Annotated in this window: 58 protein-coding genes (2 of these 58 only partly in view); 22 read left to right on the top strand and 36 right to left on the bottom strand. The window is 61.3% G+C overall.

Annotated features, from left to right (window positions below; genetic code table 11):
- Window positions 1-667: the 3' portion of a CorC family transporter gene (locus tag FGKAn22_RS10180; protein WP_212785533.1), read on the top strand. Its footprint begins 173 nt before the window's first position; the window shows 667 of its 840 coding nt (coding positions 174-840); the start codon falls outside the window, past its left edge; the stop codon is at window positions 665-667.
- 75 nt (window positions 668-742) lie between these two features.
- Here FGKAn22_RS10180 and FGKAn22_RS10175 read toward each other — a convergent pair whose 3' ends face one another.
- The gene (locus tag FGKAn22_RS10175) at window positions 743-1,474 is read right to left on the bottom strand and encodes a pseudouridine synthase (RefSeq protein ID WP_212785532.1); all 732 of its coding nucleotides are present in this window, start codon (window positions 1,472-1,474) and stop codon (window positions 743-745) included.
- A 102-nt stretch (window positions 1,475-1,576) separates the two neighbouring features.
- On the opposite strand from FGKAn22_RS10175, the gene lnt reads away from it, so the two are divergent.
- Window positions 1,577-3,160, top strand: coding sequence for an apolipoprotein N-acyltransferase (gene lnt, locus FGKAn22_RS10170; protein WP_212785531.1), 1,584 nt, complete (start codon window positions 1,577-1,579; stop codon window positions 3,158-3,160).
- Window positions 3,157-3,417: a GIY-YIG nuclease family protein gene (locus tag FGKAn22_RS10165; RefSeq protein WP_246487388.1), complete on the top strand. Its 261-nt coding sequence runs from the start codon at window positions 3,157-3,159 to the stop codon at window positions 3,415-3,417. Before lnt ends, FGKAn22_RS10165 begins: the two co-directional genes overlap by 4 nt.
- A 1-nt stretch (window position 3,418) precedes the next feature.
- Here FGKAn22_RS10165 and FGKAn22_RS10160 read toward each other — a convergent pair whose 3' ends face one another.
- Window positions 3,419-3,901, bottom strand: a complete 483-nt coding sequence (locus FGKAn22_RS10160; protein WP_212785529.1) for a hypothetical protein — start codon at window positions 3,899-3,901, stop codon at window positions 3,419-3,421.
- Here FGKAn22_RS10160 and FGKAn22_RS10155 point away from each other — a divergent pair.
- The 7 genes from FGKAn22_RS10155 to FGKAn22_RS10125 all read left to right on the top strand — a co-directional run bounded on the left by FGKAn22_RS10155 (window position 3,863) and on the right by FGKAn22_RS10125 (window position 11,689).
- Complete coding sequence (locus FGKAn22_RS10155) at window positions 3,863-4,726, top strand: hypothetical protein (protein ID WP_212785528.1); 864 nt, start codon at window positions 3,863-3,865, stop codon at window positions 4,724-4,726. The two genes, FGKAn22_RS10160 and FGKAn22_RS10155, sit on opposite strands and share 39 nt — an antisense overlap.
- 117 nt (window positions 4,727-4,843) lie before the next feature.
- Window positions 4,844-5,806: a glycine--tRNA ligase subunit alpha gene (gene glyQ, locus FGKAn22_RS10150; RefSeq protein ID WP_212785527.1), complete on the top strand. Its 963-nt coding sequence runs from the start codon at window positions 4,844-4,846 to the stop codon at window positions 5,804-5,806.
- A 1-nt stretch (window position 5,807) separates the two neighbouring features.
- Window positions 5,808-7,916, top strand: coding sequence for a glycine--tRNA ligase subunit beta (glyS, locus tag FGKAn22_RS10145; protein ID WP_212785526.1), 2,109 nt, complete (start codon window positions 5,808-5,810; stop codon window positions 7,914-7,916).
- 19 nt (window positions 7,917-7,935) lie between these two features.
- On the top strand, window positions 7,936-8,466 hold the full coding sequence (gene gmhB / locus FGKAn22_RS10140; protein ID WP_212785525.1) for a D-glycero-beta-D-manno-heptose 1,7-bisphosphate 7-phosphatase: 531 nt from the start codon (window positions 7,936-7,938) through the stop codon (window positions 8,464-8,466).
- Window positions 8,466-9,173: a lysophospholipid acyltransferase family protein gene (locus FGKAn22_RS10135; RefSeq protein WP_212785524.1), complete on the top strand. Its 708-nt coding sequence runs from the start codon at window positions 8,466-8,468 to the stop codon at window positions 9,171-9,173. Before gmhB ends, FGKAn22_RS10135 begins: the two co-directional genes overlap by 1 nt.
- Window positions 9,173-9,907 carry a M48 family metallopeptidase gene (locus FGKAn22_RS10130; protein WP_212785523.1) on the top strand — a complete coding sequence of 245 codons (735 nt, stop codon included), beginning with the start codon at window positions 9,173-9,175 and terminating at the stop codon, window positions 9,905-9,907. Before FGKAn22_RS10135 ends, FGKAn22_RS10130 begins: the two co-directional genes overlap by 1 nt.
- 159 nt (window positions 9,908-10,066) lie before the next feature.
- The gene (locus FGKAn22_RS10125; RefSeq protein WP_246487387.1) at window positions 10,067-11,689 is read left to right on the top strand and encodes a fatty acid--CoA ligase; all 1,623 of its coding nucleotides are present in this window, start codon (window positions 10,067-10,069) and stop codon (window positions 11,687-11,689) included.
- Window positions 11,690-11,757: 68 nt separating this feature from the next.
- Here FGKAn22_RS10125 and cyaY read toward each other — a convergent pair whose 3' ends face one another.
- Window positions 11,758-12,069 carry an iron donor protein CyaY gene (gene cyaY, locus FGKAn22_RS10120; protein ID WP_212785522.1) on the bottom strand — a complete coding sequence of 104 codons (312 nt, stop codon included), beginning with the start codon at window positions 12,067-12,069 and terminating at the stop codon, window positions 11,758-11,760.
- A gap of 53 nt (window positions 12,070-12,122) precedes the next feature.
- On the opposite strand from cyaY, the gene lptM reads away from it, so the two are divergent.
- From lptM to FGKAn22_RS10105, 3 genes are all read left to right on the top strand, one after another.
- Window positions 12,123-12,248, top strand: coding sequence for an LPS translocon maturation chaperone LptM (gene lptM, locus FGKAn22_RS10115; RefSeq protein ID WP_212785521.1), 126 nt, complete (start codon window positions 12,123-12,125; stop codon window positions 12,246-12,248).
- A 14-nt stretch (window positions 12,249-12,262) separates the two neighbouring features.
- Window positions 12,263-13,510 carry a diaminopimelate decarboxylase gene (gene lysA, locus FGKAn22_RS10110; protein ID WP_212785520.1) on the top strand — a complete coding sequence of 416 codons (1,248 nt, stop codon included), beginning with the start codon at window positions 12,263-12,265 and terminating at the stop codon, window positions 13,508-13,510.
- A gap of 152 nt (window positions 13,511-13,662) precedes the next feature.
- Window positions 13,663-14,271: a hypothetical protein gene (locus FGKAn22_RS10105; protein ID WP_212785519.1), complete on the top strand. Its 609-nt coding sequence runs from the start codon at window positions 13,663-13,665 to the stop codon at window positions 14,269-14,271.
- Between the two features lie 149 nt (window positions 14,272-14,420).
- On the opposite strand, the gene mgtE is transcribed toward FGKAn22_RS10105, so the two are convergent.
- The 12 genes from mgtE to FGKAn22_RS10045 form a co-directional block, all read right to left on the bottom strand.
- Window positions 14,421-15,875: a magnesium transporter gene (mgtE, locus tag FGKAn22_RS10100; protein ID WP_212785518.1), complete on the bottom strand. Its 1,455-nt coding sequence runs from the start codon at window positions 15,873-15,875 to the stop codon at window positions 14,421-14,423.
- A gap of 52 nt (window positions 15,876-15,927) precedes the next feature.
- Window positions 15,928-16,623, bottom strand: a complete 696-nt coding sequence (mtgA, locus tag FGKAn22_RS10095) for a monofunctional biosynthetic peptidoglycan transglycosylase (RefSeq protein WP_212785517.1) — start codon at window positions 16,621-16,623, stop codon at window positions 15,928-15,930.
- A gap of 19 nt (window positions 16,624-16,642) precedes the next feature.
- Window positions 16,643-17,455 (bottom strand): shikimate dehydrogenase, encoded by an 813-nt coding sequence (gene aroE / locus FGKAn22_RS10090; protein ID WP_212785516.1) that lies wholly within the window; start codon window positions 17,453-17,455, stop codon window positions 16,643-16,645.
- A gap of 4 nt (window positions 17,456-17,459) precedes the next feature.
- Window positions 17,460-18,311, bottom strand: coding sequence for an energy transducer TonB (locus FGKAn22_RS10085; protein WP_246487386.1), 852 nt, complete (start codon window positions 18,309-18,311; stop codon window positions 17,460-17,462).
- Between the two features lie 109 nt (window positions 18,312-18,420).
- Window positions 18,421-20,277 carry a ribonuclease catalytic domain-containing protein gene (locus tag FGKAn22_RS10080; protein WP_212785515.1) on the bottom strand — a complete coding sequence of 619 codons (1,857 nt, stop codon included), beginning with the start codon at window positions 20,275-20,277 and terminating at the stop codon, window positions 18,421-18,423.
- A gap of 116 nt (window positions 20,278-20,393) precedes the next feature.
- Window positions 20,394-20,714, bottom strand: a complete 321-nt coding sequence (locus FGKAn22_RS10075) for a c-type cytochrome (RefSeq protein WP_212785514.1) — start codon at window positions 20,712-20,714, stop codon at window positions 20,394-20,396.
- Between the two features lie 152 nt (window positions 20,715-20,866).
- A complete protein-coding gene (locus FGKAn22_RS10070) occupies window positions 20,867-22,252 on the bottom strand; it encodes a tetratricopeptide repeat protein (protein ID WP_212785513.1) in 1,386 nt (461 codons plus the stop codon).
- 33 nt (window positions 22,253-22,285) lie between these two features.
- Window positions 22,286-23,224: a lipoyl synthase gene (gene lipA, locus FGKAn22_RS10065; RefSeq protein ID WP_212785512.1), complete on the bottom strand. Its 939-nt coding sequence runs from the start codon at window positions 23,222-23,224 to the stop codon at window positions 22,286-22,288.
- A 58-nt stretch (window positions 23,225-23,282) separates the two neighbouring features.
- Entirely contained in the window at window positions 23,283-23,927 is a 645-nt protein-coding gene (lipB, locus tag FGKAn22_RS10060; RefSeq protein WP_212785511.1) for a lipoyl(octanoyl) transferase LipB, read from the bottom strand.
- Between the two features lie 7 nt (window positions 23,928-23,934).
- On the bottom strand, window positions 23,935-24,222 hold the full coding sequence (locus FGKAn22_RS10055) for an HP0495 family protein (protein WP_212785510.1): 288 nt from the start codon (window positions 24,220-24,222) through the stop codon (window positions 23,935-23,937).
- Window positions 24,219-25,073, bottom strand: a complete 855-nt coding sequence (locus FGKAn22_RS10050) for a D-amino acid aminotransferase (protein WP_212785509.1) — start codon at window positions 25,071-25,073, stop codon at window positions 24,219-24,221. Before FGKAn22_RS10050 ends, FGKAn22_RS10055 begins: the two co-directional genes overlap by 4 nt.
- 11 nt (window positions 25,074-25,084) lie before the next feature.
- The gene (locus FGKAn22_RS10045) at window positions 25,085-26,221 is read right to left on the bottom strand and encodes a D-alanyl-D-alanine carboxypeptidase family protein (protein WP_212785508.1); all 1,137 of its coding nucleotides are present in this window, start codon (window positions 26,219-26,221) and stop codon (window positions 25,085-25,087) included.
- A 160-nt stretch (window positions 26,222-26,381) separates the two neighbouring features.
- Between FGKAn22_RS10045 and FGKAn22_RS10040 the strand changes: the two genes are divergently transcribed.
- Entirely contained in the window at window positions 26,382-26,810 is a 429-nt protein-coding gene (locus FGKAn22_RS10040; RefSeq protein ID WP_212785507.1) for a CZB domain-containing protein, read from the top strand.
- A gap of 21 nt (window positions 26,811-26,831) precedes the next feature.
- Here the strand turns inward: FGKAn22_RS10040 and FGKAn22_RS10035 are convergent, their stop codons facing one another.
- The 3 genes from FGKAn22_RS10035 to FGKAn22_RS10025 form a co-directional block, all read right to left on the bottom strand.
- Window positions 26,832-27,707 carry an HDOD domain-containing protein gene (locus FGKAn22_RS10035; RefSeq protein WP_212785506.1) on the bottom strand — a complete coding sequence of 292 codons (876 nt, stop codon included), beginning with the start codon at window positions 27,705-27,707 and terminating at the stop codon, window positions 26,832-26,834.
- A 112-nt stretch (window positions 27,708-27,819) separates the two neighbouring features.
- Entirely contained in the window at window positions 27,820-28,368 is a 549-nt protein-coding gene (locus FGKAn22_RS10030; RefSeq protein WP_212785505.1) for a response regulator transcription factor, read from the bottom strand.
- Window positions 28,365-29,627 carry an ATP-binding protein gene (locus FGKAn22_RS10025; RefSeq protein ID WP_212785504.1) on the bottom strand — a complete coding sequence of 421 codons (1,263 nt, stop codon included), beginning with the start codon at window positions 29,625-29,627 and terminating at the stop codon, window positions 28,365-28,367. Before FGKAn22_RS10025 ends, FGKAn22_RS10030 begins: the two co-directional genes overlap by 4 nt.
- Window positions 29,628-29,902: 275 nt before the next feature.
- Between FGKAn22_RS10025 and FGKAn22_RS10020 the strand changes: the two genes are divergently transcribed.
- From FGKAn22_RS10020 to FGKAn22_RS09995, 6 genes are all read left to right on the top strand, one after another.
- Entirely contained in the window at window positions 29,903-30,391 is a 489-nt protein-coding gene (locus FGKAn22_RS10020) for a copper chaperone PCu(A)C (RefSeq protein ID WP_212785503.1), read from the top strand.
- Window positions 30,392-30,514: 123 nt separating this feature from the next.
- Complete coding sequence (gene argB, locus FGKAn22_RS10015) at window positions 30,515-31,399, top strand: acetylglutamate kinase (RefSeq protein WP_212785502.1); 885 nt, start codon at window positions 30,515-30,517, stop codon at window positions 31,397-31,399.
- Window positions 31,399-32,040, top strand: coding sequence for a pyrimidine 5'-nucleotidase (locus FGKAn22_RS10010; protein WP_212785501.1), 642 nt, complete (start codon window positions 31,399-31,401; stop codon window positions 32,038-32,040). The genes argB and FGKAn22_RS10010 overlap by 1 nt, the downstream gene beginning before the upstream one ends.
- A gap of 11 nt (window positions 32,041-32,051) precedes the next feature.
- Complete coding sequence (gene slmA, locus FGKAn22_RS10005) at window positions 32,052-32,630, top strand: nucleoid occlusion factor SlmA (protein ID WP_212785500.1); 579 nt, start codon at window positions 32,052-32,054, stop codon at window positions 32,628-32,630.
- A 199-nt stretch (window positions 32,631-32,829) separates the two neighbouring features.
- Complete coding sequence (locus FGKAn22_RS10000) at window positions 32,830-33,678, top strand: hypothetical protein (RefSeq protein WP_212785499.1); 849 nt, start codon at window positions 32,830-32,832, stop codon at window positions 33,676-33,678.
- 16 nt (window positions 33,679-33,694) lie between these two features.
- A complete protein-coding gene (locus FGKAn22_RS09995) occupies window positions 33,695-34,807 on the top strand; it encodes a 3-deoxy-7-phosphoheptulonate synthase (protein ID WP_212785498.1) in 1,113 nt (370 codons plus the stop codon).
- Here FGKAn22_RS09995 and FGKAn22_RS09990 read toward each other — a convergent pair.
- Together FGKAn22_RS09990 and FGKAn22_RS09985 are read right to left on the bottom strand one after the other, a co-directional pair.
- The gene (locus FGKAn22_RS09990) at window positions 34,798-35,265 is read right to left on the bottom strand and encodes a hypothetical protein (RefSeq protein ID WP_212785497.1); all 468 of its coding nucleotides are present in this window, start codon (window positions 35,263-35,265) and stop codon (window positions 34,798-34,800) included. The genes FGKAn22_RS09995 and FGKAn22_RS09990 overlap by 10 nt on opposite strands.
- Complete coding sequence (locus FGKAn22_RS09985; protein WP_212785496.1) at window positions 35,265-36,341, bottom strand: calcium:cation antiporter; 1,077 nt, start codon at window positions 36,339-36,341, stop codon at window positions 35,265-35,267. Before FGKAn22_RS09985 ends, FGKAn22_RS09990 begins: the two co-directional genes overlap by 1 nt.
- 192 nt (window positions 36,342-36,533) lie before the next feature.
- Between FGKAn22_RS09985 and FGKAn22_RS09980 the strand changes: the two genes are divergently transcribed.
- Window positions 36,534-36,920 (top strand): DUF2934 domain-containing protein, encoded by a 387-nt coding sequence (locus tag FGKAn22_RS09980; RefSeq protein ID WP_212785495.1) that lies wholly within the window; start codon window positions 36,534-36,536, stop codon window positions 36,918-36,920.
- A 47-nt stretch (window positions 36,921-36,967) separates the two neighbouring features.
- Here the strand turns inward: FGKAn22_RS09980 and FGKAn22_RS12555 are convergent, their stop codons facing one another.
- The 10 genes from FGKAn22_RS12555 to FGKAn22_RS09925 form a co-directional block, all read right to left on the bottom strand.
- Entirely contained in the window at window positions 36,968-40,480 is a 3,513-nt protein-coding gene (locus FGKAn22_RS12555) for a bifunctional diguanylate cyclase/phosphodiesterase (RefSeq protein ID WP_246487385.1), read from the bottom strand.
- Between the two features lie 117 nt (window positions 40,481-40,597).
- Window positions 40,598-41,020, bottom strand: a complete 423-nt coding sequence (locus FGKAn22_RS09965) for a DUF1841 family protein (RefSeq protein WP_212785494.1) — start codon at window positions 41,018-41,020, stop codon at window positions 40,598-40,600.
- On the bottom strand, window positions 41,020-41,652 hold the full coding sequence (nth, locus tag FGKAn22_RS09960; protein WP_212785493.1) for an endonuclease III: 633 nt from the start codon (window positions 41,650-41,652) through the stop codon (window positions 41,020-41,022). The genes FGKAn22_RS09965 and nth overlap by 1 nt, the downstream gene beginning before the upstream one ends.
- Window positions 41,649-42,359: an electron transport complex subunit E gene (locus FGKAn22_RS09955; protein ID WP_281411871.1), complete on the bottom strand. Its 711-nt coding sequence runs from the start codon at window positions 42,357-42,359 to the stop codon at window positions 41,649-41,651. The genes nth and FGKAn22_RS09955 overlap by 4 nt, the downstream gene beginning before the upstream one ends.
- Complete coding sequence (gene rsxG, locus FGKAn22_RS09950; RefSeq protein WP_212785492.1) at window positions 42,356-43,015, bottom strand: electron transport complex subunit RsxG; 660 nt, start codon at window positions 43,013-43,015, stop codon at window positions 42,356-42,358. The genes FGKAn22_RS09955 and rsxG overlap by 4 nt, the downstream gene beginning before the upstream one ends.
- Window positions 43,012-44,040, bottom strand: a complete 1,029-nt coding sequence (rsxD, locus tag FGKAn22_RS09945; protein ID WP_212785491.1) for an electron transport complex subunit RsxD — start codon at window positions 44,038-44,040, stop codon at window positions 43,012-43,014. Before rsxD ends, rsxG begins: the two co-directional genes overlap by 4 nt.
- A 6-nt stretch (window positions 44,041-44,046) precedes the next feature.
- Window positions 44,047-45,717, bottom strand: a complete 1,671-nt coding sequence (gene rsxC, locus FGKAn22_RS09940; protein WP_212785490.1) for an electron transport complex subunit RsxC — start codon at window positions 45,715-45,717, stop codon at window positions 44,047-44,049.
- The gene (rsxB, locus tag FGKAn22_RS09935; RefSeq protein ID WP_212785489.1) at window positions 45,714-46,289 is read right to left on the bottom strand and encodes an electron transport complex subunit RsxB; all 576 of its coding nucleotides are present in this window, start codon (window positions 46,287-46,289) and stop codon (window positions 45,714-45,716) included. Before rsxB ends, rsxC begins: the two co-directional genes overlap by 4 nt.
- 37 nt (window positions 46,290-46,326) lie before the next feature.
- On the bottom strand, window positions 46,327-46,902 hold the full coding sequence (rsxA, locus tag FGKAn22_RS09930) for an electron transport complex subunit RsxA (RefSeq protein WP_212785488.1): 576 nt from the start codon (window positions 46,900-46,902) through the stop codon (window positions 46,327-46,329).
- An 86-nt stretch (window positions 46,903-46,988) separates the two neighbouring features.
- On the bottom strand, window positions 46,989-48,857 hold the full coding sequence (locus FGKAn22_RS09925) for a potassium transporter Kup (RefSeq protein ID WP_212785487.1): 1,869 nt from the start codon (window positions 48,855-48,857) through the stop codon (window positions 46,989-46,991).
- Between the two features lie 174 nt (window positions 48,858-49,031).
- Here FGKAn22_RS09925 and FGKAn22_RS09920 point away from each other — a divergent pair, with 174 nt between their 5' ends.
- A complete protein-coding gene (locus tag FGKAn22_RS09920; RefSeq protein WP_212785486.1) occupies window positions 49,032-49,382 on the top strand; it encodes a hypothetical protein in 351 nt (116 codons plus the stop codon).
- A gap of 52 nt (window positions 49,383-49,434) precedes the next feature.
- Here FGKAn22_RS09920 and FGKAn22_RS09915 read toward each other — a convergent pair whose 3' ends face one another.
- The 6 genes in view from FGKAn22_RS09915 to aat are tightly spaced (at most 30 nt apart) and all read right to left on the bottom strand, a layout consistent with a single transcriptional unit that may run on beyond the window.
- Window positions 49,435-50,031, bottom strand: a complete 597-nt coding sequence (locus FGKAn22_RS09915) for a surface-adhesin E family protein (protein WP_212785485.1) — start codon at window positions 50,029-50,031, stop codon at window positions 49,435-49,437.
- Between the two features lie 30 nt (window positions 50,032-50,061).
- Entirely contained in the window at window positions 50,062-51,042 is a 981-nt protein-coding gene (locus FGKAn22_RS09910; RefSeq protein ID WP_425513844.1) for a serine/threonine protein kinase, read from the bottom strand.
- On the bottom strand, window positions 51,039-52,070 hold the full coding sequence (locus tag FGKAn22_RS09905) for a quinone-dependent dihydroorotate dehydrogenase (protein WP_212785483.1): 1,032 nt from the start codon (window positions 52,068-52,070) through the stop codon (window positions 51,039-51,041). The genes FGKAn22_RS09910 and FGKAn22_RS09905 overlap by 4 nt, the downstream gene beginning before the upstream one ends.
- On the bottom strand, window positions 52,067-52,942 hold the full coding sequence (locus FGKAn22_RS09900; protein WP_212785482.1) for a hypothetical protein: 876 nt from the start codon (window positions 52,940-52,942) through the stop codon (window positions 52,067-52,069). The genes FGKAn22_RS09905 and FGKAn22_RS09900 overlap by 4 nt, the downstream gene beginning before the upstream one ends.
- Window positions 52,939-53,688 (bottom strand): arginyltransferase, encoded by a 750-nt coding sequence (locus tag FGKAn22_RS09895; RefSeq protein ID WP_212785481.1) that lies wholly within the window; start codon window positions 53,686-53,688, stop codon window positions 52,939-52,941. The genes FGKAn22_RS09900 and FGKAn22_RS09895 overlap by 4 nt, the downstream gene beginning before the upstream one ends.
- Window positions 53,685-54,184, bottom strand: the 3' portion of a protein-coding gene (gene aat, locus FGKAn22_RS09890; RefSeq protein WP_212785480.1) for a leucyl/phenylalanyl-tRNA--protein transferase. The gene runs 196 nt beyond the window's last position; only the last 500 of its 696 coding nucleotides appear in the window; its start codon lies beyond the right edge, outside the window; its stop codon occupies window positions 53,685-53,687. The genes FGKAn22_RS09895 and aat overlap by 4 nt, the downstream gene beginning before the upstream one ends.

The raw sequence follows: 54,184 nt of genomic DNA, 5'->3' as shown, positions 1-54,184 counted from the left end.
GCGACCGGTGCGCGAGATCATGATCCCGCGCGCTCAGATGGACGTCATCGACATCAGCGAGTCGCCCGAGAAGTTCATCCCCTTCGTGATCGAGACCGCACACTCGCGTTTCCCCGTCATCGACGGCGACAAGGACAACATCATCGGCATCCTGCTGGCGAAGGACCTGCTGCGCTATTACGCGGGCGAGGAGTTCAACGTGCGTGACATGCTGCGCCCGGCTGTGTTCGTGCCCGAGTCCAAACGCCTGAACGTGCTGCTGCGCGACTTCCGCAGCAACCGAAACCACATCGCACTGGTGGCGGACGAATACGGCGGTGTGTCCGGGATGGTGACCATCGAGGACGTGCTGGAACAGATCGTCGGCGACATCGAGGACGAATACGATTTCGACGAGGATGAGGACAACATCATCCCTGATGGCGCAGGTAACTGGCGCGTCAAGGCCGACACCAAGATCGCCGACTTCAACGAGGTCCTCGGCACCGAATTCAGCGACGAGGAATGCGACACGGTGGGAGGACTGGTGCTCAAGGCTGCCGGGCAGCTGCCCAAGCGCGGTGCGCACATCCATCTCGGCGACCTGACCTTCACCGTGCTGCGCGCCGACAGCCGCAGGCTGTATTCGCTGCTGGTCGAGCGCAAGAAGACCGAAGAGGTCCTGTAGGGGCGGGTCTCAGACCCGCCCGGATTTCCGGATATTGCGCCGAACAAAAGGGCGGGTTTGAAACCCGCCCCTACGTCAGAACTGCTCGTTCTCGCCCAGGTAGCGCCACTGCCCCAGCGGCAGATTTCCCAGCTTTACCTTGCCGATGCGGATGCGTTTCAGGCCGGTCACCTTCAATCCGACCAGTTCGCACATGCGGCGGATCTGGCGTTTCTTGCCTTCGCGCAGCACGAAGCGCAGCTGGTCCTCGTTCTGCCAGGTCACCTTCGCGGGTTTGAGATATTCGCCGTCCAGTTTGAGGCCGTGGTTGAGCAGCGCCAGCCCGCCGCCCTCCAGCTTGCCCTGTACGCGCACCAGGTATTCCTTGTCCACTTTGGAATCTTCGCCGATCAGCTGCTTGGCGATGCGACCGTCCTGCGTGAGCACCAGCAGGCCGGTCGAGTCGATGTCGAGGCGGCCTGCAGGGGCGAGCCCCACCAGCTGGCTGCGATGGAAGCGCAGCGGCGAAGTGTCTTCGGCCCAGCGCGTCGAGGCATCCAGCAGGGTGCTTGCCGGTTTGTAGTTGTGCTCGGCCTGTCCGGAGACATAGCCGATGGGCTTGTTGAGCAGGATGGTCACGCGCTGCTGCTGCGACGCTTGTGCCGCGTTGCGAAGGGTTATCTGCTGGTGCGGATAGACCTTGCTGCCTAGTTCACTGACCGTTTCGCCGTCCACCTGCACCCAGCCCTTTTCGATGTAACTGTCGGCTTCGCGGCGCGAGCACAGACCGAGTTCGGACATGCGTTTGGAGAGGCGGACTTTTTCCATGGGGTGAGGTGTTCTGAGTGATTGGGGGGCGATTTAATCACAAAATGCCGCCCCGGGCGGAATCGGTTATTCTTGACGACTCATTTGAGGCTAGTTCGTTCGATGTTCAAAAAATATCAATCCCTGATCGCCGCCTTCGCCGCCGGTTTGGTGTGCGTGCTTGGCTTCGCGCCGTTCGGCCTGTTTCCCGTGCCGGTGCTGGCGCTCGCCGTGCTGTTCGTTTTGTGGGCACGCGCCGCTACACCTCGCGCAGCAGGATGGCTGGGCTTCGCGTTCGGCTTCGGCTTGTTCACCGCGGGCATCGGCTGGATCTACGTCGCGCTGCACGATTACGGCGGCATGCCGCTGTGGCTGGCTTTGCCCGCGACGCTGCTGTTTGCTGCTTTCCTCGCCTTATTCCCTGCGCTGGCGGGTTTCGTGCAGGCGCGTTTTCCGGCCTGGAGGGGCGCGGTGTTCTGGAGTCCAGAAGAGGAAAAGCGCCCGCACCCCGATGTGACGTTCCGCATCCCCGTGCAGGTCGCGCTGGGCGTGCTGATGCCCGCGGCGTGGGTGTTGGTGGAGTGGGTGCGCGGCCTGATCTTCACCGGCTTCCCGTGGCTGACGCTGGGCTATGCCCACAGCGATAGCTCGCTCGCAGGTTATGCGCCGGTGCTTGGTGTGTATGGTGTGTCGCTGGTGGCGGCGGTCAGCGCCGGTTTGCTGACCACGCTTTGGCTGGAACGCTGGAACCGGCAGGGGCGCATCGCCCTGGCGGTGCTCGTTGTGTTGTGGGTCGGCGGTGCGGCCTTGCGTAGCGTCGCGTGGACGCAGCCGCAAGGCGAGCCGTTCGGCGTGGCGCTGGTGCAGGGCAACATCGCGCAGGACATCAAGTTCAACCAGGACGCACTGGTCGGCACGCTGGAGACCTACCGCCGCCTGGTGACACAGGGCGAGGCGCGACTGACCGTCCTGCCCGAGACGGCATTCCCGCTGCTGCGCGAAGAAGTGCCGCCCAGCCTGGTCGAGCAATTGCGTCAGCATGCGAGGATGAACGACGGTGACATGCTGGTAGGCGCATTCGAGCACGACGAGAAGGGGTTCTATAACAGCGTGTTCACGCTGGGCTCGGCGGAAGAACAGCACTACCGCAAGGAGCACCTGGTGCCATTCGGAGAATTCATTCCGTTGCGCTACGTCCTGGGGCCGCTAATCAACGACGTGCTGAACATCCCGATGGGCGACCTTGCCCGCGGCGGCGAGCGCCAGAAACCGCTGGAAGTCGCGGGGCAGCGTGTCGCCGTGAACATCTGTTACGAAGACGTGTTCGGCGAAGAGATCATCCGTGCCCTGCCGCAGGCCACGCTGCTGGTCAACGTCACCAACGATGCCTGGTACGGAGACTCCTATGCCGCCGAACAGCACAACCAGATCGCGCAACTGCGCGCGCTCGAGACCGGTCGCATGATGCTGCGCGCCACCAACACCGGCGTGACCTCCATCATCGGCGCGGACGGCAAGGTGCTGAAAAAACTTCCCCAGCATGAGGAGGGCGTGCTGTCCGGCACGGCGCAGGGCTACGAAGGCATCACGCCCTACGTGCGCCTGGGCAATACCGGAGTGGTATTGCTGCTGATCGGCCTGCTGGCCTACGCATGGATGAGGCGCGAGCCTTTGCCGGAAAAAGGCACGGCGGGGGAGCAGGGGTGAGCTGGGTCTGCTACCTGCTGCGCTGCGCCGACGGCACCCTGTATTGCGGCATCACCAACGATCTCGACAAGCGCCTTGCGGCGCATAACGCCGGGATCGCGGCGAAGTACACCCGCACGCGCGGGCCGGTCGAACTGGCGTACATGGAGCGCTGCCCTGACAAGTCCGCCGCGCTGAAGCGCGAGATGGCGATCAAGCAACTGACCCGTGCGGAGAAACTGGCGTTGATCGACTCCGGCTCGATAGTCGCAGCCTGATTTACCTGGTCGTGTCGATGAGAGTCGTTCGCTGTGGCATGCCCAAGCCATTAAATGCGAGATCAATCAAATGTTGCGTGCGTTGACGTTCCTGCTCGTCGTTCTTTGCGCCTCTCCCGGCGCAGCCGCCGTTACGCCGCAACATCCGGAAAACATGGCGGCACAAATCAATGCCCCTGCCGACGAAGGCATCCGTTTTTCCTGTCATCCATCCCGGCTCAAAGCCATCGAAGCCGGCATGTCTGCGTATCTGTCCACCCTGAAAGTCGCACCTTCTCTGATTGTCAAAAAAACAGATCGGGTGAACGGCATCGCGGTTTACACGTTGAATACGCCTAAGGGCGATACCAGCACGCTTGATGTCAATGACAGGCCGGAGTTGCAAATTCGGGACGCCATCGTATTTCTTCCCGCGAAACAAGGGAAAAAGCGAAAAGTCGTCACCGTGTCCAAAAAGGAAATCCTGCTGACGCTGCTTCAGCATGGCCGGCTCACCGAATTCAAAGGCGATGCCTGCGACGTGCAAGCGCTGAAGGAACACATCGGTATACGCCAGAACATTACAGCCTGGGCGGAAGACCTGAATTGGGTTTGGCCCGACGGCAGCCCTGCGAAATGGAACGACAAATATTGGGATCATGGCACCCCAAAGCCGGGATACCCGCTGCATGAAGCGCTCAACGATGTCTTCATGAACCAGGACAAATATTCCATCGGTTGCTACACGGCCAGCAAGCTGCTGATGGTTCAGGGTGTGCTGGACTATTTTCGCCGCATCAAGAAGGATCGCGTGCAGCAAGAGCGAGTGAAGCAGCGGCTGTTGGCCGACCATGATCCGCTGCGGTACATCGAGCCGGGCAGGATGTGGGACTTCGAAAAAGATTTCGATCCGCGAGAGCTGCATCGCCCGGGCAAACTCCTGAAGATCGAATACCGCATCGCACCGAAGAACTTTGTGCCCGGCGACTGGGTTCATTTTTTGAATACCGATCCGGCTAGCTACCGGAAGACCGGCTATGAGGGCTCCAATCCGATCTATCTGGGACGAAACAAATTCGCCGATTACTTCAACGACCATCACCACTCGTACACCTACCAGCAGAAGCTGGATGAGGTGTATCAATGGAGGAACGGTGTTTTCAGCCGTTTGCGCGATGCCGAAAAGATCAAGCCGCTTACCCCCGAGGATGTCGAGATCTTGAGCCGCCCGCCCTCGGAAGGCGGCCTCCTGACAGACATGAGGGTGTTCCCGTATTTCTTCGGCTATGAGGACTTGCCGGAATTGGCTGCCAGGCCGGCATCCGAATAGCCGTTCCTCAAGCTAGTACAGACAATCCGATATTCGTGCCAGAGGAACGTTGTGCTGACCTTGCCGCCCGAAAACCAGTAAAATGCGCGCTTTCGCAAATCAAGTCGTTTTTTGCACATGCCTACCAAAAGTGAGTCTTCACCGAAGCTGAGCCAAGGGCTCAGCTTTCAGCAAATCATCCTGACCCTGCAGAAATACTGGGACAAGCAGGGCTGCGCGCTGCTGCAGCCTTACGACATGGAAGTCGGCGCGGGCACTTCGCACACCGCCACCTTCCTGCGCTCGCTCGGCCCGGAGCCCTGGAAAGCCGCTTACGTGCAGCCTTCCCGCCGCCCCAAGGACGGCCGCTACGGCGAGAATCCTAACCGCCTGCAGCACTACTACCAGTTCCAGGTGGTGCTGAAGCCAGCTCCCGCCAACATCCTCGACCTGTATCTCGGCTCGCTGGAAGCGCTGGGTTTCGACCTCAAGCAGAACGACATCCGCTTCGTCGAGGACGACTGGGAGAACCCGACGCTGGGCGCGTGGGGTCTGGGCTGGGAGGTATGGCTGAACGGCATGGAAGTCACGCAGTTCACCTATTTCCAGCAGGTCGGCGGCATCGACTGCAAGCCGATCACCGGCGAGATCACCTACGGCCTCGAGCGCCTCGCGATGTACCTGCAGGGCGTGGAGAACGTCTACGACCTGACTTGGACCGAGGGTGTGTCCTACGGCGACGTGTACCACCAGAACGAGGTCGAGCAATCGACCTACAACTTCGAGCACAGCAACGTCGAATTCCTGCTGCAGGCCTTCGGGGCGCATGAAGGCAACGCCAAACACCTGATGGAGCAGCAACTCGCGCTGCCCGCCTACGAGCAGGTGCTGAAGGCCGCGCACACCTTCAACCTGCTGGATGCGCGCGGCGCGATCTCGGTGACCGAGCGAGCCGCCTACATCGGCCGCATCCGCAACCTGGCGCGCAGCGTCGCGCAGAGTTATCTCGACAGCCGCGCACGCCTGGGCTTCCCGATGGCACCGAAGGAATGGGCCGACGAAGTGATTGCGCAACTCGATAACAAGAAGAAGGCTGCCTGACATGACGATTGCCAAGAATAATCTGCTGGTCGAACTGTTCGTCGAGGAGCTGCCGCCCAAGTCGCTGAAGAAGCTGGGCGACAGCTTTGCCGAAACATTGGCTGCGAGCTTGAAGGCACAAGGCCTTGCTGCTGCCGATGCCGCCGTGACTGCCTATGCTTCTCCGCGCCGCCTTGCGGTTCATGTCGCCGATGTGGCGGCGCAGGCGGCGGACAAATCGGTTTCGCAAAAGCTGATGCCTGTCGCCGTCGGTCTGGATGCCAACGGCCAGGCGACGCCCGCACTGCTGAAGCGCCTCGCCGCGCTGGGTGCGGATGCCTCGGTGGTGCCGCAATTGAAGCGCGCACAGGACGGCAAGGCCGAGGCGCTGTTTTTCGACAGCGTGGTGAAAGGTGCGCACCTGGTCGAAGGGCTGCAGAAGGCGCTGGAAGATGCACTCGCCAAACTGCCCATCGCCAAGGTGATGACCTACCAGTTGGCCGACGGCTGGAGCAGCGTGAACTTCGTGCGCCCCGCGCATGGATTGGTCGCGCTGCACGGCGCGGACATCGTGGCGATTTCTACGCTGGGTTTGAATGCCGGGCGGACGACGCAAGGTCACCGCTTCGAGGCCGCTAACGCGACTGTGGTGCTGAAGGATGCGGACAGCTATGCGCAGCAACTGGAAAGCGAAGGCGCAGTCGTTGCGAGCTTCGCTGCGCGTCGTGCGGAGATCGTCAAGCAACTGACAGCCGCTGCCGCGAAGGAAGGATTGAAGCCCATCGAGGACGATGCGCTGCTGGACGAAGTGACCGCGCTGGTCGAGCGTCCCAACGTGCTGCTCGGCAAGTTCGAGGAGGCATTCCTTGAAGTGCCTCAGGAATGCCTGATCCTGACCATGAAGGCGAACCAGAAATACTTCCCTCTGCTGGACGCGAACGGCAAGCTCACCAACAAGTTCCTCATCGTGTCGAACATCCGTCCGGCGGATGCGAGCCTGGTGGTCGGCGGCAACGAGCGCGTGGTGCGTCCGCGCCTCGCCGACGCGAAGTTCTTCTTCGACCAGGATCGCAAGAAGACGCTGGCGTCCCGCGTGGAAGGCTTGGGCAAAGTGGTCTATCACAACAAGCTCGGCACACAGGGCGAGCGCGTGGAGCGGGTGCGACAAATCGCGTTGATGATAGGCAATGAACTCGGCGGCGAAGCGCTTGCTGGGCAAGCACAACAGGCTGCTACTCTGGCTAAGGCCGACCTGCTCACCGACATGGTGGGCGAGTTTCCCGAGTTGCAGGGCATCATGGGACGCTACTATGCGCAGCACGACGGCCTTTCCGACGATGTCTCTTATGCGATTGAAGACCACTACAAGCCGCGCTTTGCGGGCGACGAACTGCCTCGCAACATGGTTGGCATTTGCGTGTCGCTCGCTGACAAGCTGGAGACATTGGCGGGCTTGTTCAGCATCGGTCAGGTCCCAACCGGCGACAAGGATCCGTTCGCGTTGCGCCGCCATGCGTTGGGTGTGATCCGTATTCTGATCGCAAAGGATTTGCCGCTGCAACTCGAGACGTTGCTGTTCTACGCGTTCGGTTTCTTCAGTGAAAAATCTGTCGAAGCGACTAATCAACTGACGAGCTTCATTTATGAACGACTCGCGGGCTTGCTGCGCGAGCAGGGGTACACCGCTCAGGAAGTCGATGCGGTCCTGTCCCTGCGCCCGCAGCAGTTGAGCGAAGTTGCACAACGGCTTGCCGCAGTGCGCGCCTTCGCCGCGTTGTCTGAAGCCGCCGCGCTGGCCGCGGCCAACAAGCGTGTCGGCAATATCCTGAAGAAGGTCGAGGGAGCGGTGAGCGACAAGGTCGATGTTGCCGTGCTGCAAGAAGCCGCAGAGCAGGCGTTGCATCAGGCGTTGGGCGAGATCGCGCCCAAGGCCGATGCCGCTTTTGCCGCAGGCGATTACACCGCCTCGCTGCAGGCGCTCGCTGCGTTGCGTGCGCCGGTGGATGCCTTCTTCGACAACGTGATGGTGAATGCCGAGGACGAAAAGTTGCGCACCAACCGCCTCGCGCTGCTGGCGCAGTTGCAGCAGGCGATGAACCGCGTTGCGGATATTTCCAAACTGGCAGCCTGAACCTACGGATGGAACAGCCATGAACCTCGTCATCCTCGACCGCGACGGCGTGATCAACTACGACTCCGACCAGTTCATCAAGAGCCCGGAGGAGTGGAAGCCGCTCCCCGGCAGCCTCGAGGCGATCGCGCGGCTGAACCAGGCCGACTACCGGGTGGTGGTGGCGACCAATCAGTCCGGCGTCGGGCGCGGGCTGTTCGACATGGCGATGCTGAATGCGATCCACGACAAGATGCACAAGGCCTGCGCGCAGGTCGGCGCGCGCATCGATGCCGTGTTCTATTGCCCTCATACCGCCGAGAGCAACTGCCATTGCCGCAAGCCCAAGAGCGGCATGTTGGAGGAGATCGCGGCGCGCTACGGCGTCAGCCTCGACGACGTGCCCGCGGTCGGCGACTCGCTGCGCGACCTGCAGTGTGCCGCCGCAGTGGGCGCGCAACCCTACCTGGTGCTGACCGGCAAGGGCGCGAAGACGCAGGCGACCGGCGGCTTGCCGGAGGGAACCATCGTTCTGCCGGACCTTGCGGCGGTCGTTACGGAGCTGATCTGATGCTTGCCGTCCGCTCGTTCGTATTCCTGCTGCTGCAGTTCGTGCTCACGCCGATCTTTTCTACGCTGGCCCTGCTGACCTTTCCATTCCCGCCGCTGGCGCGCTATCGCCTCATCTCCAGCTATGCACGGACCATGATCTGGCTGCTGCGCCTGGTGTGCGGCATCCGCCACGAGGTGCGCGGCCTCGAGAACATTCCCAAGGAACCGTGCATCGTGCTGTGCAAGCACCAGTCGGCCTGGGAGACGCTGGCACTGCAGGTCATCTTCCCGCCGCAGGTGTGGGTGCTGAAGCGCGAGTTGCTGTGGTTGCCGTTCTTCGGCTGGGGGCTGGCGATGACCAGCCCTATCGCGATCGACCGCAGCGACGGCAAGGGCGCGATGAGGCAGTTGCTCAAGCAGGGCAAGGACCGTCTGGCACAGGGCTTCTGCGTGGTGATCTTCCCCGAAGGGACGCGCGTGCCCTACGGCAAGCGCGGCAAGTACAAGATCGGCGGCGCGCTGCTGGCGGCGAGCTCCGGCGTGCCGGTAGTGCCGGTGGCGCACAATGCCGGACGTTTGTGGGGGCGCAAGGCGTTCAGCAAGCACCCCGGCTTGGTCACCATGAGCATCGGCAAGCCCATCATTACGCAAGGCCGCAAGGCCGAAGAGATCAACGCCGAGGTCGAGGCGTGGATCGAGAACGAGATCCAGCAGATCGCACATTGATGTTCAAGCGACTGCGCAACACGGTCACTCCTCCCGCCGCCGAACAGCGAGCCGCGCTTCTCGCCGGCAAGCACATCACCTACACCCTCAAGCGCAGCGGCAAGCGCCGCAGCATCGGTCTGCGCATCGACGATCGCGGCCTCACCGTGAGCATGCCGCTGCGCGCATCGGAAAGCTGGCTGCACAGCGTGCTGCAGGACAAGGCTCATTGGGTGGTCGAGAAGCTAGATGGCTGGCAGTCGCGCAAGCCGGCGGAGGTGCGCTGGGCGGACGGCGAGAGCATTTCCTTCATCGGCGAGAAGCTCACGCTGCGCATCCGTCCCAGCTTGTTCGCCGGAGTCCCGCAGCAGCGCGGCAGGGAGCTGTGGCTGTTCGTCGTAGACCAGTCCGACGCTGCTCATATCGAGGGCCTGGTGTCGGACTGGTATCGAAGGCAGGCCGAGCCGTTGTTCGCCGAGCGTGTCGCGCATTACGCGCCGCTGCTGAACGTTGCTCCTCGCGTCCTCAAGCTGTCGTCGGCGAAGACGCAGTGGGGCAGCTGCACGGCGCGCGGCACGGTGCGGCTCAACGAACAGCTAGTCCGCCTGCCGCTGCGCCTGATCGATTACGTGGTGGTGCACGAACTGGCGCACCTGCGCGAGATGAACCACTCGGCGGCGTTCTGGGATGTGGTGGGCAGCACCTGCCCCGATTATGCGAAGCTGCGCCGCGAACTGAAGTCGGTGGGACTGTAAGCGCACAAGCTATTGATCCGGCCAGATGAAATTTGAAGTCCGTTCGCCCTGAGCTTGTCGAAGGGTGAAGGGGCTTCGACAAGCTTAGCCCGAACGGCTATTGTGACTTCACCGTGCCGGATTAATAGGCGCGAGCCGTTTCCGCTGTTTCGTAAATGCATGAAGAAATACGGGAAGACCGCAATGCCTGCCTATGCCTATCCGCTGCTCATCAAGCAGTTGCTGCTCACGCCGCTGGCCAATGCGACGGAGCAGGAGATCGTCTACCGCGACAAGAGCCGTTACGACTACCGCACCCTGCGCGAGCGCATCGGCCGCTTGGGCAGCAGCCTGGGCGTGATGCCGGGACAGACGGTCGCGGTGATGGACTGGGATAGCCACCGCTACCTCGAATGCTTCTTCGCCATCCCGATGCTGGGCGCAGTGTTGCAGACAGTGAACGTGCGCCTGTCGCCGGAGCAGATCGTCTATACCCTCAACCATGCGCGCGCCGACGTCTTGCTGGTCCACGAAGATTTTCTGCCGCTGCTGGAGAGTTTTAGCGCCCAACTGGAAACGGTGCAGCGCTTCGTCCTGCTGTCCGACGCAGAATTTCCGGATTGCCCGGCACCGTTTGCGACCGACTATGAGACGCTGCTGGCGGGCGGCGATCCGGATCATGAATTCCCGGATTTCGACGAGAACACGCGCGCGACGACTTTCTATACCACCGGCACGACGGGGCACCCCAAGGGCGTTTACTTCAGCCATCGCCAGCTGGTGCTGCATACCCTCGCGGCCGCGGCGGCCTTCGGTACGGCGCCGGTGCAGGGACGCTTCGGGCGCAGCGATGTGTATATGCCGATCACGCCGATGTTCCATGTTCATGCCTGGGGCTTCCCCTATATCGCCACGATGCTCGGCGTGAAGCAGGTCTATCCGGGGCGCTACCAGCCGGATGTCCTGTTGCAGCTGATCCGGCATGAGGGCGTGACGTTCTCGCATTGCGTGCCGACGCTGCTGCACATGCTGCTGTCGGCTGCGCAAACGGCGGAAGTGACGTTGCATGGCTGGAAGGTGGTCATCGGCGGGTCGGCGTTGCCCAAGGGCTTGGCGCAGGCTGCGCTGGACCTGGGGGCGGATGTGTATGCCGGATACGGACTGTCCGAGACCTGCCCGATCCTGTCGCTCGGGCTGCTGGAGCCCGGTGAGGCAGAGGATGAGGACGCTGCCTTGTCCCGCCGCATCCGTGCCGGACGCGCCATTCCGCTGGTGGACATGCGCGTGGTGGATGACACGGTAGCGGAGCTGCCGCATGACGGGGTGAGCACGGGAGAAGTTGTCGTACGCGCTCCCTGGCTGACTCAGGGTTACCTGCATGACGAAGCGGCGTCGGCCACGCTGTGGGAGGGCGGCTACCTGCATACCGGCGACATCGGAAACCGCGATGCGACCGGGATGCTGAACGTCACCGACCGGCTCAAGGATGTCATCAAGTGCAGCGGCGAATGGCTATCTTCGCTGGAGCTGGAAAGCCTGATCTCGGAACATCCTGCGGTCAGCGAAGTCGCTGTGATCGGCGTGCCGGACGAGAAGTGGGGCGAACGCCCGCGTGCAATGGTGGTGCTCAAGGATGGGTATGAGGCGGACGCCCATGCCTTGCGTGAACCGGTGAATCGGCGCGTCGACGAGGGGCGGCTTCCCCGATATGCCCGTTTGATGGAAATCCATTTCGTAGCCGCCTTGCCGCGTACCAGTGTCGGGAAGCTGGACAAGAAGGTGATGCGGCAGCATGCGGGGTGATGGTGCGTAGGGGCGGGTCTCAGACCCGCCCGCTTCAATTCGACAACGGGCAGGTTTTAAACCTGCCCCTACGACAGGGCGATATCCTCGCCCTGCGCCGCGAAAAGCTCGGTGAGTTTTGCGTACAATTCGCTGCCGTCGCGCTGGCTGCGCCATGCGCCGTCCTGCCAGGCGTAGTGGAAGCCGCCGGACTTAGCTGCGACCCATATTTCCTGATTGACGTCGTGGCGGTTGACGATGATCTTCTGTCCGTTGTCGAACTCGATCTCCAGCACGTTGCCGCTGCGGTTGCACTCGACGTCACCGCCGCAGTTGTCGACGGCTGTTTCGATGCGCGCTAGCGCGGCATCGGCCAATTGGTTGAATTCGCTTTCGTTCATGCTCAGCCTTTATAATCCGGTCGGTTAAATTTCTATTCTCTTGGTAAACCATCATGCGCCTGAAACTTACGCTGGCCATTATCGTGGCTCTGGTCTTGTCGCTGCAAGGCTGCGGCAAGAAAGGACCGCTGAAACTTCCCGCTGCCCAGTCTCTTGCGGCGGCACAAACAATTTTCTGAACGGACGATCAATCATGAGCAGTCATTTTCAATATCGCGAAGGCGCGCTGTGCGTCGAGCAAGTGCCCTTGGCCGACATCGCCGCGCAGTTCGGCACTCCCTGTTATGTATATTCGCGCGCCGCGTTGACTGACGGCTACCGACAATTCAGCAACGCGCTGCAAGGCCGGGAACATCTGATCTGCTATGCGGTGAAGGCGAATTCCAACCTGGCGATCCTGAACGTGTTCGCTCGCCTGGGGGCGGGCTTCGATATCGTTTCCGGCGGCGAGCTGCAGCGCGTGCTCGCGGCTGGCGGTGATGCGGGCAAGGTGGTGTTCTCCGGCGTGGGCAAGAGCGTCGCCGAGATGCGCCTGGCACTGGATGCGGGCATCCTGTGTTTCAACGTCGAGTCTGCCGCCGAGCTGGAACGGCTGAACGAGGTGGCCGGCAGCATGGGCAAGGTCGCGCCGATCAGCCTGCGCGTGAATCCCGACGTGGATGCGAAGACCCATCCCTACATCTCCACCGGCCTCAAGCAGAACAAGTTCGGTGTGGCCTACACCGAAGCCGTCGCTTTGTACCGCAAGGCAGCGACGCTGCCGCATCTGCGCATTACCGGCGTGGACTGTCACATCGGATCGCAGCTCACCGAGACCAGCCCGTTCATCGCCGCGGTGGAAAAGGTGCTGGCGCTGGTCGATGCGCTGGCGCGCGAAGGCATTCGTCTCGAACACATCGATCTGGGCGGCGGCCTGGGTATCCGTTACAACGACGAGACGCCGCCGGCAATCGCGGACTATGTGGCTGCGTTGCTGGGCGCACTTGCCGGACGTAGCGAGAAGCTGGTGCTCGAGCCGGGGCGCGTGCTGGTTGGAAACGCCGGCGCGCTGCTGACGCGCGTCGAATATCTCAAGCCCGGCGAGGAGAAAAATTTCGCCATCGTCGATGCGGCGATGAACGATCTGATGCGTCCCGCTTTGTACGATGCGTACCACAACATCCTGCCGGTGCAGCGCGAAAACCATGTATCGCAGAGCTATGAAGTGGTCGGCCCGATCTGCGAAACGGGCGACTTCATCGGCCATGCGCGCGAACTGGCGATCGCCCCGCAATCCTTGCTGGCTGTGCTTTCCGCGGGCGCATACGGGATGAGCATGAGCTCCAATTACAACACCCGTCCGCGTGCCGCCGAGGTGATGGTGGACGGTGCATCGGTGCATCTGGTGCGCGAGCGGGAGACCGTGCCACAGTTGTTTGCGGGCGAAAAAATAATCTCGTGAGTGTTGCAATTTCCGCAAAAGTTTTTCACGAAATTTGTTGCGCGTTTTTTTAAACGTGGATACAGTGCCGATGCCGCAAGCGTCTATCGCTGAAAAACAGGGCGTTTGGGTGTGTAGTGAGTTGTAGTGAATGTTCTAAATTTTTATGGAGAATGAAAATGGCAACATCCGATACAAAAGCCAAAACGCCCGCAGCCAAAAAGCCCGCAGCGAAAAAAGCAGCCGCCAAACCGGCAGTAAAAAAGGCAGCAGCTAAACCGGCAGCAAAGAAAGCAGCCGCGAAGCCCGCAGCGAAAAAGACAGCAGCCAAGAAACCCGCAGTCAAAAAAGCAGCAGCAAAGCCGGCAGTAAAGAAGGCAGCAGCTAAGCCGGTAGCAAAGAAGGCCGCCGCCAAGCCCGCAGCTAAAAAGACAGCAGCCAAGAAACCCGCAGTCAAAAAAGCAGCAGCTAAGCCGGTAGCAAAGAAAGCCGCCGCCAAGCCCGCAGCGAAAAAGACAGCGGCCAAGAAACCCGCAGTCAAAAAAGCAGCAGCAAAGCCGGCAGTGAAAAAAGCCGCCGCCAAGCCCGCAGCGAAAAAGACAGCGGCCAAGAAACCCGCAGTCAAAAAAGCAGCAGCAAAGCCAGTAGCAAAGAAAGCCGCCGCCAAGCCCGCAGCGAAAAAAGCAGTAGCCAAGAAACCCGCGGTCAAAAAAGCAGCAGCTAAGCCGGCAGTGAAAAAAGCTGCAGCGAAGCCAGCTGGCAAGGGTATTCTGGGCGCGTAGTTTTCTGCCTCGCTAGGGGCGGTTGCTTTACCGCCCTTTTAGCCAACTTGCTCCACCGGCAACCCGTCTTCTGAAACGGGTGGGTTGTTGTTCTCGCACAAACAAGAGTCCGTCAGAATGCCGTAGATATTCTTGTCTCCGGGTCTCCCCTAGATCAGGAAGATCGTTGCCAATCCCAGGAAGATGAAGAAGCCGCCGCTGTCGGTAATGGCGGTGATCATGACGCTCGAGCCGATGGCCGGGTCGCGCCCGAATCTTTGCATGATGAGCGGGATTGCCATGCCGACGATGGCGCCGACGGTGAGGTTGAGCAGCATCGCGCTGGTCATCACGACGCCGAGTGAGACGCTGTGATACAGGAAGTAGGCAAACAATCCGGCAATACCCCCCCATACCAGACCGTTCAATCCGCTGATCGCCAATTCCTTGGCCATCAAGCGACGTGCATTGCCCGGTGTGATTTGCCCTAGCGCGAGCGAACGGATGATGATGGTGGTGGTCTGGTTCGCCGAGTTGCCCGCGATGCCGGCAACGATGGGCATCAGCGTGGCCAGTGCGACGAATTTCTCGATCGTTCCTTCGAATTCGCCGATCACGCGCGATGCGAAGAACGCGGTGCACAGATTCAGTGCCAGCCAGGTCCAACGGTTCTGCGCGGACTTCCATACCGAGGCGAAGATGTCTTCCTCCTCGCGCAGACCGGCCTGGTTGAGCAGGTCGCTCTCCGATTCGGTACGGATGAAGTCCAGTACCACGTTCACCGTCACACGTCCGATCAGTTTGCCGTCCTCGTCCACCACCGGCGCGGAAACCAGGTCGTAGCGTTCGAACGCCTGCGCGGCCTGGTCCGCCTTTTCCTCGGGATGGAGCTGTATGGTGTCGGTCAGCATCAGGTCGCCGACGACCACTTCCGGTTCGTTGACGACGATGAGATTGATCGGCAGCACGCCCTTGAAGCGGTCGTCGCGGTCCACCACGAACACCTGGTCGGTGTGGTCGGGCAGTTCGTCGAAGCGGCGCAGGTAGCGTGACACCACTTCCAGCGTGACATCCTCGCGCACCTGGATCATGTTGAAGTCCATCAGCGCGCCGACTGAATCCTCTGAATACGACATTGCCGCGCGCAGCTGCTCGCGTTCCTCGATGGACAGCGACTTGAACACGTCGCGCATCACGTTCTGCGGCAGGTCGGGCGCGAGGTCGGCGATCTCGTCGGTGTCGAGCTGCTCGGCCGCGGCGCGCAGTTCCTCGCGGTTCATGGTCGCGATCAGCGATTCGCGCACCGCATCGGAAACCTCGATCAGTATTTCGCCGTCGCGTTCCGACTTGACCATATCCCACACCAGCAGACGCTGCTCGATGGGAAGGGCTTCGAGGATGTAGGCGATGTCGGCTGGGTGCAGCCCGTCCAGCTTACGCTGCAATTCGGTCAGATGCTGCTTGTGCAGCAAGCTGCCGACCAGGGCGTGGCGGTCCTGTCGTGGCAACTCCTGATTGTGCGCCACCGATTCCACCAGGGCGTGTTTGTGCAGCAGCGACTCCACCTGCTTGAGGTGTTCCTGCACGTTGTCGGTGTGGTGGCTTTCCTGGGTGGTGTCGGTCATTGCGCGCCCCTGTGAATCGCGCGCTATTGTAAAGAAATGGCGGGGTGGACGCTCAAGGAATTTCCGCGTAATTCATCCGTGCCAGGATGATGCCGGTCTTGCGCAACAGCCCCCCCGCCTCACGGTGCTTGTCGTAATAGCGCGGGTTGGGGACCATCGCCGCCAGCTTGGCGGCTTGTTCGGCGGACAGCCCCGCGGCGCTGGTGCGGTAGTAATGGCGTGCAGCCGCTTCCGCGCCGAACACCCCGTTGCCCCATTCGATCACGTTGAGGTAGATCTCGAAGATGCGCCGCTTGTCCATCACCGCTTCCAGCATCAGCGTGATGATTGCTTCCTCGCCTTTGCGCCACGGCGTGCGCTTGGTGGACAGGAACAGGTTCTTGGCGAGCTGCTGGCTGATGGTGGAGCCACCCGCGACGATCTTGCCCTTCTTCAGGTTCTTCTCGTAAGCCTTCTGGATGCCCTCCCAGTCGAAGCCCTCGTGATCGACGAACTTCGCATCCTCCGCAGCGATCAGCGCGCGCTTGAGGTTGTTGGATATCTTCTCGTAGGGTACCCACTTGTGCTGCAGCTCCGCGTCAGGGTTCTTGTCCTGCATCACCTCAAGGCGGTCCTCCATGAACGAACTGGTGGACGGGTTGAACTTCACCCACCACAGGATATGCGCGAAGATCCACACCTGATAGAGCACTACCAGTGTGAACAGCGCCAGTAGGATGCGCCAGGACCAGTAACGGAATTTCTTCATGCGGAGCCCTTCGACATGCTCAGGACAGGCGCAGCCTGTCACGTACGGGTTTGGTTTCGGGCCGAACGCGGCGCCAGAGGCAGAACGCCTCGGCGGCCTGTTCGACGAGCATGCCGAGCCCGTCGGCGACACGCGCGCCGTGCTGCCGGGCGAACGCCATGAACGGCGTTTCGCGTCCGTACATCATGTCGTAGGCCAGCGCGCCGGGAGCGAAGATGGTCGAGGGGATTGGGATTTCGCTGTCGGTTAGGCCGGCAGAGGTGGCGTTGATGATGACATCGAATTGGGCATTATCCAGTTCGCCGAATCCAACTGCCTCGACGGAAACGACGTCGTTTTTGACCGACTTTTTCAGGGCAAGCGCCTTGTCCGGCGTGCGGTTGCTGATGACCAACTGTTTGGGCTCTGTGGCGAGAATCGGGTGCAAAACGCCCTGCGCTGCGCCTCCTGCTCCAATCAGCAGGATACGCTTGCCTTTGAGCGGGATGCCAAGGTTTTGCTCGATGTCACGTACGAGGCCTGCGCCATCGGTGTTATCGCCAATGATGGCATCACCTTCAAACTTGAGTGTGTTTACCGCTTCTGCCTCAAGAGACTTTTGCGATAGTTGATTGGCAAGATTGAAGGCCTCCACCTTGAACGGCACCGTGACGTTGCAGCCCTTGTAGCCTTTGGCACGCAATTCCTCGATCTTCGCGGCGAAGCCATCCAGCGGTGCCTCGATAGCCTCATAGCTGATGTCTTGCCCGGTCTGCTCTGCGAACATCCTGTGGATCAGCGGCGACTTGCTGTGCGAGATGGGATTGCCGAGGACGGCGTATTTGTCGGTCATGTGCTTACTCGCTTTCCATCCGGTCGGCTGAAGTAAACGTCCAGGTGCGGATGATGGTGAGGATGTCGGTGTCCTTGGTGATGTCCGGCGGCAGCGGTGCATAGGGGGCGGCGAGCTTCACGATGCGCATCGCCGCGGCGTCGAGGATGCGCTGGCCGGACGAACGGCTGACCTCGACGGATTCCAGGCTGCCGTCGGCGCGGATCGAGACGCTGAGCTGCAGCTTTCCATATAGCTGTTTGCGGCGCGCTTCCTCGGGATAGTTCAGGTTGCCGATGCGCTCGACCTTGATGCGCCAGTCCTCGATGTACTGCGCGAAGCGGTATTCCTGGGTGCGTGCGCCGATGAACTTGCGGCGCGGCATCTTCTGGTAGGCATCGAAATTCTTGTTGATCTGCGCTTCAAGGCGGGCGATCTCCATGGATTTCTCCACCAGGTCTTCGCCGCTGTTGGGAGCGGTGTTCTGCTGTTTCTTGAGTACCGGCTGCGTTACCTTGTAATCGCTCTTCAGCCTGGACATGATCCGCTTCGATTCTTCTTCCATTTCGGCCACGCGCTTGGCGACCTGTTCCGGCGTGAACTGTTGGTCGTCGCTGATGGTGGGCAGCGGGGTCTTGGCCTGGCGGTCTTCCGGTGTATTGCCGCCGCCGTCGAGGTTGGCCTGCGCCAGCGCATCGGCCTGGACGGGTTTGGACTGCGACTTGCTGTTGACCAGCACCACTTGCAGCGGCTGGGCGAAACTGGCCGCGTTGCGCGGGTCGGGCATCACCAGGCCGACGCCGAATAGCGCGAAGGCGTGGAGCGCGATGGAGAAGATCATCGCGGCCGTCAGCGGCAGTTTCAGCCATGTCAGCAAGCGGCAGCCTCCTTTATAGTTTTGCAGCCATTCATGGGCCAAGTATGTCGGCTGCTGGCGGCAATCGCGGACGGTCGCATCCCCACTACGCGGGGCCCCTGCTTCCTGCTCATGCCGCCTCCTCATCATCAACTTTTTCGATGAAACGCGTCTGCACATCCAGATCGATCAGGTCGATGTCGCCGATCGCCAGACGCACTCGTGTGCCGCCGGGCAGTTCGGGCAGCGACGAGGCGCGGAAGACCAAGGGGATGTCGGTCAGCTTGACCAGGTTTTCGCGCAGTACCACGGCTTCGGCCTGTTCGATCTTTTCCTGCTGCAGCCAGCGCAAACACCAGTAGCGTTCCATGTGCCGCTGGAAGTCGTTGTAGATGCCGTACATGGTGTCGAAGTCGCGCATCGCGGCATACAGCGCGGTGTCGTTCTTGGCGTAGGCGGGCTCGCCGCCGCTCAGCATGGCGATGATCTGGCGCTGGTTCACCATGTCCACGTAACGGCGCAGCGGCGAGCTCGACCACATGTATTGCGCCACGCCCAAGCCTTGGTGCGGCGCGGCGACGGTGCTCATCTTCACCTTGCCGCCCTGCTGGGTGCGGTAGATGGCGACGAAGCCGTGCGCCGCAATGTGCCTGCCCCATTCGCTGTTCACTAGGATCATCAGTTCGGACACCACCTTGTCGATGGGCGAGCCGCGCCGGCGGGTGGTGATGCTGATGCGGTCATTCTCGACGTTGAAGTTGTAGTCGACCTGTTGCGTGCTGTTGTCGGACGGCTTGCCGCGCAACGCTTCGAGTTTCTGCGCCAGCTGCCACAACAGTGCCAGTTCGGCGGCCCAGGGATAGTCGAGCTTGCCCGCCGCCAGCGTCTCCTCGTTGAACAGCGGTTCCAGCGTGTCGTGGCGCAGGTTCGCGGCGATGTGGATGCGCTCGACGCGGCTTTCGTGGCTCAGTATCTCCAGTGTTTCGGCATCCACTTCGTTGTACATGGACAATGCCGGGCAGACGCTGTCCGCGCACAGGGTGAACGCCTGTACCACGCTGTCCGGCAGCATGGTGATCTTGTTGCCGGGCATGTACACGGTGGACAGCCGCCCGGCGGCGACCTTGTCGCCGTCGGAATCGCGCGGCAGTCCCAGCGCCGGGGCTGCGATATGCACGCCGATGCGCCAATTGCCGTTGGGGAGCTTTTCGACCGAGAACGCGTCGTCGATCTCGGTGGTGGTCGCATCGTCGATGCTGAACGCATTGGCACCGGCCAGCGGCAACTCTTCCCATGTGCCGATCTCGACCGGCGGGAAGCCCGTGCCCTTGGGGAAATGCTCGAACAGGAAGCGGTTCAGGTGATAATCCTGCGTGGAGGGCAGCGCACCGCAGCGATGCAGCAGGTGCGCGGCGGACAAATGGGTTGCCGCGCAAGCGGCTTCCAGCGCCTTGGTCTCGAGGGTGTTGCGGTCCGGTTTGTAGAGCAGTTGCAGAAGTTTGTCGGCAAACTCCGCGGGCAATTCGAACCGTGTCAGCTGGCCGGTCATGTGTTCCTGCAACGCCAGTTGCTGGCGTTTCTTCTCGGCTCCGGCCAGCGCGGCTTTCAGGACGTCGGGGGGGGCTGCACGATAGCGGCCCTTGCCTTTCTTGTGGAAATAGATCGGCGCACCGTGCAGGCGGATCAGGGCTGCAGCCGCTTCCAGCGGATTCGGCGCGTGGCCGAAATATTCGGCAGCGATCTGCTCGAAGCCGAATTCCTCCGGCGGGCAGCATTCCCACAGGAAATCCACCTCGATGCCGTTGGCGAGCTGCTCAGCCTGCGGCAGGAACTCGGACAGGGAGGGCTGGGTGAAACGCAGCATTGCATTGGCTGCCTTGATCTTGCTGCGCTTGCCGGACTGGCTTTCGACCTGGAGCGAGGTAGTGTTGTCGACCATGATGCTGCCGACCTTGAAACTGCCGTCTTCTTCGTAAAGGATATTCATTGGGGATTGCAAAAAAAATCTGACGCGAATTATACCAGCTGGGGCGTGCCGTTCCGGTTCCGGTGGACAACAAAAAAGCCGGCTGAGCCGGCTTTTTGGTCCGAGAGGGAAGTGGATTACTTCTGGCTCAGAATCCACGCCACCATGGTCTTGATGTCGCCGTCGCTGACAGTCTTCGCTGTGGCCGGCATCGGCATCGCGCCGAACGACCCGGAGCCGCCGTTGCGTACCTTGGCTTCCAGCTTGCCTGGTGCGCCCTTGTCGCCCTTGTACTTCGCTGCAACGTCCTTCAGGGCCGGCCCTACGGACTTCTTGTCGAGGGTGTGGCAAGAGGCGCAATTGCTCTTCTTGAACACGGCTTCGCCGCTCTCTGCGGCAAGGGCTGTAGACGAAACGGCCAGGGCGGCGGTCAGGGCGATGAGGTGGCGGACTTTCATTGTGATCTCCTTCGGTAAGCGGTCAGTGAGGGCGAATTTACTCTTGCTGGCAGGTGACACATTGACATAAATCAAACGGATCGCATGCATCGGGCAAATAGACTGGTCCCGCGTCCGTTGGTTCCTTCTGTAATGAGCAGAGTCACGCTCCGTCACTTCCTGTCCATGGCCGCGATGCGCTGCTGCGCCTCCTTCGCCAGCGGATGACCCGGCCGGGCGGCGATCAGCTTTTCGTAGAGCACGCGGGCCTGACGCTTGTCGCCCAGATGCTCTTCGACAATTTCGGCATTGGCGAACATCGCTTTCGCCGCATCTTCGCTGCCGGGGGCGTGCGCGACGATGCGGTCGTTGATGCTGAGGGCCGAATTCCAGTCTTGCATGGTGTACCGCGCGATCTTCTCCGCCTTGTTCAGTGCGTCCAGCACTTCCGGCCCCCTGAATATCCCGGCTATCCGGAGATAGCTGTCGACGGCCTTCGCGGGCTGGTTCGTGCGGTTCTGGTAGATGGACGCCATGTTGTTCAGTGCGCGCAGCACAATGGGCGTGTCCCGGTATTTCGCGATGATCGCTTCATCGGTCTTGAGAGCGTTCGGGTAGTCATGCATGTCCTGGTCGTACATCTCGGCCAGCGATTCATAGCCTTGCGCGGTCTCGGCGGTGTCCGGGTATTGTTCTATCAGGCGGTTGAAGGTCTGTGCGGCGCGTTCATAGGTATGCTGCGACCGACGCTGGGTGTTAGCGATAGAGAGCAGGCTGTCGGGGCGGAACGGGCTGTCCGGATAGAGCGCCAGCAGCTTGTCGAAGTGGTAGATGCCGATCTGCGGATCGATCAGCAGCGCCTGTCGGGCAAGGGCATGCTCGATGTCGTCCTCGTTCGGGTAGCTCCGGTTGTTCACCAGGAAGGCCGCGCATTCGGCCACGATGGGTGCGGCGAAGCCGGGCTCGTTCGAGGTGCCGGAGATCGCGCTGAGGTAGGTCGCGATGCGATGGTCGCGGTCCCCGTTCAGCGACTTGGTCCACCGCGCCATCTCGTCGAGCAGGGCCGCTTGCTTCTTCAACTGGTTGCCGCCCAGTTCGGTCAAACGTTTTTCCGCTTCGATGGCGAAGGCGGAATCGGGATAGACGACTCTCAGCATCAGCCAATCCAGTGCGGCAGCGGGGTAGTTCTCCATGCGGTGATGCACTTGCGCCTTGAGATGGTAGACCTCGGCGGTTTCCGGCAGGCCGGCGTGGCGCTGGATGAAACGATCCGCTTCCTGCAACAACTCGCCGTCGATGGGGACCGCCGGGGAAGAAAACAGGCTGAAGAAGCTCTTGCTGCGAGTGGTTTCGTTGATCGTGCGGCGCAGAAGATCGATTTCTCCGGCGGCTACGCTGTTTTCGGGCTTGCGCTCTGACGATGGGGCAGGACGGTAATTCCCGGCATCAGCCGGCGTGCCTGCGCTGGTTGCCGGGGCAGGGGGGGCAACGGTGACTTCTTCTGCCAGTGCAGAAGCGGACAGCAGAACCAGGGAACCAAACAAAACCAAGTGACGCATCGTATTCCTCCGTTGATCGGGATAAAAGGCGCGCTAAATAGCGCCCGCGTGTTCGGCCTGCACATCCGCAAAGTAGCTGCTGCGCACCATGGGGGCGCAGGCGGCGTGGCTGAAGCCCATTTCCTTTGCGGCTTGCTCGAACATCTTGAATGTTTCCGGCGGTACATAGCGCAGCACGGGCAGGTGGCCGTCGGAAGGTTGCAGGTATTGTCCCAGCGTGAGCATCTCCACGTCGTGCGCGCGCAGGTCGCGCATGACGTGCAACACCTCCTCGTCGGTCTCTCCCAGTCCCAGCATCAGGCCGGACTTGGTCATCACCTGCGGGAAACGCCCCTTGAATTCCTTGAGCAGTTTGAGCGAGTGCGCGTATTCGGCGCCGGGGCGCGCCAGAGGATAAAGGCGCGGCACGGTCTCCATGTTATGGTTCAGCACATCGGGCAGTTCGCTGGCCATCGCATCCAGCGCGATGTCGAGGCGGCCGCGGAAGTCGGGCACCAGCGTCTCCAGCCTGGTGGTAGGCGATGACGCGCGAATCGCGCGCAGGCAGTCGGAGAAATGCTGCGCTCCACCGTCACGCAGGTCGTCTCGGTCCACGCTGGTGATGACCACGTAGCGCAGCTTGAGCAAGCCGATGGAGTGCGCGAGGTTCTTGGGCTCGTCCGCATCGGGCGGCAGCGGCTTGCCGTGCGCCACGTCGCAGAACGGGCAGCGGCGCGTGCACACGTCGCCGAGGATCATGAAGCTGGCAGTACCTTTGCCGAAGCATTCGCCGATGTTGGGGCAGGATGCCTCCTCGCACACGGTATGCAGCTGGTTCTCGCGCAGCATGCGCTTCACCTCGTTGTAGCCCGCGCCGCTGCCAGCTTTGACGCGTATCCACTGCGGCTTGCGCAGGCGTTCCTGCAAGGGCACGATCTTGATGGGGTTGCGCGCGGTCTTTTCTTTTCCGGTTTGCTTTTCGGCGGTACTCATATGTCCGTTATTCGTGAATTTCATTTCGTAGGAGCGGGGCCTGCCCGCGATACATATTTCATTCGCGGGCAGGCCCCGCTCCTGCGGAAGCCAGATGTCGCTGCAATCCGTGAACCAGGTGCTGCGCCAGTTCCGCCTGCAGTTCGTTGAGCGGGGCGGTGATGCCGAGTTCGCAGGCCTGGGTGACGCGCAGCCCGGCGTAGCCGCAGGGGTTGATGTTGGCGAACGGCGCCAGGTCCATGTCAACGTTGAATGCCAGGCCGTGATAGCAGTAACCGTTCCTGATCTTCAGTCCCAGCGAGGCTATCTTGGCGCCGTTGACGTACACGCCCGGCGCACCCTCGCGGCCTTCGGCAACAACGCTGTAGTCGGCCAGCAGGTCGATCACCGCCTGTTCCATCAGCCGCACCAGTTCGCGTACCCCGATCTTCCAGCGGCGCATGTCGAGCAGCAGGTAGGCGACGATCTGGCCGGGACCGTGGTAGGTGATCTGGCCGCCGCGGTCGATCTTGACCACGGGGATGTCGGTGGGGTTGAGCAGATGCTCGGGCTTGCCCGAGAGTCCTTGCGTATAGGTTGGAGGATGCTGCACCAGCCAGATCTCGTCGCGCGTCTCGCCGCTGCGCTCGGCGGTGAACTGCTTCATCGCGTCCCAGGTCGGCTGATACTCGACCAAACCCAGCGTTCTGATGTGCGGGAGCATCGCTGGGTTACAGGACCATCACCACCATGGGATGGTCGCAAAGTTCCTGGTAGACCGCGTCGAGCTGCTCGCGCGAGGTGGCGCGGATGGTGCAGGTCAGGCTGACATAGCGGGCGTTCTTGCTGGCGCGCATCTCCATGCTGGCCGCGAGGAACCCGGGGTCATGCTTGTTGACCACTTCCAGCACGGCCTGCGCGAAGCCCGCCTGCTGCTGACCGAATACCTTCAGCGGAAAGTCGCAGGGATACTCGACCAGACTGTCTCTCAATTCGCTCTTGGTTGCTTCGTTATTCATTTGCGCATCACATCCCGTTTGAAGTCCTGATACAACTGATACAGCCTGGCGAACATCGCGCCGGGCTTGCCGGTACCCACCGGCTTGCCGTCGACATGGGTGATCGCCAGCACCTCTTTGGTGGAGGAAGTGAGCAATAGTTCATCGGCGGCGAATACCTCTTCCTTCATCACCCGGCGTACTTCGCAGGGAATGCCGTTGGCGGCGGCGATCTCCAGTATCACATCGTAAGTGATGCCGGGCAGCATCAGGTTGTCTTTGGGCGGCGCGAGCAGCTTGCCGTTCTTCACCACGAAGATGTTGCTGGCCGCACCCTCGGTCATGAATTCGTTGTCGCGGATCAGGATGGTTTCCGCGCAGCCCGCTTCCACCGCCATCTGGCGCAGCAGCACGTTGGGCAGCAACGAGATGGACTTGATGTCGCAGCGCAGCCAGCGGTTGTCCTCCGCCGTGACGCAGCAGACGCCGCTGGCCAGCAGCTCGGCGGGCGGCGCGGGCAGCGGGCTGGTCATGGCGAAGACGGTAGGCGGGACTGGCGGGTTGGGGAAGGCGTGGTCGCGTTTGGCGGCGCCGCGCGTGATGTGCAGGTACAGGTACTGATCCTCGCCCTCGTTGCGCGCGATGATCTCTTCGACGATGTGCGTCCATTCCGCCTCGCTGTGCGGATTGGGGAGTTTGATGCCGTCCAGGCTGTGCTGCAGGCGACGCAGGTGCTCCGGCAGGCGGAACGCCTTGCGCGAGTAGACCGGGATCACCTCATACACGCCATCGCCGAAGATGAAGCCGCGATCCAGCACGGAAACCTTCGCTTCCGCGATGGGCATGAATTCGCCGTTCAGGTAGATCGTCATGTCGCTCTCCTTTATTGGAACAACAGCCGTATGCTATCCCATCCGCGCGAGAATACGTTCGCCAGCGGAACCGCATCCAGTGCGATCAGGGGGAATTCCGCATAAGGCTTGCCCGCCAGCGTGAGTTTCAGCACGCCCAGTTGCTGGCCGCTGCTGATCGGGGCGAGGATGGGCTGGCGCGTTTCCACCGTGGCCTTGAGCTGGGCGAGCTTCCCTTTGGGGATGCTCAGGAACAGGTCGCGGCGGAAGCCGACCCCGACATGGCTGTCGGTTCCCTTCCAGATGCGCAACTGGGTGATGGGCTGGTCCTTTTGATACAGGCGCACGGCGTCGAAATACTGGAAGCCGAAATTCAGCAGCTTCTGGCTCTCGGTGGCGCGCAGGCTGTCGGAGCTTGCGCCGAGCAGCACCGAGATTAGGCGGCGGTTGTCGCGCCTGACCGATCCGACCAGGCAGTAGCCGGCGGTCTCGGTGTGGCCGGTCTTGATGCCGTCGGCATAGGGGTCGATCCACAGCAGGCGGTTGCGGTTGGCCTGGGTGACGTTGTTGAAAGTGTATTCGCGCAGGGCGAACAGCTGGTACTGCTGCGGATAGTCGCGCACGACGGCGGCGGCCAGCAGGGCTAGGTCATATGCGCTGCTGTAGTGCTGGGCGTCCGGCAGGCCGACCGGGTTGGTGAAGTGGGTGTTATTCATGCCCAGCCGTTTCGCTTCCTTGTTCATCAGGTCGACGAAACCGGCCTCGCTGCCGGCGATGTGGTCGGCCAGCGTGATGGCCGCATCGTTGCCGGACTGCACGATCAGGCCGCGCAGCAGCTCATCCACCGTCACGGTCTGTCCCGCCTTGAGCAGCATGCGCGATTCGCCATTGGTGTTGCGTACCGCGGCGGCGGGAACGGTTAGTTCCTGATCCTGCGACAGGGTGCCGTGCTTGAGCGCATCGAAGGCCAGATAGGCGGTCATCAGCTTGGTCAGCGAAGCGGGCTCCATGCGCGCATCGCCGTTCTGGTTCACCAGCACCTGGCTGCTGGTGTAGTCATACAGCAGGTATGACTTGGCGGCGAGCAGCGGAGCGCCGGGTGCGGACACCGGTAGCGCATGGCTCAGGGCGGGCAACAACAGGCTGATGAGCAGGAGGGCGAATTTCATGGTCGAGTGGCGATAACGGGGCGCAATTATAGTCGCAGCCGCATGGGCGAAGGTAGCCGCAATATATCTAGACCGAAATATATAGGTATTCCGGCATATTGTTCTTTGATTAGGTGCTGGTTATAAAGCGCCCATCATTGACGAAGTGAAGGGAAATGCGATGGCCCTGTTTGCCGGTATGAAAGACTTCTTCGGATTCGATTACTACCACAAGCGGAATTTGCGCGACAGGTTGAACCTGATCGGGGTCGCGGAGGCGCATATCTTGTGGAAGACACGCCTGGGCCACCACATTCAGGGAAATATCCGCGAGCCGCTGGAAGCCGCATTGGTTGGCCAGGATAGCATTTGCCAGCTGGGGAGCTGGATCAACGGCCAAGAGTTCGCACCGTTCCGCGAATTGCCGGAGTTCATGCAATTAAGCGAGGCGCACCAGCAGTTCCATCAATTGGGCAGGCTTATCGTTGAAAGGTTGAAGGTGGGCGATCGCAGCGGCGCCGAGACGATATTCAGGAACGAATACAATCAGTCGTTGCGCCGCACCATCCAGGCGCTGACGGAGATCAACAAGCGTCTTCACGAAGATTGATCCACGCGGCGAAGCACCCGCTTAGAACATGTCGCTCAGTTGTGCGGTTTGCACCGCGAGTTCATTGGCCTGAAGGCAAAGATCCTCAGTATCCGCCAGGTCGATACCCAGTTCCAGCCATTCCCTTTCTTCAACTTCCCCGCCGGTGTGTTCGGCGATCCCGAAGTCGGGCAGGATCTTTTCCGTCACGCTGACCAGACGAACCAGCGGATGCTGTTCGCCCATTTCATCGACATAGGGCGGGTGGTGGTAGCCCAGCACGGCCGCGATTTCCGGCGGCAGGTGCCAACGCCGGGCCAATTCCGAGCCGATGTAACAGTGGGTGATGCCCAGTGTTTCCAGTTCGATGTCCAGTATCGGGCGTTCGGGTTGCATGCCTAGTTGCTGATGCAGTTCGTTGCTCGCTTCTGCATCGATGTGATGCAGCGCCATGAATCCGATGTCGTGCAGCAGCCCCGCCAGGAATATCTGGTCTTCCTTGGGGCGAAGTTCTCTGGGCATGGATTGCGCGATCACGCGCATTACGATGGCCATGGTCATGCTGTGCAGCCACAGATCTTGCGGTTTGAAGTGTCTGCATGCGGTCAGTTTGGAGAGGTCTGATAACGCGGCGATGCCGATCGCAACCGACTTGATTCGGCTCAGGCCGAGCAGCAGGGCGGCATCGGGGACGGTGCTGACCTTGCGCGCTATGCCTAGCGCAGGTGAATTGGCCAAGCCGATGACTTTGGCGGAAATTTGGGGATCCTGTCCGATCAGGGTGAGCAATTGCGCTTCGCCCTCGTCAGTATCCAGCGGCAGCGCCAGCAGCTTCTGTGCGGTGGCCGGCATGGCGGGCAGGGAATCGAGATTGGACAAGGCTCGTTTGAGCCTTGCGCGTGTGCTTTCGTCGGTCATGTATCGAGTATCTCTTAAGTTCGTATTCTTTGGGACCGTTGGCGATTGTCGCAATATCGGCCCCGGGCTCATAGGCAGACTATACGAGAGATTGCCGGATTGCGCGAGGGGGTTATTCCGTGCGGGTGGGCGGCTTGGCGAGTTTGCGCTGCAGTGTGCGGCGATGCATGTTGAGAGCGCGGGCGGTGGCGGAGATATTGTCGTCGTGTTCGCGCAGCACGCGCTGGATGTGCTCCCACTCCAGTTTGTCGATCTGTGTCGGCTGCGCCTTGAGCGGCGCGTTACTGTCCGGCGCGTGGTTGAAGGCAGCGACGATCTCGTCCGCATTGGCGGGCTTGGACAGGTATTGCGTCGCGCCCAGCTTGATCGCCTCGACCGCGGTGGCGATGCTGGCGTAGCCCGTCAGCACAACGATGCGCGTGTTCGGGTCGAGGTCGTGCAGCGCCTTGACCAGAGATAGACCAGGCGCGCCGCCCATCTTCAGGTCCACCACGGCATATTCCGGCGGATTGGCTTCCGCCAGTGGAAGCGCCTGCTCCACGCTGTGCGCTACGGTGACGCAAAAGCCGCGTTTTACAAGGGCGCTGCGCAACACCTTGCAGAAGGTGATATCGTCGTCCACCAGCAGCAGCGAGGCCGATTCTTCACATTGCAGCGTCATGACTGCGCTCCGGCCAGCGGCAGGATAAGTTGCGTGGTCGCGCCGCCCGTGTCGCGGTTGAACAGCCGCACCGTGCCGCCCAGGCGCTCGACGGTGGCGTTGGCGAGGAACAGGCCCAAACCGCGTCCTTCGCTCTTGGTGGTGAAGAACGCCGACCCTGCCTTGAGCCCGGCTTCCTCGCTCAGTCCCTTGCCGTGGTCGTGGATCTCCAGCATGAAGCGGTTCGCATCCCAGTGCGTCTCGATATCGATCGATTGCGGAGCCGCGTCGGCGGCGTTGTTAAGCAGGTTCATCAGCGCTGCACGCAGCGTGGCATCCGCACTGACGAGCGGCGCAGGTTGTGCATCGCTGTTACGGTATCGATATTGCGCCGTCGGGCGCAGCAGCTGCCATTCATCCAGCACCTCGGCTACCAACTTGTCCGCCGGAAGCAGCACAGCAGCGCCGCTGTCCTGAGCATTGGCCAGTATCTTGTCGAGGATGCGCTTGCAACCGCGCACCTGCTCGTCGAGGATGGTCAGCGCGTCGTGCCATTCCGGTTGTGCCGTTGCATCGTGCTGCAATTCGCCGATCACCACCGACATGGTGGACAGCGGCGTGCCCAGTTCGTGCGCCGCGCCGGCGGCCTGCGTGCCGAGCGCCACGATGCGTTCGTTGCGCAGGATCTCCTCGCGTACCCGCACCAGCGCCTCGTCGCGGTTGCGTACCGCCTGCGCCATCTGTACCACGAAATAGGCCACCACCACCGCGCTGATAACGAAGCCGAACCACATGCCCATCACATGCGCATTGAATGCGCTGTCGCTGTCGTGGTGATGGTTGTGCGGCAGCGGGATGTAATAGAGCATCAGCACGCTGTAGCAGGCAGCCGTGATCGCCGCCATGCCCCAGGTGTAGCGGGCCGGGAGCGTGGCGGCGGCGATCACCAGCGGCAGCAGGTAGAGCGAGACGAAGGGGTTGGTCGAACCGCCGCCGTAATACAGCAGGATAGTAAGCGCCAGCACGTCCACGCACAGCTGTGCGAAAAGTTCCGAGTTGGAGACCGGTTTGCTGCTGCGCAGACGCAGCCAGGTGAGAAGATTGATTCCGGTGAGCGTGGCGACGGTCAGCAGCATCGGCTGCCAGTCCAGTTCCAGTTCCAGTATTTTCCATACCGCGGCCAGTGTCAGCAGTTGCGCCGCGACCGCCATGCCGCGCAGGGCGACCAGGCGGCGCAACTGGCTGTGGCCGGGCAGGGAAGAGAGTATCGTGCTGTTCATGTCGCGATTGTAAAACGGATAGCAGAATCGCTGTGTGCGACAAGATGCCGCAGGGCGGGTGCGACATCATGACGCATTCTCAATCGCTGTATTTTGCCCAATACTCATTCCCGCCCAAGGTAAGGCATTCCCGCTCCCGGCACCCGATGTGAATTCAAGCATGGTGTCTCCTCCCCTGGCACAGCAGGGAGCGTGATGTCTGCTTTGGGCTTTTTGTTTCTGCGCTACGGGGCGGGTACAATCCGTTCCCTTACTCATACGAACAGGGAACTGACATGACTAATCTTCTTCGAGTCGGCGCGTTGCTGGCTGCATTGTCCTTGAACATCAGCGCTTATGCGGGCGACATCCAGGTCGACGGTGCATGGTCGCGAGCCACCGCGCCGGGGCAGGCGGATGCGATGGCGGACCTGTCCATCACCAGTAAGCAGGCGGCCACCCTGGTCGGCATTTCCAGCACAGCGTGCAAGAGCGTCGAGTTGCACAGCATGACGCACGAGGGCGGCGTGATGAAGATGCGCGAAGTGAAGACGCTGGAGTTGCCGGCCGGCAAGCGCGTGAGCCTGGGCGAGAGCGGCTATCACCTGATGCTGATCGGCCTGAAGGCGCCGCTCAAGGCGGGCGAGGCGGTGCCGCTGATGCTGAAGATCAGGGCGGCAGGCAAGCGCGAGGTGAATGTCGAGGCCAAGGCGGAAGTGAAGCCGCTTGCCGAGGCCAAGGCCGAGCCGAAAGCGGATGAGCACATGCATCATAATCATCACTAAACCATCACTAAGTAAGTGTTGGCTTCGTTGCAAAATCAGGCGGCACGTGCCGCCTGATTTATTTTTAGCCATTCGTTTTTTCTCATGGTGTAAAATTCGCCTCAATTTATTTGAGGAAAAACCATGTCTCTTACGCCTTCCGCCGCCGACAAGAAAGCCCGCACGCTGTCCGAGGCGATGCCCTATATCCAGCGCTTTTTCGACAAGACCATCGTGGTGAAATACGGCGGCAACGCCATGACCGATCCGGCGCTTCAGGAGAGCTTCGCGCGCGACGTGGTGCTGCTCAAGCTGGTCGGGATGAACCCGGTGGTGGTGCACGGCGGCGGCCCGCAGATCAACGAGCTGCTGCAGAAGGTGGGCAAGAAGGGCGAGTTCATCCAGGGCATGCGCGTCACCGACGAAGAGACCATGGACGTGGTCGAGATGGTGCTGGGCAAGGTCAACAAGGACATCGTCAACCTGATCAACCGGCATGGTGGCAAGGCGGTCGGACTGACCGGGCAGGACGGCGCGTTCATCCGCGCCGAGAAGATGATGCTGGAGAGCAAGGACGAGCCGGGCAAGATGCTCGACATCGGACTGGTCGGCGAGATCACCAAGATCGACCCGGCGATCATCACCTTCCTCGATTCCGGCGATTTCATTCCTGTGATCGCCCCCATCGGCGTCGCTCCCGACGGCGAGACGCTGAACATCAACGCCGACGTGGTAGCGGGCAAGCTGGCCGAAGTGCTGAACGCCGAGAAGCTGGTGCTGCTGACCAATACGCCGGGCGTGCTGGACAAGGACGGCAACCTGTTATCCGGCCTGACGCCGAAGAACATCGACGACCTCGTCGCGGATGGTACGCTGTCCGGCGGCATGCTGCCCAAGATCGGCTCGGCACTGGATGCCGCACGCAGCGGCGTGAAGTCGGTGCACATCATCGACGGCCGCGTGGAGCATGCTCTGCTGCTGGAGATCCTGACGGACGAGGGCGTGGGCACGCTCATCAAGAGCAAATAATGACAAGGCGTGTCTGGATTTTCGATCTGGACAATACCTTGCACAACGCTTCGGCTCATGTGTTCCCGCACATCAACCGCAGCATGACGGAGTATCTGCAGCAGCATCTGCAGCTGGATGAGCAAGCGGCGAACGCGCTACGCATGCACTACTGGCAGCGCTACGGTGCGACGCTTTCCGGGCTGATGCGCCACCACGGCACCAATCCGGATCATTTTTTATGGCACACCCATCAGTTCCCGGATCTTGAGCGGATGGTGTTGCGCGAGCCGCGCCTGCGCCATGTGCTGAAGGCGTTACCGGGCAGGAAGGTGGTGTTCTCCAATGCGCCTCGGCATTACGCGCATGCGGTGCTGAGACTGCTGCGCATCGAAGGCCAGTTCGACGACGTGATGGCGGTGGAGCAGACGCGTTACCGCCCCAAGCCGGACAGTTTCGGTTTCATGCGCCTGTTGCGGCGGCACCGCCTCAAGGCGGCGCAGTGCGTGATGGTGGAGGACAGCACGGAGAACCTGCAAGCCGCGAAAAAGCTGGGGATGCACACCGTATGGGTGACCACCGAGACGCGCAAGCCGCCCTATGTGGACGTGAAGGTGCGGAATGTGATGGAGTTGCCGCGCGCGATGTCGCGGCTGGACTGAAAGGGAAAAAGATGGCGAGCAAACCGGGCGAACGCAAACTGCAGATCCTGCAAACCGTGGCTGCGATGCTGGAACAGCCCAAGGGCGAGAAGATCACCACCGCGGCGCTGGCGGCGCGGCTGGACATCTCCGAGGCGGCGTTGTACCGCCACTTCGCCAGCAAGGCGCAGATGTTCGAGGGCCTGATCGAGTTCATCGAGCAGACCGTGTTCGGCCTCATCAACAAGATCACCCAGGAAGAGAAGAGCGGCCTGCAACAGGCCGAAGCCATCGTCTCGATGCTGCTCGGCTTTGCGCAAAAGAACCGCGGCATGACGCGAGTGCTGACCGGCGATGCGCTGGTGAACGAGGACGAGCGCCTGCAGCAGCGCATCAACCAGCTGATGGACCGCATCGAGGCGACGCTCAAGCAATCGCTGCGCATGGCCGCGACGCAGGGCGAGATGGGCGAAGCGGTGGACGTGGGCGCTCACGCCAACGTGCTGGTGTGCCACGTGCTCGGCCGCTGGCAGCAGTTCGCCAAGAGCGGTTTTACGCGAGACCCGCTGGCGCAGTGGGCGGCACAGCGCGCTATCCTGCTGGGCAAATGAAAAACTACTGCGGTGGTCACCTGCGGCGTTGCGCGGTGCTCGGAATCCTCATGTACTGAATGTACATTCCGGTTCCTGCGCTCCGTGCGCCTTGCATCTGACCATCCTCGCTACGTTTTTCAAGAGCCTGCCGAATGGGCGGTTGATTGCATCGCAAAGTTTGGGATAGCGTTAATCCATTTAATGGGAGAGCGGCAGGATGATTGATGATGTTGGCAAGACCATAAAGGCCATTCTTTACGACAGAATTGTAAGCCCACTTTTTGGGACATTCATACTTTCATGGTGTGCATGGAATTGGCGTTTGATTCTTCTTTTTCTGTCCGACTCGTCAACAACAATTGCTAAGAAATTTCAGTATGTCGATTCCGAGTTATATCCAAGCAACGGTGTGACATTCATTTACGGCTTGCTTTTACCTGCCACAACAACGGCCTTCTTCATTTACGTATATCCGCCGATTGCAAGAGGGGTTTATGGTTACTGGCGCGAACAGCAAAATAAACTCAAGAAAGTTCAAATCGAAAAAGATGGTGAGACGCCATTAAAAAAGGAAGAGGCACAAGAAATAAGAAATCAGGCTTTACTCTCAGAGCTTCGTTATCAGGAAGAACGAGAAAAGAGAGAGACGAGAATTAGAGATTTGGAAAGCCTTGTTAAGTCGCTACAACAGAAGGAGGAGGCTATTCCAATTGGTAAAGGCACAATCGTCGATCTTGGTACGATTGTAGAAAAAGAAAAGACTGCAACGAATTTCCTGTCATATGGTGCGCACTCCAGCGAGGTTAGGGACGGAATGCTGTCGGTGCTGAGATTGTTATCTCAGATTTCCCCAAAAGGGGGTGTAGATGAGGATGAATTTACCCGTGTCGCGACCAGCTCAAACTCAGAATTAGGCTTAGCTGAGCAAGGGATAAATTTCATCTTGCACTGTTTGGATAATTTGATTGAAGGCAAATATGTGCTGAGAGCGCCTAATGGTGATTTGTACATTCAACCAAAGGGAAGAACTGTTCTTGTAAACAAGAAATTCGAAAACGAAGTATAGATGGCCTGACAAAAAAATGATCCTGATCCTCGAACCCAACGTCGGCGACCAGTCGCCGGAATACCGGCAGTTGCTGGCGCACCTCGCGACTCTCGACGGCATCCGGACGCGCATTCATGTCGAGCGCGGCACCGAGCAGACGCTGACGGAGATCTACCTGATCGGCAACACCAACCAGCTCGACATCGACGAAATGCAGAGTCTGCCTTGCGTCGAGCGCGTGGTGCGCGTGTCCGAGGAATACCGCATCCTCGGTCGGCACAAGGACGAACAGCGTCCCACCCATTTCGACTACAACGGCGTGCGTTTCGGGCAGGATACGCTGCATGTGTTTGCCGGTCTGTGCGCGGTGGACAATCGCGAGCATGTCGAGATCATGATGAAGGCGGTCGCCGACGCCGGTCAGGTGTGCACGCGCATGGGCGCGTACAAGCCGCGCACCAGCCCCTATGCCTTCCAGGGGCACGGCAGGAACTGCCTGCCCTACGTGTTCGAGCTGGCGGGCAAGTACGGCATCAAGGTGATCGCGATGGAGATCACCCACGAATCCCACCTCGACGAGATCCGCGAGGCATTGCGCCAGACTGGCGACCCGACCGGCGTGATGCTTCAGATCGGCACGCGCAACACGCAGAACTTCGAGCTGCTGAAGATCGTCGGCCGCCAGACCGAGATGCCCATCCTGCTCAAGCGCGGCTTCGGCATCACGCTGGACGAATCGCTGAACGCCGCGGAATATCTGGCCTCCGAGGGTAACCGCAAGGTGATCTTCGGGTTGCGCGGGATGAAGACCAACATGGGCGACCCGCACCGCAACTTCGTCGATTTTGCGCACGTGCCGGTGGTCAAGCGCCTGACGCGCATGCCGGTGTGTATCGACCCGTCGCACTCGGTCGGCACACGCGCCGCGGCGCCGGACGGCATCCTCGATGTGATGCACGTCACGGCGCAAGGCATCATGGCCGGCGCGAACATGGTGCTGGTGGACTTCCATCCCGCGCCGCCCAAGGCGCTGGTGGACGGTCCGCAGGCGCTGCTGCTGAAAGAGCTTCCCTGGTTCCTCGAAGACGTGCAGATCGCGCGCGAGGCCTACCTCAAGCGCGTCGCGCTGCGGCAACGTCAGGAGTGATGCGACGCCAGCTGCTGGATGTAACTTGCGAACGCCGGATCCTCTCCTCGCAACAAGGTGGGTAACGCGTCGCGGAAATCCGCGCGGTCGCACCACTCGCCCATGTAGTCCTCCCAAGAGCGCCAGCGGCGCAATTGCTTCTCTCTCATGCCTTCCTCGTAGAGCAACAGGTAGGCACGCTCGAACAACGAGATCAGCATGCTGAAGATGATGAACATGCGTTCGTGCTGTTCCGCCGAGAGCTCGGGAGTCTCTTCCGTTGCGAACAGGCGCAGGTCGGGATTGGCCAGCGCGATCTTGAGGAACTCCTGATAGTTGTCGGAGAGCAGCTGGTAGACTTCCTCGTCCTCGTTGTCGCGCTCCTTGCGCTGTTCGAAGATGAACACCGCGATCGCCAGCGGCAGGCCGATCACGGTCACTACATAGCTCAGCAGCTCCCAGGTCTCCAACGTGAGCATCAGATCAATCCCAGCGCCACCAGCGCGATGAACGCCGCGAACAGCACGAAGTGGCTGATGCCTTCGATGGCGTTGGTCTCGCCGTCGTGCAGATTGTTCATCACGGCGAGGAAGGTCAGCAGCAGCATGCCGGCCTGGACCGGCGTGAGCGCCATGTCGATGCGCTCTCCGTTGAACAGGGCGATAGCCTCGATCACCGGCAGGGTGAGCAGCACGGTGGCCAGCGAGGCACCCAGCGCGATGTTGACCGTGGTCTGCATGCGGTCCTGCTGCGCGGCCTTGAGCGCGGTGAGTATCTCCGGGCTGGCGGAGATCAGCGCCACCAGCACGGCGGGGATGGCCTTGGGCAGGCTGCTGCCGGACAGACCGGCATCCAGCAGCACCGACAGCACTTCCGAGAGCAGGCCGACGAGCGCGATCGCGCCGATCATTACCCCGATGTGTAACGCGTTCGGGCTGTGCGCTTCATCGTGCGACTCTTCTTCCGTCTCGGCGGAATATTCGAAGAAGTTGCGGTGTTCGACCGTCTGCAGGCGCAGGAACGCCATGTACATGATCGCCATGATGCCGATGGAGAACACAGAATAGATCTGCCATTTCGCCTCCGGCACGAAGTCGGGAACAAACATGCCGACGCCGATGGCGACTAGGAGCATGGAGATGAACGAGTTGGCGGAGGAGACGTTGTATTTGGTCTGGCCGTGCTTCAGCCCGCCGACGATGGCCGCAAGGCCGAGGATGCCGTTGATGTCGAACATCACCGCGGAAAATACCGTGTCGCGCGCCAGCGTCGGGTTCGGCTCGCCCTGCAGCAGCACCACCAGGATCACCACTTCCACCGAGACGGCTGCGAGGGTGAGGATCAGCGTGCCGTAGGGCTCGCCCAGGCGCATCGCCAGCACTTCGGCATGATGGGCGATGCGGAAGGCCACGCCGATGATGGCGGAGAGGATCACCAGCAGCAGGCCCCACAGCATTGCGCCGCCGTTTCCCGCGGCGGCATGTTCGAAGGTGAGGCCCAGTCCCAGAACAATAAGGGCGATGGCGATGGGGAATTCTGATTTGAGATATTTCACGAGTGAGCGGAATGTGTAGTTCAGGAAGCCGGATGTTAACGTTAAGTTGTTGACTGGTATAGTCTCAACCCAATATTATGCCCGCCATAACAAGCAGTTAATAATCACTGGACAGGCCTTGGGGCATCATGGCGAGCTTGTGCGGGGGATTAGGAGGAATCCTGGCAACCCAATAAGAACGAGGTGATTTACATGGCAGAGCACAAGAAACCAGCTGCAAAAAAGATAGCCGCGGCCCGCCCGGTTGCCGGCAAGTCAAAGTCCGCCAAGGCGTCGTCCGTCGCCATCGCCGTCAAGAAGACGGCTGCAAAGAAAACCACCGCCGCTACGGCCGAACCGAAAAAGCCCAAGGTTACGGTAGTGAAGAAAACGGCGGCGCCCGCCGCCGAAAAGAAGGCCGCTGCCAAGAAAGCCGTTGCGGCAAAATCCCCGGCCAAGGACCGTCCAACCCCGGAAGAGCGCTACCGCATGGTTCAGACCGCGGCCTATTTCATCGCCGAACGCAACGGTTTTCAGGGGTGTTCCACAGACCATTGGGCGGCGGCCGAGCTGGAGATCGCCGCCCGGCTGGGAGCGTAGTCGCGTCACTTTCACTGATCCGCAATGCATGCGGATCGGCGGGAACGTTAAATGTCCAATCCGATGAACTGGTTCGGGCGGTCGGGTTTGTTCCCTGCCGCACTTTTGACCAACGATTCGAATTCCTTCGCCGGCACCGGCTTGCTGAACAGATAGCCCTGGAAGGCCGAACAGCCGTTGTTTTGCAGTATCTCGAGCTGCTCTTCCGTTTCCACGCCTTCGGCGATCACGTCGAGTCCGAAGTTCTTCGACATATCGATGATGGTCTTCACGATCACCGCATCGCTCTTGTCGATCACGATGTCGCGCACGAAGGACTGGTCGACCTTGATCTGGCTCAACGGCAGGCGTTTCAGGTAGCTGAGCGACGAATAGCCCGTCCCGAAATCGTCCATCGAGAACTGCACGCCGACGTTCTTGAGTTCGTTCATTTTCTGGATGGTGTCTTCCACGTTCACCAGCACCAGACTTTCCGTCAGCTCGAGCTTCAGCAGCGCGGGGTTGACGCCGGTCATCTTCAGCGTCTCCTGAACCCGTTTTGCAAAGTCGGCCTGGCGGAACTGGCGGGCGCTGACGTTCACCGCCAGTTGCAGGTAGCGTGTTTCCGGGGCAGCTTCCCAGCGCTTGAGTTGCTGGCAGGCCGTTTCAAGTACCCATTGTCCGATGGGCAGGATCAGGCCGGTTTCCTCTGCGAGCGGGATGAATTGGGCGGGCGAGATGAAACCGCGTTCCGGGTTGATCCAGCGCAGCAGCACCTCGGCGCCGATGATGCGCCGCTTGTTGTTGACCTGCAGCTGGTAGTAGAGCTGGAGCTCGTCCTTGGCGAGCGCGTGGCGCAACTCCTTTTCCAGGGCGGCGCGCGATTCCAGCTGGATCTGCATCGAGGCTTCGAAGAAGTGCATCGCATTGCGCCCGGCTGCCTTGGCCTGATACATCGCGGTATCGGCGCGCTTGAGCAGCTCATCCGCGGAGATGCCGCGCTCGCGGAACAGGCAGGCGCCGATGCTGGGGCTGGTGTGGTGTTCGTGCTGCTTGAGGATGTATGGAGCGTTGATGGCCTCGATGATCTTCTGGCCGACCACCCTGACCTGGTTGCCCGCCAGTATTTCGCTGCTGCTGAGGTCTTGCAGCAGGATCACGAACTCATCGCCCCCGAGCCGCGCTACCGTGTCGGTCTCGCGTACGCACAACCTGAGGCGGTTGGCGACTTCGACCAGCAGCATGTCGCCGACATCGTGCCCCTTGGTGTCGTTGAGTATCTTGAAATTGTCCAGGTCCATGAACAGCAGCGCGCCGTGCTGGCTGCTGCGGTGGCTGGCGCTGATGGCCTGGTCGAGCCGGTTCATGAACAGCCGGCGGTTCGGCAATTGGGTCAGCGTATCGTAATAGGCGAGGCGATGGATCTCTTCCTCGGCACGCTTGCGCTCGGTGATATCCATGAAGATCGCCACATAGTGCGTGACTTCGTTTTCCTCGTTGCGCACGCTGGTGATGTTCAGCCACTTGGGATAGACCAGGCCATCCTTGCGTTTGTCCCACATTTCGCCGGACCAGCTGCCATACTCGCTCAGCGACTCCCACATGGTCTTGTAGAAATCGGCATCGTGCTTGCCTGATTGGAGGATGCGCGGATTCTGGCCGATCGCCTCGGCTGCGGTGTAGCCGGTGAGGCGCTCGAACGAACGATTGACGCTGATGATGCGGGCCTGTGCGTCGGTGACGACGATCGCTTCCTGGGTCTCGAACGCGATGGCCGCGATGCGCAGCTTTTCCTCGGTTGCCTTCTGCTGGCTGATGTCCTGCACCGTGCCCAGCGAGAGCAGCGGTTTGCCGTTCTGGTCGTAGTGCGTAGTGCCGCGCTCTTTCACCCATTTGATGCGTCCATCAGGGAACTGCAGGCGGTGCTCGATATCGTACTCGCCTTGATTCGCCACCGAATCCTGATAGCTCTGGTTGACCATTTTGCGGTCTTCGGGATGGATCAGCGCCAGGAACGATTCATAAGATGCTTCGAAGCGTTGCGGGTCGATCTCGAAGATCCTGAATACCTCGTCCGACCAAGTCAGCCGGTTGGTGGTGAGATCGAGTTCCCAGTGGCCGATCCTGCCCAGACGTTGCGCCTCTTCGAGCATGTCTTCGTGCAGTTTGGTGTGGGTGATGTCGGTGCGTATCGCAATATACGCCTTGGGTTTGTGCCCCTCATCCAGTAGCGGCACGATGGTGGTATTCACCCAATAGATGCTCCCGTCCTTGGCGCGGTTGCAGATATCGCCATGCCATACCTCGCCGCCGACTATGGCTTGGTACATATCGCGGAAGAATCCGGCATCGTGGTAGCCAGATTTGAGCATGCGATGGTTCTGCCCCAGCAATTCTTCCCGGGTGTATTTGCTGATGGCGCAGAACTTGTCGTTGACGTAGGTGATGGTGCCGCGCACGTCGGTGATGGCGACGATGGCGTGCTGGTCGAGCGCGAATTTCTGCTGGCCGAGTTCATTCAGCGTGCGATGCAACTCGGTTTCATGCAACTCCTGGCTCAGTTGCGAACGGCTCAGGCTTGCGCTGATCAGCAGCGCCAGAGCCAGCAGCATTGCGATGAGGGCGGCAGTCTGCCGACGCATCGATTTGTGCGAGGTGGAAAGTGTGGCGGCATCGATGTGCTTGACCAATTTCCAAGCCAGCCCGCTGTCCGATACGGCACCTTCCGCGATTGCCTGATAGGGATGGATGGTTTCGAACAGCCACAGGCCCCCGGCCTCATCCTTGAAGTGCCCGGTCGATGCGGTACTGATCTTTTTCCATGCCTGCGGATAGCGTTCCGCCATGCTGGGCCGGGCCGACAGCATGAAACCGAATTCATCGGACGCAACCGGGCTGTGCAGCCAATGGCCCTGCTGTTCGAGCAGCATCCAGTTCGATTCGTCAGTGTTGGCAACCTGCGCGATGCGCTGGAACAAGTCCTCCGCTTCATAGGTGACGATGGCGATGCCAAGCCGCTGCTGGTGCGGCCCGAACAGCGGGGTGGCGGCGCGCAGGACTGGATGGTAAGGCTTTTCGATCTGGCCGTTTTCGATCTCGAGATCGAGCCGCGAAAGGTAGACCTCGCCGTGCTTCAACTTCATCGCTTCATCGACGTAATAGCGCTGGCGTTTGTTTTCCGTCTGTCCGAGGGGGGCGGTCCGTGCCTTGCCAGCGACCCATTCGACCCGCACCCGCTCCATTCCCGTTTGATCGATCCAGCGTATCTTGTTGTAGATGCGCTTTGCATCGATGAACGCGGCGAAGTCGCTGGCCGCATTGTCGAGCATGGTGGCGTCGGGATTGGCGAGGGCCTTCGCCAGGGGCTGGGAATGCGCCAGATACTGGGTATCGCGCGCCAGCGAGAGCAATATCCGCTGGGTGGTTTCCACTCCGGCGTGGAGATGGTCCTTCTCGTTCTCGATCAGCGTGACCTCATCGTCGGAAGACTCGCTGACGTAAAAGATGCCGCCCAGCGCGCAGATGAGCAGCGCGGCGGGCAGGAAATTACGTGCTAAGCGGGACCAGAAACGGGAGGACATGGGCAAGAAATGTTGGTTGCAGAGCGTAGTTAAGCCGATAAGCCATTATTTTTCAGCGATTTTACCACGGCATCTTTGGCGTCTGCTCGACGGCCGATGTGTCCGCGTGGCGAGCCATTACTGCTTTTCGAGGCAGGCGAAGTAGAGGGCTGCGTCCGGCTGGGTGCGGTCGCGTTGCGCCTGCCAGATCATCTCGGTCAGACACTCCATCATCGCGTGCTGTGCCTCGTGCTCCGATTCGAACTTGTGCGTCAGTCGGGTGAAATGCGCGCGGATGCCGGGCGGCTGGTCGATGGAGATCTGTTCCTCGATGGTGAGGTGCATCATCAGGTGCAGGAAGGGATTGACCGCGCCGTGTTCCGGCAGGTAGTCCTTGTCGCGGTGGGCTTCGCTGTCCTCGAAGGCGCTGTGGAATTCGGGATGCTTGGCGATGAGCTGTGCGGCGAGGTCTTCCAGCGGCGTGAGCAATTCTTTGGCCCGCCGCTTGCGCCAGGATTCGAACAGGAAGTTGCGGGCTTCGTCGCGGCTCGGATTGAACATCAGAAAACCTTTTCCTTGTACTCGCACAGGCTCTCGATGATGCACTCGCCGCACTTCGGTTTGCGCGCCTGGCATATGTATCGTCCGTGCAGGATCAGCCAGTGGTGCGCGTCGTGCTTGAACTCGTCGGGCACGACCTTGAGCAGCCTGTTTTCGACTTCCAGCACGTTCTTGCCGGGAGCGAGGCCGGTGCGGTTGCTGACCCGGAAGATGTGGGTGTCCACCGCGATGGTGGGCTGGCCGAAGGCGGTGTTGAGCACCACGTTGGCGGTCTTGCGGCCCACGCCGGGCAGGGCTTCCAGTTCCTCGCGTGTCTGCGGCACCTCGCCGCCGTGGCGCTCCAGCAGCAAACGGCAAGTCTGGATCACGTGTTTGGCCTTGGTCTGGTACAGGCCGATGCGCTGGATGTATACACGCAAGCCGGCTTCGCCGAGGTCGAGCAATGCCTGTGGCGTGTTTGCGATGGGAAACAGTTGCCGTGTAGCGGCGTTGACGCTGACATCGGTGGCCTGTGCCGAGAGCAACACCGCGATCAGGAGTTCGAACGGCGTGCGGTACTCGAGCTCGGTGGTGGGGTGAGGGTTTGCCGCTTGCAGGCGCAGGAAGATCTCGCGGCGTTTGGCCGCGTTCATCCGTGCGATGCGGGGCTGCAGCCGCCTTCGACCGGCGCGATGCTGGCGCTGGCGCCATGCGCCTTGCGTTCGGCGCGTAGCGCGAGCCAATTGCGTCCGGCGATCAGCAGGGCCAGGCCGATGAAGGCGCCGGGCGGCAGGATGGCGAGCAGGAAGCCCTTGTAGTCAGGGATGAGGTGGATGACCCAGTCCTTCGCCCCTTCACCCAGCGCGAGGTCAATGCCGGATAGCAGCGTGCCGTGCCCGAAGATCTCGCGCATGCCGCCCAGCACCGTCAGTACGGCGGTCAAACCGAGGCCCATGGCAAAGCCGTCCAGTGCGGAGGGAGCCACGGTGTTCTTGGAGGCGAAGGCCTCGACGCGCGCCAGCACGATGCAGTTGGTGACGATCAGCGGGATGAAGATGCCGAGCACCACATACAGCCCGTACATGTAGGCGTTCATCAGATACTGCACGACGGTGACCAGAACCGCGATGATCAGAACATAGACGGGGATGCGTATCTCGTTCGGGATGAAGTTGCGGATCGGGGCGATGCTCGCGTTGCTGAGGGTCATCACCAGTGCAGTGGCTAGGCCGAGACTGGCGCCGTTGACCACTGAAGAGCTGACCGCCAGCAACGGGCACAGGCCGAGCAACTGTACGATGCCGGGATTCTGTTTCCACAGGCCGTTATGCAGGATGTCCTTGTATTCACCCAGGCTCATTTTCTGGCCTCCTTGGCTGCGGCGGGTTGAGGATTGGCTGCGAGCAGCTGGTCGCGGTTTTGCTCGAAATACAGCAGGGACTTGTGCACCGCCTTGACGATGGCGCGCGGGGTGATGGTGGCGCCCGCGACGTAGTCGAACTGGCCGCCGTCCTTCTTCACTTTCCACGCCGCTTCCTTGCGTTTTTCATGCGACTGGCCGTCGAATCCCTTGATCCACGGGCTCTTCGGCAGTTCGATGTAGTCGCCCAGCCCCGGCGTTTCGCGGTGGGAAACCACGCGCACGCCGCTGAGTTCGCCATTGCTGCGGATGGCGACGATCAGGAAAATCTTGCCGCTGTAGCCGTCCGGTGCGATGGGCTGCAGCACCACTGCGCTGGCCTCGCTCCCAAGGCGCGCGACGTAAGCGGCGGTGGTGTCCGATGTTCCGAGCAGTTCGCTGGCGGGCACCTGGACGGTATCCTGCACAATGGCATTGTCGAACAGTTCCTGTGGCACGACCTGGGCGATCAGTTTGAGCTTCTCGTCCTCCACGCTCTTGGCGATGCTGTCGCGGGTGAGGAAATAGGTCGAGGCCAGCACGACCGTAGCGAGGGTCGCGAAGAACAGCAGGTTCGCGGCGGCGTGGACTGAGGCTTTCGCCATGGTGCGCCTCATGCCTTTTTCTCCTTCCTGCCGAATACCTTGGGTTGCGTGTAGGCGTCGATCAGCGGCACGCAGATGTTCATCAGTAGTGTGGCGAACGCCATGCCGTCAGGGAAACCGCCGAACACGCGGATGATGTAGGTGAGGAAGCCCGCACCCGCGGCGAAGATCATCTTGCCGCGCGGTGTGGTCGGGCCGGTCACCGGGTCGGTCAGGATGAAGAACGCGCCTATCATCGCAGCACCCGAGAACCAGTGGAACAACGGCGTGGCATAGTGGGCCGGGTCGATCAGGTGGAAGATGCCCGCGGTGGCGAAGATCGAGCCGAGATAGAACACCGGGATGTGCCAGCTGATGATGCGCGTGGCCAGCAGGTAGGCGCCGCCGAGCATGAATCCCCACGCCACCATTTCGCTGCCTTGCCCCGCGAGGCGGCCGTAGATCGGCATCCCCATGATGTCCTGCATGGGGCGGTCCAAGTGCAGCTGGGTCTTCAGGGTGTCCAGCGGCGTGGCCATGGTGATCGCATCCAGCGTCACGCCCGGCGGCAACGCGCCCGAGAAGATGAAGTTCAGTTGGTCGAGGAAAGTCAGTTCGACCTGTCCCAGCCCGTGCGGGGTGAGCCAGTGCGTCATCTGCACCGGGAACGAGATGATCAGCACGGCATAGCCGATCATCGCCGGGTTGAACGGGTTGTTGCCCAGCCCGCCGTACAGGTGCTTGGAAACGCTGATGGCGAACGCCGTGCCGACCACAACCAGCCACCACGGCGCCAGCGACGGGATGGACAGGGCCAGCAGCCAGGCGGTGAGCAGGGCGGTGTTGTCCTTGACGAACGGCGCGACGGGACGGTCGCGCAGCTTGAGCATGGCGGCCTCGGTCGCCAGCGCGGTGACGCTGGCCAGCGTGAGCGAAATCAGGATCGCCGGGCCGAAATACCAGACATACAGCGCGATGCCGGGAATCAGCGCCAGCATCACCCTGAGCATGATCTGCGAGACGTTGTCCGGTTTGCTGATGAAGGGGGCGAAAAGCATGTCTGGCTATTCCTTCGGCTGTTCGACGTGGGACTGGGCGAGTTCGCGGATGCGCTCGCGGCGCGCCTCGATCTCGGCGATCTCCGCCTGCTGTTCCGGCGTGAGGTTCTCGACGTTCTTCGGTTTGACCGCGGCAGCCTGTTCCTTGGCGTGGTCGATGGCTTCCTGGATCTTCAGCTGCAGGGTGTTTTCGGGGTTGGCTTGCGCCGGTGCCTCGACAGGCGGAATCTGTTTCGCGGTCTGTTCCTTTACCGCTCTTTCCTTGGCTGCCAGACGCTCGGCCTTTTCCTGCTTCTCGCGCTCGATGCGGTATTCGCGGTACTCGAAGCGTTCGCGCGCCCGGTCGGCTGCTTGCTTTTCGTTTTCGCGCGCGTGGATCTCGCTCTTGGAGAACAGGAAATACTGCACCAGCGGGATGTGGCTGGGGCAGACGTAGCTGCACGCGCCGCATTCGATGCAGTCGAACAGGTGGTATTCCTGCGTCTTGCCGAAATTCTTCGCCTTGGAGAACCAGTACAGTTCCTGCGGCTGCAAGTCTGCCGGGCACGCCTCGGCGCAGCGCGTGCAGCGGATGCAGGGCAGGGCGGGCGGCGCGGGCGGGAACAGGGCGTCCGACATGGCGATGATGCAGTTGGTCGCCTTGATCACGCCGACCTGCGCCGAAGGCAGGCGGAAGCCCATCATCGGGCCGCCCATGATGTGGCCGGTGGTGCCGGGCTGCAGGCCCGCCTGAGCCACCAGTTCGTCCACCGGCATGCCGAACGGCACCTCGAAATTCTGCGGTTCGCCGACGTTGCCAGTCACGGTGACGATGCGCGAGAGCAGCGGTTCGCCGTGCGCGACGGCACGCCATGCGCCGTAGGCGGTGCCGACGTTGAAGCACTGCACGCCCATGTCGGTGGAACGCACCCCGTGCGGGACCTCGATGCCGGTGAGCACGCGGATCAGCTGTTTCGCGCCGCCGCCCGGATATACCGTCGGCACCGCGATGACTTCCATGCGCTCGTGCTTGCCCGCCGCCACTGCCGCGCGCATCGCCGCGATCGCCTCGGGCTTGTTGTCCTCGATGCCGATCAGCACTTCATCGGCGTACAGCAGGCCGCGCATGATCTCCGCGCCCTGCAGGATGTCTGCCGCCCGTTCGCGCATCAGCCGGTCGTCGCAAGTGATCCAGGGTTCGCACTCCGCGCCGTTCAGCACCAGTGTGGTGATTTTGTGCTGGTGCGAATACAGCTTCATGTCGCTGGGGAATACGGCACCGCCCAAGCCGACCACGCCCGCCTCGCGCAGGATGTGGCGCAGTTCGGCGTGCTGCATCTCGCGCCAGTCGTGGGTTTTGCGTTCGGTCCATTCGTCCTTGCCGTCCGGGATGATGGTGATGCAGAGGTCGGACAGGCCCGACGGGTGGGCAACCACCTGCATGTCGATGGCGGCGACGGTGCCGGAGGTGGGGGCATGTACCGCGCTGGACAAACGGCCTTCCGGTGCGCCGATGATCTGGCCCTTGAGCACGTGATCGCCGACTTTGACCGACGGCTTGGCGCTGTTGCCGACATGCTGATGCAGGGGAACCACAAGTTTCGAGGGCAGCACCACCTGCGCGATCGCTTTCCCGTTCGATTGCGTCTTGTTGGTCGGCGGGTGCACTCCGCCATGGAATCTATGGAGTGTTCTCATGCGGGTGCCTGGCCATAAGTTTCCTGGCGCACCGGTCTCAGCGCGTAAAAGGGATACTCCCTCTTCCAGGTGGTGATCTTCTCCTCGATGGGGACCATGCTGATGCAGTCCACAGGGCAGGGCGCGATGCACAGTTCGCAGCCGGTGCATTCCGAGGCGATGATGGTGTGCATCTGCTTGGCCGCGCCCGCGATGGCGTCCACCGGGCAGGCCTGCAGGCAGAGCGTGCAGCCGATGCAGATGTTTTCGTCGATGAAGGCGACCGACTTGGGCTTGGGTTCCGCTCCTGCGCCGAAAGGCTTGAAGTCCACGCCGAGCAGCTCGGCCAGCTTGCGGATGCCTTCCTCGCCGCCGGGCGGGCACAGGTTGATGTCGGCCGTGCCCTCGGCGATGGCCTCGGCGTAGGGGCGGCAGCCGGGATAGCCGCACTGGCCGCATTGCGTCTGCGGCAGGATGGCGTCGATCTTGTCCGCCAGCGGGTTGCCTTCGACGCGGAACTTGATCGCCGAGTAGCCCAGCACCGCGCCGAGTCCGATGGCGATGGCCGACATCACCAGGATGGCGGTCAGCATGGGAGCACCCGTTGTGTCAGGCAGTTCGCGGTACGCATTACTTCACCAGCCCCGAGAACCCCATGAAAGAAAGGCTCATCAATCCGGCGGTGACCAGCGCGATGGCGGAACCCTTGAAGATGCCCGGGACGTCCGCGCCTTCCATGCGTTCGCGCATGCCGGCGAACAGCACCATCACGAGCGTGAAGCCCACCGCGCCGCCGAAGCCGAACAGCAGCGACTCGACGAAGTTGTGTTTCGCCTGCACGTTGAGCAGGGGAATGCCCAGCACCGCGCAGTTGGTGGTGATCAACGGCAGGTAGATGCCCAGCACCTGGTACAGCTCCGGGCTGGTCTTCTGGATCGCCATCTCGGTGAATTGCACGATGCCCGCGATCACCACGATGAACGACAGCGTGGTGAGGTAGGCCAGTTCCGGTCCGAGCAGGTACTGGTTGATCAGGTAACTGCTGCCGGAGGCCAGCGTGAGCACGAAGGTCGTGGCGGCGCCCATGCCGATGGCGGCTTCCAGTTTCTTGGAAACCCCCATGAACGGACACAGCCCGAGGATCTTGACCATCACGATGTTGTTCACGAACACCGTGCCGATCACTATAAGTAAGTAGTCAGCCATCGCTTGCTCTTAAAAACAGCCGCGGATTATGCGCTTATTTGCTAGCCGCTTCAAGATTCGCCGGGGAATATGGATATAGCCGGAAGTTAGATTTCGATCCTCGTGCCCATTTCGATGACCCGATTAGATGGGATCCTGAAGAAGTCTGCCACGTTCATGGCATTTTTCGACAAAGCCAGGAACAGCTGCTTGCGCCACCTCGTCATGCCGGGCGTGGGGCCTGCAACGATCACGTCGCGCGAGATGAAGAACGAGGTGGCCATCATGTCGAAGGGCAATCCCCGTGAGGCACACAATTCCAGTGCCGCCGGAATGTCTGGGGTATCCATGAAGCCGTAGAAAATCCTGACACGGTAAAAATTATTTCCCAGGTTGTCGATCAGCAGCCGGTTGCCTTTGGAGACATAGGGCTTGTCTTCGACGATGACGGTCAGCAGGATGTTGCGTTCGTGCAGTACCTGGTTGTGTTTGAGATTGTGCAACAGTGCGGCAGGCGCGCCTTCATCGATGCCGGTCAGGAAGACGGCGGTGCCCTGTGCCCGATTGACGCTGTCTGCACTATCCACAAACATCTGTACGGGCACGGATCGACGGGATATCTCCTCCAATAACAATTTCCGCCCGCGTTTCCAGGTGGTCAGAACGGTAAATGAAAGCGCTGCGATGCCCAATGGGAACCAGCCGCCTTGCGGAATCTTGAGGGCATTGGCCGAGAAGTAGGCCAGGTCGATGCAGAAGAAAGTGCCGATCAACAGGGTGACGAGCAGTGGCGACCAGCGCCAGGCTACCAGCACGAAGCCGATCAGTACGGTGTCTATCATCATCGTGCCGGTGACGGCAATGCCATACGCCGCTGCCAGATTGCTGGAGCTTTGGAAGGTGAATACCAGGAAAACGACCGCCAGATAAAGCGTCCAGTTGGTCAGTGGGACATAGATCTGGCCTTGAGCCTTATCGGAAGTCTGGCGGATTTCCATGCGCGGCAGAAGACCCATCTGTACCGATTGGCTGGCGACCGAGAACGCGCCCGAGATCACGGCCTGCGAAGCGATCACCGTGGCTGCGGTGGCGAGCAACACCATCGGTATCAAAGCCCATGCCGGGGCGAGCAGGTAGAACGGGCTTTCGATGGCTTGGGGGTTGGCCAGCAACAGCGCGCCTTGCCCGAAGTAGTTTAATACCAAGGCTGGCAGCACGAAGGAGAACCAGGTCAGCCGGATCGGGAATTTCCCGAAGTGTCCCATGTCGGTGTAGAGGGCTTCGCCGCCGGTGACGGCCAGCACCACGGAGCCCAGGGTCAGAAAAGACAGCCAGGGATCCAGGATAAGGAAGCGGTAGGCAAAGAGCGGATTGAGCGCAAACAATACTTGCGGGTTTTGTGCGATGGACAGCGCACCCAGCAGTCCCAGGATTGCGAACCAGAAGATCATGATGGGGCCGAATGCCATCCCCACCGCTCCGGTGCCACGCTTCTGCACCATGAACAAGGCGGTCAGCACCATGATGGTGATGGGCAGGACGTAGCTGTTGAGCTGGGGCGCCACGACATTCAGCCCCTCGACGGCGGAAAGCACGGAAATGGCGGGGGTGATCATGCTGTCGCCGTAAAACAGCGCGGCGGCAAATACGCCGAGTACCGCGATGAGCCATTTCGTGGCGGGACGCTTGGCGGACAGTTCGCTGGCCAGCGCCAGCAGTGCCAGTGAGCCGCCTTGGCCGCGATTGTCCGCGCGCATGATGATGGTCACGTATTTGAGTGACACCAGCAGCATGATGGTCCAGAACATCACGGACAGCACCCCGAGCACGTTGACTTCGGTCACCGGCAATGGATGATGCCCGGCGAAGGTCTCCTTCAATGCATACAGTGGGCTGGTTCCGATGTCGCCGTAGACCACGCCGATGGCGCCCAGCAGTAAAGTGGGCAATTTTTGTTTCACATGCGTACCGCTCATGCCGTCTCCTCTTCTCCCTTTGCGGAAGAATGGGGCGGCACTCTACGCCTGCGCCATGCTGAATGCAATGCAAGTGCCGGGGTGCGGCAGCATGTCCATGACTCGCTGCGAGTGCGGGCATTTCCCCCTCATACAAGTTAAGATTGCAAATATTCAGGATATAAAGTCAGACGCATGGCCAAGGACCCGACCGATTACAGCACCGTCGATTTCATTGCGCCTACCTTGCATGTGACCTGCGGCCAGGTGTTGATGGACCGGCAGCGGCATATCGCTATCGTGGCGAAGAAAGGCCGGACCTGCGCGCATCTGGTGCGCGTGAAGTCCGGAGTGTTGAAGCTGACCAGGCTTTCCGCCAAAGAACTGGTCGAGGAATGGTCGGATGCGGATTACCCGTTCGACCGTGCGGTGGCCAAGCTGCTCGATCTGGGCAAACAGCATGGCATGACCGATGGAGCGCGCCGCGCGCTTGAAGAACTGACCAGATCGGGACGCGAGCCGGTGCAGCAAAGTTTATTCGGGTGAGGCATTCGGTTAAAGGGCGGCTTTCGACGGCGGGTTCAACAGGAATCCCAACCTACTTTTTCCCGCAGGCGAGCTTCCACAAAGCCTCCCCGTTGCTGCCTTTGGGAATGGACTCCCATTCCGGGGATTCATAAACGATGCTGCCCGTTACCTCGCCCGCGCCCATATTCCCGGAGTACATGGAGGCCGCGACAATTCTGGATTGCCCTTTGGGGCAGTCGAACTCATATTGCGTTTCCCAAGACAGGAATTCCTTGCTATCGCTTAGCCTGGATGCTTTCCTGAGATCGACCATAGACAATATGGTTACCTTGTCGCCGTTTTTTTCGAGCGGGGATGAGCTGGCATAGACGGTGCGCGCGTCATCTTGCACAACCTTGCGCCAGCCGGCCTTGTCCTTACCCCCGCTTGCTTTTGCCTCGGCCTTTTTCTTTGGCAGATCCTTCTTGCAGACATACGCGCCGCCCTGCGTTTTCCCGTACCACTTCATACCCTTCGAGTGAACATTGCCGCTGCGGAGATTGAGCCAGACGACGGTGTCGTCCGGGCAATGTTGCTGCGCGGCTTGTTCGCTCTGGAATTGCTCGGCGGCCATTGTTGGAAATGCGAGCAGGCATAACAGGAACGGCAAAATGGAAACGGCTCTCAAGTTCTTTCTCCCGGCATCAACGTTTGAGGCTCAACTTTGCCACAGCGGCGGCTCATCCATCGCCGCGATCTGTTCGCGCAGTTCGAGGATGTGGTTCTGCCAGTAGTGTTGCGTGTTGAACCACGGGAACGCCTGCTTGAAGGCGGGATCGTCCCAGCGCTGCGCCAGCCAGGCGGCGTAGTGGATCAGGCGCAGGGTACGCAGGGCCTCGACCAGGTGCAGTTCGCGCGTATCGAATTCGAAGAAATCCTCGTAGCCGGCGAGCACGTCGCCCAGTTGCCGCACGCGGTCGGCGCGCTCGCCCGACAGCAGCATCCACAGGTCCTGCACCGCCGGTCCCGTGCGGCTATCGTCGAAGTCGACGAAGTGCGGGCCGTCGTCCGTCCACAGCACGTTGCCCGCGTGGCAGTCGCCGTGCAGGCGCAAGGTTTGCAGCTTGCCCGCACGGTCGAATCCGTGGCGCACGCCGTCCAGCGACTGATCGGCCACGCTGCGGTAAGCCGCCAGCAGGTCCGGCGGGATGAAGTCGTTCGCCAGCAGGTAGTCGCGCGGCGCGATGCCGAAGCTCGCGATGTCCAGCGCGGGACGTTGGGTAAAGGGCTTGAGCGCGCCGATGGCGTGGATGCGTCCGAGGAAACGCCCCATCCATTCCAGCGTGTCGCGGTCTTCCAGTTCGGGCGCGCGTCCGCCGTGCTTGGGGAAGACGGCGAAGCGGAAACCCTCGAAGTGGTGCAGCGTCTTGCCGCCGATGTCCAGCGCGGGCACCACGGGAATCTCGCGCTCGGCCAGTTCCTGCACGAAGGCGAGCTCTTCGAGGATCGCCGCGTCGGTCCAGCGCGCGGGGCGGTAGAACTTCGCCACCAGCGGCGCGCCGTCTTCGATACCGACCTGATACACGCGGTTCTCGTAGCTGTTCAGCGCCAGCAGGCGCCCGTCGCTGCGCAGGCCGAGATGCTCCAGCGCGTTCAGCACGCAGTCCGGCGTGAGCGAGGAGAAGTTGGGATGTGTCACCGGGCGTTCATGCGCCGGATGGCTTCGGCGCATTCCGCCACCAGATCGGTGCCGCGGTAGACCAGGCCGCTGTAGACCTGCACCAGCGATGCGCCTGCTTGCATCTTCTCCACCGCGTCCGCGCCGTTGAGGATGCCGCCCACGCCGATGATGGGCAGCGCGCCCTTGAGTTCGGCGGCGAGTGCGCGGATGACGGCGGTGGATCTGTCGCGTACCGGCGCGCCGGAGAGTCCGCCGGTCTCATTGCCGTGCGGCAGGTTCTCCACGCCCTCGCGCGAAAGCGTGGTGTTCGTGGCGATCACGCCGTCGATGCGGTGCTTGGTGAGCAGCGCGGCGATCTGCTTGATCTGCTCGCCGTCGAGGTCGGGCGCGATCTTCACCGCCAGGGGCACGTAACGCCCATGCTGTTGCGCGAGCTTCTCCTGCTCGGCTTTCAGTTGCGCGAGCAGGGCATCGAGCTCGTCGCCGCCCTGCAACTGGCGCAGGTTCTTGGTGTTGGGCGAGGAGATGTTGACGGTGACGTAGCTGGCGTGGATGTACACCTTGCGCAGGCAGATCAGGTAATCGTCCGCCGCTTTTTCGATCGGCGTGACGGCGTTCTTGCCGATGTTGATGCCCAGGATGCCCTTGAAGTTCGCGCGCTGCACGTTCGCGATCAGCGCATCCACGCCGTCGTTGTTGAAGCCCATGCGGTTGATGACGCCCTGTGCCTCGGGCAGGCGGAACATGCGCGGCTTGGGGTTGCCCGGCTGCGACAGCGGGGTGATGGTGCCGATCTCGATGAAGCCGAAGCCGAGCGCTGCGAGTGCATCGATGCACTCGCCGTTCTTGTCCAGTCCGGCTGCAAGTCCGACCGGGTTGGGGAAGGTCAGTCCCATCACGGTGCGAGGATCGTCGGCGGGACGGCGCGCGGCCAGCGGCAGCAGGCCGAGGCGGTGCGCCGCATTCAGGGTGTTGAGGGTGAGGTGGTGCGCCGTTTCGGCGTCGAGCGCGAACAGCGCGGGGCGAAGCAGGTTATACGGATTCATTTCTTGGTGGTGACGGGAATAGGAAACGGTTTTCTCTTGAATAACTCGAAGCGGGTCTTGCCGCGCCATTGTTCGGCGATGATATCGCCAAGCTGCAGGCATAGCAGGCCGAACAGTATATAGCCTGCTTGTGCGAGCAGCAGGTTGACCTGCAGCTCACCGCCCACTGCCTGATAGCCGAACACGGCGAGGTTGCCGACGACCAGGCCGGATATCGCGGCGCAGACTGCGCGCCCCCAGTCTCCGGACTTCACGCCGGAGAAGACAGTGCTCTCGTGCCACAGCAGTTGCAGCGCGGCCAGCAACAGCAAGGGGGATAACCACAGCAGCCAGAACAGCTGCGCCGGCCATGCCGCGCCGCCGATCAGACCCAGCGCGGCGAGCGGCGTCAGGATGAAAGCCTGCGTTTCCGCAGACGGTGCGGGGATGGACGGGCCGCGGGCGAGGCGCTGGAGCAGGCCCGCGAACGAGCCGAGCAGGGCGCGCAGGCTCAATACCGCGGGAGCGAGCAGCGCGAACAGCAGGGTGTCGAGGGCGATCTGCCAGACGGTGTTCTCCTGCGCCGCCGACCAGCTGGCGGCGTAGTGGTTCAGGTAAGCCAGCAGCCAGCCGAGCATGGCGCTTGCGCTGCCGACGGCGAGGAAGTAGTTGCGCTGCACTTTGAGCGGGTTGTTGCCGGTACGCAACGTCACGACGAGGTTGGTGAGCAGCAGGGCGCACAGCAGCGCCAGCGCGACGATCACCGTGGCGGCGGTGCCGTCGGTCTGCGCCGCGAAGGAGGCGAGTTCGCTCCACTCCTTGCCGCTCAACAGCATTCCCGCGAACGGCAACAGCAGCAGCGCGAGGACAAAAATACCGAGACGTGTCTTCATGATCTTTCTCCTTCGTCCATGTCGGCAACCAGCGGTTGCCAGACGCCGTCGATCAGCCCCTCCGCGGGCTGGTAGCGGGTCTTGTAGGCCATCTTGCGGCTCTCCCTGATCCAGTAGCCGAGATAGACGAACTCCAGTTCGAGCTTGCGGCACAGTTCGATCTGCCACAGAACGTTGTAGACACCGAGGCTGGCGTGCGGCAGGTCGGGATCGTAGAAGGTGTAGACCGAGGACAGGCCGTCGCTGAGCAGGTCGATCACGCTGACCATGCGCAGCACGCCTTTCTCTCGGAACTCCACCAGTACCGAATCCACATGGCTTTGCAGCAGGAAGTTCTGGTACGAATCGCGGTCGTCGTTGTCCATGCCGCCGTCCTTGTGGCGCGCCTGCTGGTAACGCTGGTAGAGCTCGTAATACTCGTCCTTGTTCTGCAAGGGGTGCAGCGTCGCCTCGAGATTCGCGTGCCGCGCCCAGGCGCGCCGTTGCGAGCGGTCCGGCGCGAACTGTCTGGCTGACACGCGCATCGGCACGCAGGCGCGGCACGCATCGCAATGCGGACGGTAGGTATAAGTCCCGCTGCGGCGGAAGCCGTGTAGCACCAGTTCCGAATACACCGGCGCGCTGATCAGGAAGGCGGGCGTGGCGACCTGCGAGCGCGCCTGGATCTCCGGCAGGTAGCTGCAAGGATAAGGCGCCGTCAGGTAAAAATGCAGCGCGGTGAGCGGGATGTCGTTCAGCAGGCTCATCTGAAAAGGTCGGGGTCGAATTCCCAGTTGGTTACCGGTTCACAGTGTATCAATTCCTGCAGCCGCGCGATGAATTCGGCCCGCGGGATTTCGCGCGCGCCGAGTGAGGCGAGATGCGGCGTGTTCATCTGGCAATCGATCATGCCGAACTGCCACCGATCGAGCTGTCTGGTGAGGTGCGCCAGTGCGATCTTGGAGGCATCGGTCCTCCGGCTGAACATGGATTCTCCGTAGAACATGCGCCCGATGCCCATGCCGTACAAGCCGCCCGCCAGTTCGCCATCTACCCATGTTTCGACCGAATGTGCGTAACCCAGTTCATGCAGCGCGCAATAGGCCGCGATCATCTCATCGTGTATCCAGGTGCCGCTTGCCCCTTCGCGCGGTGCGGCGCAGGCGCGCATCACCTGCTCGAAGGCGGTATCGAAACGCACCTCGTGCCTGCCGTTGCGCAGGATCCTGCCGAGCGAGCGCGAGATCTTGAACTCGCTTGGTA

The organism is Ferrigenium kumadai (genome assembly GCF_018324385.1).
Lineage (GTDB): Bacteria > Pseudomonadota > Gammaproteobacteria > Burkholderiales > Gallionellaceae > Gallionella > Gallionella kumadai.
This window is presented reverse-complemented; position numbering and strand designations above follow the sequence as displayed.

Bases quoted from the DNA above. Each gene is read 5' to 3' on its own strand.
- FGKAn22_RS10030 (WP_212785505.1), bottom strand. From the start codon at position 28,368: ATGACGCTGCAATGTGAAGAATCGGCCTCGCTGCTGCTGGTGGACGAC.
- rsxG (WP_212785492.1), bottom strand. From the start codon at position 43,015: ATGAGGCGCACCATGGCGAAAGCCTCAGTCCACGCCGCCGCGAACCTG.
- mgtE (WP_212785518.1), bottom strand. From the start codon at position 15,875: ATGACCGACACCACCCAGGAAAGCCACCACACCGACAACGTGCAGGAA.
- FGKAn22_RS10000 (WP_212785499.1), top strand. From the start codon at position 32,830: ATGATTGATGATGTTGGCAAGACCATAAAGGCCATTCTTTACGACAGA.
- rsxC (WP_212785490.1), bottom strand. From the start codon at position 45,717: ATGAGAACACTCCATAGATTCCATGGCGGAGTGCACCCGCCGACCAAC.
- FGKAn22_RS10050 (WP_212785509.1), bottom strand. From the start codon at position 25,073: ATGACGATCTACCTGAACGGCGAATTCATGCCCATCGCGGAAGCGAAG.
- FGKAn22_RS10080 (WP_212785515.1), bottom strand. From the start codon at position 20,277: ATGAATATCCTTTACGAAGAAGACGGCAGTTTCAAGGTCGGCAGCATC.
- FGKAn22_RS10055 (WP_212785510.1), bottom strand. From the start codon at position 24,222: ATGAATAACGAAGCAACCAAGAGCGAATTGAGAGACAGTCTGGTCGAG.
- slmA (WP_212785500.1), top strand. From the start codon at position 32,052: ATGGCGAGCAAACCGGGCGAACGCAAACTGCAGATCCTGCAAACCGTG.
- lipB (WP_212785511.1), bottom strand. From the start codon at position 23,927: ATGCTCCCGCACATCAGAACGCTGGGTTTGGTCGAGTATCAGCCGACC.
- FGKAn22_RS10040 (WP_212785507.1), top strand. From the start codon at position 26,382: ATGGCCCTGTTTGCCGGTATGAAAGACTTCTTCGGATTCGATTACTAC.
- glyS (WP_212785526.1), top strand. From the start codon at position 5,808: ATGACGATTGCCAAGAATAATCTGCTGGTCGAACTGTTCGTCGAGGAG.
- FGKAn22_RS09980 (WP_212785495.1), top strand. From the start codon at position 36,534: ATGGCAGAGCACAAGAAACCAGCTGCAAAAAAGATAGCCGCGGCCCGC.
- FGKAn22_RS09995 (WP_212785498.1), top strand. From the start codon at position 33,695: ATGATCCTGATCCTCGAACCCAACGTCGGCGACCAGTCGCCGGAATAC.
- FGKAn22_RS12555 (WP_246487385.1), bottom strand. From the start codon at position 40,480: ATGTCCTCCCGTTTCTGGTCCCGCTTAGCACGTAATTTCCTGCCCGCC.
- FGKAn22_RS09955 (WP_281411871.1), bottom strand. From the start codon at position 42,359: ATGAGCCTGGGTGAATACAAGGACATCCTGCATAACGGCCTGTGGAAA.
- FGKAn22_RS10105 (WP_212785519.1), top strand. From the start codon at position 13,663: ATGAAAATGGCAACATCCGATACAAAAGCCAAAACGCCCGCAGCCAAA.
- FGKAn22_RS09920 (WP_212785486.1), top strand. From the start codon at position 49,032: ATGGCCAAGGACCCGACCGATTACAGCACCGTCGATTTCATTGCGCCT.
- FGKAn22_RS10045 (WP_212785508.1), bottom strand. From the start codon at position 26,221: ATGAAATTCGCCCTCCTGCTCATCAGCCTGTTGTTGCCCGCCCTGAGC.
- argB (WP_212785502.1), top strand. From the start codon at position 30,515: ATGTCTCTTACGCCTTCCGCCGCCGACAAGAAAGCCCGCACGCTGTCC.
- aroE (WP_212785516.1), bottom strand. From the start codon at position 17,455: ATGACCGACAAATACGCCGTCCTCGGCAATCCCATCTCGCACAGCAAG.
- lnt (WP_212785531.1), top strand. From the start codon at position 1,577: ATGTTCAAAAAATATCAATCCCTGATCGCCGCCTTCGCCGCCGGTTTG.
- lipA (WP_212785512.1), bottom strand. From the start codon at position 23,224: ATGAGTACCGCCGAAAAGCAAACCGGAAAAGAAAAGACCGCGCGCAAC.
- rsxA (WP_212785488.1), bottom strand. From the start codon at position 46,902: ATGGCTGACTACTTACTTATAGTGATCGGCACGGTGTTCGTGAACAAC.
- FGKAn22_RS10125 (WP_246487387.1), top strand. From the start codon at position 10,067: ATGAAGAAATACGGGAAGACCGCAATGCCTGCCTATGCCTATCCGCTG.
- FGKAn22_RS10070 (WP_212785513.1), bottom strand. From the start codon at position 22,252: ATGCGTCACTTGGTTTTGTTTGGTTCCCTGGTTCTGCTGTCCGCTTCT.
- FGKAn22_RS10135 (WP_212785524.1), top strand. From the start codon at position 8,466: ATGCTTGCCGTCCGCTCGTTCGTATTCCTGCTGCTGCAGTTCGTGCTC.
- lptM (WP_212785521.1), top strand. From the start codon at position 12,123: ATGCGCCTGAAACTTACGCTGGCCATTATCGTGGCTCTGGTCTTGTCG.
- FGKAn22_RS10175 (WP_212785532.1), bottom strand. From the start codon at position 1,474: ATGGAAAAAGTCCGCCTCTCCAAACGCATGTCCGAACTCGGTCTGTGC.
- FGKAn22_RS10075 (WP_212785514.1), bottom strand. From the start codon at position 20,714: ATGAAAGTCCGCCACCTCATCGCCCTGACCGCCGCCCTGGCCGTTTCG.
- gmhB (WP_212785525.1), top strand. From the start codon at position 7,936: ATGAACCTCGTCATCCTCGACCGCGACGGCGTGATCAACTACGACTCC.
- rsxD (WP_212785491.1), bottom strand. From the start codon at position 44,040: ATGCTTTTCGCCCCCTTCATCAGCAAACCGGACAACGTCTCGCAGATC.
- FGKAn22_RS09905 (WP_212785483.1), bottom strand. From the start codon at position 52,070: ATGAATCCGTATAACCTGCTTCGCCCCGCGCTGTTCGCGCTCGACGCC.
- mtgA (WP_212785517.1), bottom strand. From the start codon at position 16,623: ATGAAGAAATTCCGTTACTGGTCCTGGCGCATCCTACTGGCGCTGTTC.
- FGKAn22_RS10010 (WP_212785501.1), top strand. From the start codon at position 31,399: ATGACAAGGCGTGTCTGGATTTTCGATCTGGACAATACCTTGCACAAC.
- FGKAn22_RS09900 (WP_212785482.1), bottom strand. From the start codon at position 52,942: ATGAAGACACGTCTCGGTATTTTTGTCCTCGCGCTGCTGCTGTTGCCG.
- FGKAn22_RS09895 (WP_212785481.1), bottom strand. From the start codon at position 53,688: ATGAGCCTGCTGAACGACATCCCGCTCACCGCGCTGCATTTTTACCTG.
- glyQ (WP_212785527.1), top strand. From the start codon at position 4,844: ATGCCTACCAAAAGTGAGTCTTCACCGAAGCTGAGCCAAGGGCTCAGC.
- FGKAn22_RS10035 (WP_212785506.1), bottom strand. From the start codon at position 27,707: ATGACCGACGAAAGCACACGCGCAAGGCTCAAACGAGCCTTGTCCAAT.
- FGKAn22_RS10160 (WP_212785529.1), bottom strand. From the start codon at position 3,901: ATGCTGAAGCAGCGTCAGCAGGATTTCCTTTTTGGACACGGTGACGAC.
- FGKAn22_RS10130 (WP_212785523.1), top strand. From the start codon at position 9,173: ATGTTCAAGCGACTGCGCAACACGGTCACTCCTCCCGCCGCCGAACAG.
- FGKAn22_RS10025 (WP_212785504.1), bottom strand. From the start codon at position 29,627: ATGAACAGCACGATACTCTCTTCCCTGCCCGGCCACAGCCAGTTGCGC.
- cyaY (WP_212785522.1), bottom strand. From the start codon at position 12,069: ATGAACGAAAGCGAATTCAACCAATTGGCCGATGCCGCGCTAGCGCGC.
- FGKAn22_RS09925 (WP_212785487.1), bottom strand. From the start codon at position 48,857: ATGAGCGGTACGCATGTGAAACAAAAATTGCCCACTTTACTGCTGGGC.
- rsxB (WP_212785489.1), bottom strand. From the start codon at position 46,289: ATGCTGACCGCCATCCTGGTGATGTCGGCCATCGCCATCGGACTCGGC.
- lysA (WP_212785520.1), top strand. From the start codon at position 12,263: ATGAGCAGTCATTTTCAATATCGCGAAGGCGCGCTGTGCGTCGAGCAA.
- nth (WP_212785493.1), bottom strand. From the start codon at position 41,652: ATGAACGCGGCCAAACGCCGCGAGATCTTCCTGCGCCTGCAAGCGGCA.
- FGKAn22_RS10020 (WP_212785503.1), top strand. From the start codon at position 29,903: ATGACTAATCTTCTTCGAGTCGGCGCGTTGCTGGCTGCATTGTCCTTG.
- FGKAn22_RS09990 (WP_212785497.1), bottom strand. From the start codon at position 35,265: ATGCTCACGTTGGAGACCTGGGAGCTGCTGAGCTATGTAGTGACCGTG.
- FGKAn22_RS09965 (WP_212785494.1), bottom strand. From the start codon at position 41,020: ATGTTCAATCCGAGCCGCGACGAAGCCCGCAACTTCCTGTTCGAATCC.